This is a genomic window from Brevibacillus thermoruber 423, assembly GCF_000454065.1.
GTDB lineage: Bacteria > Bacillota > Bacilli > Brevibacillales > Brevibacillaceae > Brevibacillus > Brevibacillus thermoruber.
The window spans coordinates 413796-470077 of record NZ_KE695650.1 but is presented as its reverse complement, the minus strand read 5'-3'; the positions used below and the strand labels follow the sequence as shown (position 1 = coordinate 470077).

At 60.0% G+C, this 56282-nt stretch carries 59 protein-coding genes and 1 tRNA gene (1 of these 60 only partly in view); 19 read left to right on the top strand and 41 right to left on the bottom strand.

Translation table 11 applies throughout. The annotated features are described in order from the left end of the window. The 5 genes from M516_RS0110545 to M516_RS0110525 form a co-directional block, all read right to left on the bottom strand. Nucleotides 1-785, bottom strand: the 5' portion of a protein-coding gene (locus M516_RS0110545) for an ABC transporter ATP-binding protein (RefSeq protein WP_029099095.1). 142 nt of this gene lie to the left of the window's left edge; 785 of the gene's 927 nt are visible here — the first part of the coding sequence; its start codon is at nt 783-785; the stop codon falls past the left edge of the window. Further along, a complete protein-coding gene (locus tag M516_RS0110540) occupies nt 778-3030 on the bottom strand; it encodes a hypothetical protein (RefSeq protein ID WP_029099094.1) in 2253 nt (750 codons plus the stop codon). Before M516_RS0110540 ends, M516_RS0110545 begins: the two co-directional genes overlap by 8 nt. Nucleotides 3031-3048: 18 nt before the next feature. Next, entirely contained in the window at nt 3049-4122 is a 1074-nt protein-coding gene (locus M516_RS0110535; RefSeq protein WP_029099093.1) for a PD40 domain-containing protein, read from the bottom strand. After that, nucleotides 4119-4682 (bottom strand): RNA polymerase sigma factor, encoded by a 564-nt coding sequence (locus M516_RS0110530; RefSeq protein ID WP_029099092.1) that lies wholly within the window; start codon nt 4680-4682, stop codon nt 4119-4121. Before M516_RS0110530 ends, M516_RS0110535 begins: the two co-directional genes overlap by 4 nt. 292 nt (nt 4683-4974) lie before the next feature. Next, complete coding sequence (locus M516_RS0110525; protein WP_029099091.1) at nt 4975-6123, bottom strand: trans-sulfuration enzyme family protein; 1149 nt, start codon at nt 6121-6123, stop codon at nt 4975-4977. A 143-nt stretch (nt 6124-6266) separates the two neighbouring features. On the opposite strand from M516_RS0110525, the gene M516_RS0110520 reads away from it, so the two are divergent. From M516_RS0110520 to M516_RS0110505, 4 genes are all read left to right on the top strand, one after another. Beyond that, nucleotides 6267-6959 carry a peptidylprolyl isomerase gene (locus tag M516_RS0110520; RefSeq protein WP_029099090.1) on the top strand — a complete coding sequence of 231 codons (693 nt, stop codon included), beginning with the start codon at nt 6267-6269 and terminating at the stop codon, nt 6957-6959. 235 nt (nt 6960-7194) lie between these two features. Further along, the gene (locus M516_RS0110515; protein WP_029099089.1) at nt 7195-7821 is read left to right on the top strand and encodes a cell wall hydrolase; all 627 of its coding nucleotides are present in this window, start codon (nt 7195-7197) and stop codon (nt 7819-7821) included. Nucleotides 7822-8293: 472 nt separating this feature from the next. Next, a complete protein-coding gene (locus M516_RS0110510; protein ID WP_029099088.1) occupies nt 8294-8602 on the top strand; it encodes a YfhH family protein in 309 nt (102 codons plus the stop codon). Nucleotides 8603-8833: 231 nt separating this feature from the next. Then, nucleotides 8834-9283 carry a DUF441 domain-containing protein gene (locus tag M516_RS0110505; protein WP_029099087.1) on the top strand — a complete coding sequence of 150 codons (450 nt, stop codon included), beginning with the start codon at nt 8834-8836 and terminating at the stop codon, nt 9281-9283. A 9-nt stretch (nt 9284-9292) separates the two neighbouring features. Here M516_RS0110505 and M516_RS0110500 read toward each other — a convergent pair whose 3' ends face one another. Next, a complete protein-coding gene (locus M516_RS0110500; protein ID WP_029099086.1) occupies nt 9293-9613 on the bottom strand; it encodes an iron-sulfur cluster biosynthesis family protein in 321 nt (106 codons plus the stop codon). Between the two features lie 103 nt (nt 9614-9716). Here M516_RS0110500 and M516_RS25550 point away from each other — a divergent pair, with 103 nt between their 5' ends. From M516_RS25550 to M516_RS0110485, 3 genes are all read left to right on the top strand, one after another. Next, complete coding sequence (locus M516_RS25550; RefSeq protein WP_162836727.1) at nt 9717-9857, top strand: hypothetical protein; 141 nt, start codon at nt 9717-9719, stop codon at nt 9855-9857. A 75-nt stretch (nt 9858-9932) separates the two neighbouring features. Further along, a complete protein-coding gene (locus M516_RS0110490) occupies nt 9933-10979 on the top strand; it encodes a DUF2515 family protein (protein WP_029099085.1) in 1047 nt (348 codons plus the stop codon). A gap of 23 nt (nt 10980-11002) precedes the next feature. Then, nucleotides 11003-11944 carry a hypothetical protein gene (locus M516_RS0110485; protein ID WP_029099084.1) on the top strand — a complete coding sequence of 314 codons (942 nt, stop codon included), beginning with the start codon at nt 11003-11005 and terminating at the stop codon, nt 11942-11944. Here M516_RS0110485 and M516_RS23270 read toward each other — a convergent pair. Then, entirely contained in the window at nt 11941-12789 is an 849-nt protein-coding gene (locus M516_RS23270) for a DUF1444 family protein (RefSeq protein ID WP_081656507.1), read from the bottom strand. The genes M516_RS0110485 and M516_RS23270 overlap by 4 nt on opposite strands. 26 nt (nt 12790-12815) lie before the next feature. Continuing rightward, nucleotides 12816-13928 carry a DUF3900 domain-containing protein gene (locus tag M516_RS0110475; RefSeq protein ID WP_029099083.1) on the bottom strand — a complete coding sequence of 371 codons (1113 nt, stop codon included), beginning with the start codon at nt 13926-13928 and terminating at the stop codon, nt 12816-12818. A gap of 109 nt (nt 13929-14037) precedes the next feature. On the opposite strand from M516_RS0110475, the gene M516_RS0110470 reads away from it, so the two are divergent. Next, nucleotides 14038-14874: a serine/threonine protein kinase gene (locus M516_RS0110470; protein ID WP_029099082.1), complete on the top strand. Its 837-nt coding sequence runs from the start codon at nt 14038-14040 to the stop codon at nt 14872-14874. 29 nt (nt 14875-14903) lie between these two features. Here the strand turns inward: M516_RS0110470 and M516_RS25545 are convergent, their stop codons facing one another. The 3 genes from M516_RS25545 to M516_RS25540 all read right to left on the bottom strand — a co-directional run bounded on the left by M516_RS25545 (nt 14904) and on the right by M516_RS25540 (nt 16582). After that, a complete protein-coding gene (locus M516_RS25545; RefSeq protein ID WP_162836726.1) occupies nt 14904-15059 on the bottom strand; it encodes a hypothetical protein in 156 nt (51 codons plus the stop codon). Nucleotides 15060-15097: 38 nt separating this feature from the next. Beyond that, complete coding sequence (locus M516_RS23265; RefSeq protein WP_035289429.1) at nt 15098-16291, bottom strand: DEAD/DEAH box helicase; 1194 nt, start codon at nt 16289-16291, stop codon at nt 15098-15100. Nucleotides 16292-16438: 147 nt separating this feature from the next. Continuing rightward, nucleotides 16439-16582: a hypothetical protein gene (locus M516_RS25540; protein WP_162836725.1), complete on the bottom strand. Its 144-nt coding sequence runs from the start codon at nt 16580-16582 to the stop codon at nt 16439-16441. A gap of 121 nt (nt 16583-16703) precedes the next feature. Here M516_RS25540 and M516_RS0110450 point away from each other — a divergent pair, with 121 nt between their 5' ends. Together M516_RS0110450 and M516_RS0110445 are read left to right on the top strand one after the other, a co-directional pair. Continuing rightward, nucleotides 16704-17759 (top strand): phosphodiester glycosidase family protein, encoded by a 1056-nt coding sequence (locus tag M516_RS0110450; RefSeq protein ID WP_029099081.1) that lies wholly within the window; start codon nt 16704-16706, stop codon nt 17757-17759. A gap of 24 nt (nt 17760-17783) precedes the next feature. Continuing rightward, nucleotides 17784-18290, top strand: coding sequence for a DUF6886 family protein (locus M516_RS0110445; RefSeq protein WP_029099080.1), 507 nt, complete (start codon nt 17784-17786; stop codon nt 18288-18290). A 76-nt stretch (nt 18291-18366) separates the two neighbouring features. Here M516_RS0110445 and M516_RS0110440 read toward each other — a convergent pair whose 3' ends face one another. Next, nucleotides 18367-19938 carry an ABC-F family ATP-binding cassette domain-containing protein gene (locus tag M516_RS0110440; RefSeq protein WP_029099079.1) on the bottom strand — a complete coding sequence of 524 codons (1572 nt, stop codon included), beginning with the start codon at nt 19936-19938 and terminating at the stop codon, nt 18367-18369. Next, nucleotides 19935-20822, bottom strand: coding sequence for a HEPN domain-containing protein (locus tag M516_RS0110435; RefSeq protein ID WP_029099078.1), 888 nt, complete (start codon nt 20820-20822; stop codon nt 19935-19937). The genes M516_RS0110440 and M516_RS0110435 overlap by 4 nt, the downstream gene beginning before the upstream one ends. Nucleotides 20823-21014: 192 nt before the next feature. Between M516_RS0110435 and M516_RS0110430 the strand changes: the two genes are divergently transcribed. After that, nucleotides 21015-21164: a small acid-soluble spore protein P gene (locus M516_RS0110430; RefSeq protein ID WP_029099077.1), complete on the top strand. Its 150-nt coding sequence runs from the start codon at nt 21015-21017 to the stop codon at nt 21162-21164. Between the two features lie 98 nt (nt 21165-21262). Beyond that, nucleotides 21263-22006, top strand: coding sequence for a DUF5937 family protein (locus M516_RS0110425; RefSeq protein ID WP_029099076.1), 744 nt, complete (start codon nt 21263-21265; stop codon nt 22004-22006). Here M516_RS0110425 and M516_RS0110420 read toward each other — a convergent pair. The 5 genes from M516_RS0110420 to pdhA all read right to left on the bottom strand — a co-directional run bounded on the left by M516_RS0110420 (nt 22003) and on the right by pdhA (nt 27280). Beyond that, a complete protein-coding gene (locus M516_RS0110420) occupies nt 22003-22164 on the bottom strand; it encodes an aspartyl-phosphate phosphatase Spo0E family protein (RefSeq protein ID WP_029099075.1) in 162 nt (53 codons plus the stop codon). The two genes, M516_RS0110425 and M516_RS0110420, sit on opposite strands and share 4 nt — an antisense overlap. 147 nt (nt 22165-22311) lie before the next feature. Beyond that, complete coding sequence (gene lpdA / locus M516_RS0110415) at nt 22312-23724, bottom strand: dihydrolipoyl dehydrogenase (protein WP_029099074.1); 1413 nt, start codon at nt 23722-23724, stop codon at nt 22312-22314. A gap of 5 nt (nt 23725-23729) precedes the next feature. Continuing rightward, nucleotides 23730-25112 (bottom strand): dihydrolipoamide acetyltransferase family protein, encoded by a 1383-nt coding sequence (locus tag M516_RS0110410; protein WP_029099073.1) that lies wholly within the window; start codon nt 25110-25112, stop codon nt 23730-23732. A gap of 98 nt (nt 25113-25210) precedes the next feature. Then, nucleotides 25211-26191, bottom strand: coding sequence for an alpha-ketoacid dehydrogenase subunit beta (locus M516_RS0110405; RefSeq protein WP_029099072.1), 981 nt, complete (start codon nt 26189-26191; stop codon nt 25211-25213). A gap of 3 nt (nt 26192-26194) precedes the next feature. Then, complete coding sequence (pdhA, locus tag M516_RS0110400) at nt 26195-27280, bottom strand: pyruvate dehydrogenase (acetyl-transferring) E1 component subunit alpha (RefSeq protein WP_029099071.1); 1086 nt, start codon at nt 27278-27280, stop codon at nt 26195-26197. A gap of 307 nt (nt 27281-27587) precedes the next feature. On the opposite strand from pdhA, the gene M516_RS0110395 reads away from it, so the two are divergent. After that, complete coding sequence (locus tag M516_RS0110395; RefSeq protein WP_029099070.1) at nt 27588-28322, top strand: alpha/beta hydrolase; 735 nt, start codon at nt 27588-27590, stop codon at nt 28320-28322. A 19-nt stretch (nt 28323-28341) separates the two neighbouring features. Here the strand turns inward: M516_RS0110395 and M516_RS0110390 are convergent, their stop codons facing one another. Further along, complete coding sequence (locus tag M516_RS0110390) at nt 28342-28536, bottom strand: hypothetical protein (RefSeq protein WP_029099069.1); 195 nt, start codon at nt 28534-28536, stop codon at nt 28342-28344. Nucleotides 28537-28858: 322 nt separating this feature from the next. On the opposite strand from M516_RS0110390, the gene M516_RS23260 reads away from it, so the two are divergent. Next, on the top strand, nt 28859-30292 hold the full coding sequence (locus M516_RS23260) for an amino acid permease (protein ID WP_051188182.1): 1434 nt from the start codon (nt 28859-28861) through the stop codon (nt 30290-30292). Between the two features lie 160 nt (nt 30293-30452). Here M516_RS23260 and M516_RS0110380 read toward each other — a convergent pair. Beyond that, nucleotides 30453-30545: transfer RNA gene (locus M516_RS0110380), tRNA-Ser, on the bottom strand. A 115-nt stretch (nt 30546-30660) separates the two neighbouring features. After that, nucleotides 30661-31683 carry a low-specificity L-threonine aldolase gene (gene ltaE, locus M516_RS0110375; RefSeq protein WP_029099068.1) on the bottom strand — a complete coding sequence of 341 codons (1023 nt, stop codon included), beginning with the start codon at nt 31681-31683 and terminating at the stop codon, nt 30661-30663. 113 nt (nt 31684-31796) lie between these two features. Between ltaE and M516_RS0110370 the strand changes: the two genes are divergently transcribed. Next, a complete protein-coding gene (locus tag M516_RS0110370) occupies nt 31797-32099 on the top strand; it encodes a HesB/IscA family protein (protein WP_029099067.1) in 303 nt (100 codons plus the stop codon). A 70-nt stretch (nt 32100-32169) separates the two neighbouring features. Here the strand turns inward: M516_RS0110370 and M516_RS0110365 are convergent, their stop codons facing one another. The 4 genes from M516_RS0110365 to yneA all read right to left on the bottom strand — a co-directional run bounded on the left by M516_RS0110365 (nt 32170) and on the right by yneA (nt 35544). Then, complete coding sequence (locus M516_RS0110365; RefSeq protein WP_029099066.1) at nt 32170-34413, bottom strand: HelD family protein; 2244 nt, start codon at nt 34411-34413, stop codon at nt 32170-32172. A 33-nt stretch (nt 34414-34446) separates the two neighbouring features. Further along, nucleotides 34447-34812 (bottom strand): fluoride efflux transporter CrcB, encoded by a 366-nt coding sequence (gene crcB, locus M516_RS0110360; protein ID WP_029099065.1) that lies wholly within the window; start codon nt 34810-34812, stop codon nt 34447-34449. Nucleotides 34813-34902: 90 nt separating this feature from the next. After that, nucleotides 34903-35100 (bottom strand): DUF896 domain-containing protein, encoded by a 198-nt coding sequence (locus tag M516_RS0110355; protein WP_029099064.1) that lies wholly within the window; start codon nt 35098-35100, stop codon nt 34903-34905. 105 nt (nt 35101-35205) lie between these two features. Then, nucleotides 35206-35544, bottom strand: coding sequence for a cell division suppressor protein YneA (yneA, locus tag M516_RS0110350; RefSeq protein WP_029099063.1), 339 nt, complete (start codon nt 35542-35544; stop codon nt 35206-35208). A 157-nt stretch (nt 35545-35701) separates the two neighbouring features. Between yneA and lexA the strand changes: the two genes are divergently transcribed. Beyond that, the gene (gene lexA / locus M516_RS0110345) at nt 35702-36325 is read left to right on the top strand and encodes a transcriptional repressor LexA (protein WP_029099062.1); all 624 of its coding nucleotides are present in this window, start codon (nt 35702-35704) and stop codon (nt 36323-36325) included. A gap of 129 nt (nt 36326-36454) precedes the next feature. Here the strand turns inward: lexA and M516_RS0110340 are convergent, their stop codons facing one another. Then, nucleotides 36455-36943 (bottom strand): DUF456 domain-containing protein, encoded by a 489-nt coding sequence (locus M516_RS0110340; protein ID WP_029099061.1) that lies wholly within the window; start codon nt 36941-36943, stop codon nt 36455-36457. A 151-nt stretch (nt 36944-37094) separates the two neighbouring features. Here M516_RS0110340 and M516_RS0110335 point away from each other — a divergent pair, with 151 nt between their 5' ends. Both M516_RS0110335 and M516_RS0110330 read left to right on the top strand, forming a co-directional pair. Continuing rightward, the gene (locus tag M516_RS0110335) at nt 37095-37583 is read left to right on the top strand and encodes a GNAT family N-acetyltransferase (RefSeq protein WP_029099060.1); all 489 of its coding nucleotides are present in this window, start codon (nt 37095-37097) and stop codon (nt 37581-37583) included. A gap of 1 nt (nt 37584) precedes the next feature. Next, nucleotides 37585-38154, top strand: a complete 570-nt coding sequence (locus M516_RS0110330; RefSeq protein ID WP_029099059.1) for a DUF4269 domain-containing protein — start codon at nt 37585-37587, stop codon at nt 38152-38154. 42 nt (nt 38155-38196) lie between these two features. On the opposite strand, the gene glnA is transcribed toward M516_RS0110330, so the two are convergent. The 15 genes from glnA to miaB form a co-directional block, all read right to left on the bottom strand. After that, nucleotides 38197-39531, bottom strand: a complete 1335-nt coding sequence (gene glnA, locus M516_RS0110325; protein ID WP_029099058.1) for a type I glutamate--ammonia ligase — start codon at nt 39529-39531, stop codon at nt 38197-38199. Nucleotides 39532-39564: 33 nt separating this feature from the next. Next, entirely contained in the window at nt 39565-39975 is a 411-nt protein-coding gene (locus tag M516_RS0110320) for a MerR family transcriptional regulator (protein WP_029099057.1), read from the bottom strand. A 201-nt stretch (nt 39976-40176) separates the two neighbouring features. Further along, complete coding sequence (locus M516_RS0110315; RefSeq protein ID WP_029099056.1) at nt 40177-41454, bottom strand: methionine gamma-lyase family protein; 1278 nt, start codon at nt 41452-41454, stop codon at nt 40177-40179. A gap of 8 nt (nt 41455-41462) precedes the next feature. Beyond that, the gene (hflX, locus tag M516_RS0110310; protein ID WP_029099055.1) at nt 41463-42755 is read right to left on the bottom strand and encodes a GTPase HflX; all 1293 of its coding nucleotides are present in this window, start codon (nt 42753-42755) and stop codon (nt 41463-41465) included. A gap of 47 nt (nt 42756-42802) precedes the next feature. Beyond that, nucleotides 42803-43759 carry an AAA family ATPase gene (locus M516_RS0110305; protein WP_029099054.1) on the bottom strand — a complete coding sequence of 319 codons (957 nt, stop codon included), beginning with the start codon at nt 43757-43759 and terminating at the stop codon, nt 42803-42805. Between the two features lie 68 nt (nt 43760-43827). Continuing rightward, complete coding sequence (locus tag M516_RS23255; RefSeq protein ID WP_051188181.1) at nt 43828-44619, bottom strand: DUF4184 family protein; 792 nt, start codon at nt 44617-44619, stop codon at nt 43828-43830. Nucleotides 44620-44773: 154 nt separating this feature from the next. Next, entirely contained in the window at nt 44774-45016 is a 243-nt protein-coding gene (gene hfq / locus M516_RS0110295; RefSeq protein WP_029099053.1) for an RNA chaperone Hfq, read from the bottom strand. Nucleotides 45017-45045: 29 nt separating this feature from the next. Further along, complete coding sequence (gene miaA, locus M516_RS0110290; protein WP_029099052.1) at nt 45046-46005, bottom strand: tRNA (adenosine(37)-N6)-dimethylallyltransferase MiaA; 960 nt, start codon at nt 46003-46005, stop codon at nt 45046-45048. Continuing rightward, entirely contained in the window at nt 46002-46787 is a 786-nt protein-coding gene (locus M516_RS0110285; RefSeq protein WP_029099051.1) for a class I SAM-dependent methyltransferase, read from the bottom strand. Before M516_RS0110285 ends, miaA begins: the two co-directional genes overlap by 4 nt. Then, nucleotides 46788-48920: a DNA mismatch repair endonuclease MutL gene (gene mutL, locus M516_RS0110280; protein WP_029099050.1), complete on the bottom strand. Its 2133-nt coding sequence runs from the start codon at nt 48918-48920 to the stop codon at nt 46788-46790. Between the two features lie 24 nt (nt 48921-48944). After that, entirely contained in the window at nt 48945-51524 is a 2580-nt protein-coding gene (gene mutS / locus M516_RS0110275; RefSeq protein ID WP_029099049.1) for a DNA mismatch repair protein MutS, read from the bottom strand. Between the two features lie 120 nt (nt 51525-51644). Then, entirely contained in the window at nt 51645-52937 is a 1293-nt protein-coding gene (locus M516_RS0110270) for a putative amidoligase domain-containing protein (RefSeq protein WP_029099048.1), read from the bottom strand. Nucleotides 52938-53055: 118 nt separating this feature from the next. After that, nucleotides 53056-53616: an outer spore coat protein CotE gene (cotE, locus tag M516_RS0110265; RefSeq protein ID WP_029099047.1), complete on the bottom strand. Its 561-nt coding sequence runs from the start codon at nt 53614-53616 to the stop codon at nt 53056-53058. 126 nt (nt 53617-53742) lie between these two features. Then, nucleotides 53743-54186: a YlbF/YmcA family competence regulator gene (locus tag M516_RS0110260; protein WP_029099046.1), complete on the bottom strand. Its 444-nt coding sequence runs from the start codon at nt 54184-54186 to the stop codon at nt 53743-53745. A 7-nt stretch (nt 54187-54193) separates the two neighbouring features. After that, nucleotides 54194-55705: a tRNA (N6-isopentenyl adenosine(37)-C2)-methylthiotransferase MiaB gene (gene miaB / locus M516_RS0110255; RefSeq protein ID WP_029099045.1), complete on the bottom strand. Its 1512-nt coding sequence runs from the start codon at nt 55703-55705 to the stop codon at nt 54194-54196. A gap of 232 nt (nt 55706-55937) precedes the next feature. On the opposite strand from miaB, the gene M516_RS25945 reads away from it, so the two are divergent. Beyond that, on the top strand, nt 55938-56282 hold a 345-nt coding region (locus M516_RS25945; RefSeq protein ID WP_238550960.1), incomplete at its 3' end, for an S-layer homology domain-containing protein.

Below are 56282 nucleotides of genomic sequence, written 5' to 3'. Positions count from 1 at the left end.
AAGCGAAATCCATCTTCCTGCTCCTCCAGATCCTTTACCAAGGGGCACTGTGACAGCACGCGGCCCGCCTGATGGCGGTTGGTCAGCGTCCGCACCAGCATCAGCGTAATGCCGCGGGCCCGGACGCTCACGTCATCCAGCGCTCCGCAGGCGATGAGCCTGCCCTGCTCGATCACGCCGATTTCGTCGCACAGCTCCGCCAGCTCCGGCAGGATGTGGGAGCTGATCAGGATCGTCTTGCCCATCGCGCGGAGCTGTTTCAGGATTTCCCGCAGCTCGATGCGGGCGCGCGGGTCGAGTCCGGAAGCGGGCTCGTCCAAAATCAGTACCTCGGGATCGTGAACCAGGCACCGCGCCAGTCCCAGGCGCTGCTGCATGCCCCGGGAGAGCGAATCGACGTAGGCATCCGCCTTGTTGGACAGGTTGACCAGTTCCAGCAGATCGGCGATCAGCGCGGTCCGTTTGGACGCCGGAATCTTGTAGGCTCCGGCGTAAAAGTCCAGGTACTCCCGCGCCGTCAGGTTGTCATAGACTCCGAAAAAATCGGGCATGTACCCGATCGACTGACGGACGGCCGCCGGCTCCTTCATCACGTCGTAGCCGCAGACTAACGCCTGTCCCTCCGTCGGCTCCAGCAAGGTGGCCAAAATCAGCATGGTCGTCGACTTTCCCGCGCCGTTGGGACCGATGAAGCCGAACACCTTTCCCTGCTCAATCCGCAGGTTGAGGTCGCTAAGCGCCCGCAGGCTGCCGTATCTCTTGCTCAGATGGACCGTTTCAATCATGGCGGACAGGTTCCCTCCCTTCTACCTGGAAGAACGGCATCGGCAGCGAGAGACGCTGTACGCCTGGGTGGGAGAAGCGGAGCAGGACGGTGCCGTCGGGCGTCAGGTACTCGCTCAAGTCCGCTTCCAGGACCAATCGCTTGTCTCTTGGCAGCGGCTTCCACTGTCCGCTCTTCTGGTGGAAAATCGCTTTCTGGAACGGGCGGAACGAACTGTGGTCAAGCGGTACGATGAGCCGCTCCGCGTGGTTCCGCGCCTGACCGAGCTTCAGCGAAAACGTAACGCTGCCTTTCGCCAATTCCCACAGGTAGGGCGATTTCGACTCCAATTCCCCGGTCGACTCGTGCATGTCCACGCCCAGCAGGCCGTACGGATAGGTGATCACGCCTCGCTGATCCGGCTGAAGCCGCACCGTTTGGCTGATCACGTTCCAGCAGCGGGAACGATGCTCCTGCTGAAAGGTGATGAGCGGGAGGGGCTGGCTGTTGACGCCCAGGATCCGCACCCGATCACCGCCCTCGAACGACAGCACGTCGTCCTGCAGTCGACGGATACGCTCTTCCACGGAAGTTTCCGTTTCATCGTAGGCATTTCGGCTGGGCAGGTAGAGCGGCTCCAGTTTGGCATCGACCCGCTTCGTTTCTCCCGGCCGCATGCTGCCGAGTGGAATCCGCTGCGGTCCCACTTCAACATAGGCCGTCTCCAGCGGGAACGCCGTGTTGTTGGTCACCGTCCCCCGCAGCCTGTCTTTCTGCACGTGAAGGCTGGCCTCAAACTCGCCCGCTTCGCGCATCAGTCCGAATCCGACCGCCTGCCGCGGCGTCAGATACGGCACGCCCTGAAACTCCAGGGAATATCCCGCGTCCGCCCCCCTTTCCGACGTCAACCCGTCCGGTTCGTAATTGTTTCCGTTGTAGGCAAGCGGCAGGGCGACCATCCCCGGCTGGACCTCCGCCTTGAAACGATCTCCGCTGACCGCAAGAAACGTGGACGCGGTCTCCACATCGGCGAGCTGCCCATCGAGAATGCGCACCCGGGTGACGGCGTGGCTGCTGTTTTCCCGTACGACCATCGGCTTGCCGATGAAAAAGACCCCGACCATCAGCAGCACCGCCATTCCCGGAATGACGCCCCACGCCCACTGCCGCCGGTCCAACCGCTTCAGAATCAAATAGGTGCCGGGTGCCACCGCCGCCACGTACAGCACCCACAGAACGGCGATCCAGACGGGGGCGGGCGGATGCACGTCCGGAATGTAGCGGCTCAGCTCCAGTAAGGGGCGGTTGAACTGGTCGATGCGCCGTCCGTGTTCGAGCACATCCTGCACGCCGTGCCGGCTCAGGACGTTTTGCCACAGCTCGGCGCCGTGCTGCCAGGACGCGAGCGGTTCCGCCGTCACGTCATAGTTGACAAACAGCAGCAGCCCTTCGCCCGCCTCTCGGGCAACGAACAGCGGCAGCGTGTTGTTAAAAACGGGGATGCTTCCGGCGGGCAGCGTATTCGCCGCCGTATAGCCGGAAAGCGCCCGCCTCGGATCGACGCGTCCGCTTTTGGGCTCGACCGACAAAATATCGGCAAACCGCCGGACCGCTTCCTCCTGACCGGGTCCCGCGGACAGAATGACGACTCCGCCGCTCTTGATCCAGTCTGTAATCGCTTCTACCTGCCGATCCCGCAGCTTCTTCACCTGTTCGCCCCTCAGCGCGAGAATATCCAGGTTGCGGTACAGCCAGGACTCGTCCGGCAGCATCTCGGCCGTCAGGTTTTGTACGAGGACGTGGCCGCCGTTCATCTGCCGCTGCGTCAATGTCAATACATGAAAAGCGCCGCTGCCGGAATCCAGCACGCCAATGATTCGTCCGTCTTTCGGATAAGGCAGCCGCAGCTTTTCCGACGCGACCACCTTTTCACCCTGGGTCAGCCAAAGCCGCCATTCTTCCAGAAACATTTCCGCCGGCATGTCAAAGGCGATCGTCCTGCTTTCGCCTGCCGCCAGCTTCACTTCCTGCAGAAGCGCGGCATGCCGGATCTGCCGAGGCGCCTTGTCTCTGGACAGCTCGACCAAACCGGAAAACGGCTGATCCCGTGTGTGCACCGTCACCTCCAGCCGTACCCAGGCATCGTACTTGAACACCCCGCCGAACGGGATGTTTACCTTCATCTCCACGCTGCCTTCGGCGGCAGCAGGCTGAGCGGCGAAACCCAACCACGCGACCGCGAAGACGAGCAGCCAACTCCTGTTCATCTCTTTCTCCTCCGCTCGTTATCGTGACGCCAGTGAGACGACAAACGTGTTCTCCGTCTCGTCGCCAGCCTGGACAAGCAGCAGGTGCTCGCGGTCAGCCGACCAGTGGGCGCGCACCAGACGGCCGCCCTCCCATGATCGGATCGGCATCTCCCGCAGCACGGGCGGCTGTACGTCCACTTCCGCTTCCGCAAGGGTGCCTTCCGGCGTGGTGAACGTCAGGCTCGCCTCACCGTTCCAGGACGGCCAGCCGCCTCTGCCAACGAGGGTGGTCCGACCGGAGCGCATCTCCATCACGAACACGCTGCCCTGTTTTGTAAAGGCAAGCAGGCGTCCGTCGGGCGACCACTCCGGCTGACTGCCTTCCGCCACCTTCCAATCCCGCATGGAGACGATGCTGCTTACCCATATTTCCTCCACGCCGTCGCTTGTGCGCGTATAAACGATGCTGTCGTCGGCGGGCGACCAACTGGGCGAGTGAAACGCAACACCCTCTTCCTCCTTGATCAAGCGGCTGCTGCCCGGCCGCTTGTCGTCGGGCACGTCCACAATCCAGAGGCGGGACGTCTCTCCCTGCTGCTCCACCACGGCCAGCCGGGCGGCCCGGTTGCTCCAGGACAGTGACGTGAAATCGCCGTGATCGACCGGCAGTGACACGTCCGCTTTGGCAGCCGGCTCGTCCAGATCAAACGTGCGGATGGTCGAACTGTCCGTCACATACGCGATCCGCGAACCGCCGGCATCCAGATCGACCCGCTCGGGGTTGGCCGGTCCTTCCATGGCAAGCAGCGACGGCTGCCGAACCGTCAGAACACCATGCGGCCAGACGCCGTACCAGACGGCGATCGCAAGCAGGACGACTCCGCCCGTAAGGCTCCAGACGCGGCGGAGTTTGCCTGTTCGCGGTCCCAGCAGGCTTTGCTGCCGGTCCTTGTCCAGCTCCTTGATCCGCTGCAGAAGCTGTTTTTTCAGCTCCGCTTTCAGGTGGTAGTTCACCGGCACGGACCGGCGAAGCTGCTGCAGATGGGCCAGCAGTTGGGCTACGGAATGCTCTTCGGAACAGCCGGTGGGGATGCGCTTCTCGTCTCTCATTCGCCCTCTCCCCCTTCGTACATCTTCTGTAGCTGATGCAAAGCGCGATAGGAGATCATTTTTACGCTCGATTCCGTTTTGCCCAGCACTTCCGCCACCTGGCTGATTTTCAGATCGGCAAAATAACGCAGGGTCAAGACGTCACGCTGATCCTGCGTCAACTTCTCCAGCCGGTCTCGGAGCAGGCGAATCTCTTCGTTGGTCAGCGCCTGCCGTTCCGGCTGCCATGTATCGTCCGGTTCGCCGCCGAGCAGATTGTCCTGATCGACCGGAAACTCCCGGTTTTTCCGCATGAAATCGACGTACGTGTTGTGGGCGATGCGGAAGATCCAGGAAGCAAACGGACTGGTTCTGCTGTATTGGTCAAATTTTTCAAGCGCCTTTAAAAACACCGTCGTCGTCAAATCGTCGGCATCCCACGGATTCTGCACGCGGCAGCGCAAATAGCGGTTGACGCGGTCGAAGTACTCGTCGTACAACTCGGTAAAATCGCGGGATTCGTAATACTCAGCCGAAGAGTCTGACGACGGGCGCGCCGAACGCTTCATCGCCATTGCCATCGTGATTTCCTCCACCCCGCCGCATCCGCCGGCAGCCCCTCGCCGCTGTGAGAACGGCACGAGCGCACCCGACGCGGGCAGGCCTTCCCCTTTTCTGACGTGAAAGCAAGCGCCCCCTTCCCGGTCAGCGCTTGCGGATGCGGAAAAAAGCATCTGTAAAAGCGGCCGTTCCCGTGAACGGACCTCATTCAGATGCTTTTTAACTCCGAATAAGTATTACGTATGGAGGCGGAAAAAAGTCACAAGACTGGCAAAAAAATTTTTCGAGTTACGCAAGGCTGCGACTGTCGTCTCAGGACCGAAGCGCCCGGTCCAGTTCCGCGATGATGTCCTCCACCGCCTCAATGCCGACGGAGAGGCGAATCAGCCCCTGGGTAATCCCGGCTTCCCGCCGCTGTTCCTCCGTCAATGCGCGGTGTGAGGTGGTGACGGGATGGGACACGCTGGTCTCCACACCCGCCAGGGACGGGGCCAGTTTGATCCAGTCGAGGGCGCGGAAGAAGTCGTACACCTTTTCTTCGTCCGCCAGGCAGAACGAGATCATCGCCCCTTGCTTGCCGCGGTGAAAAAACGAAGTGGAAGCCGGGTCCGGGTAATAGGTGCGCTTGACGGCGGAATGGTTCCGCAAAAACCGGGCCACTTCGCTCGCGTTGTCGCACTGCCGCTCCATGCGCAGGGCCAACGTCTTCAGCCCGCGGGCGGTCAGCCACGCTTCAAACGGGCTGAGAGACGCGCCGTAGTTGACCACGATTTCCGAGGCCCTGCCGACCAGGTCCCGCCGGCCGACCAGGACGCCCGCCGTGACGTCGCTGTGGCCGCCGATGTACTTCGTCGCGCTGTGCACCACCAGATCGGCCCCCAGTTGGATCGGCCGGACCAGGTACGGGGTGGCAAACGTGTTGTCCACCATGACGGCGAGGCCGTACTGTTTTGCTTCGCCGATCCAGTACGGCAGATCCGGCACCGACAGCAGCGGGTTGGTAATCGTCTCCATGAAAAGGAGCTTTGTCTGCGGCCGGACATGGGGCGCAAGCGAAGAACGCTGGCGCAGGTCAACGCACTCCAGTTCGATCCCGAACCGGGACAGTTCCTTGTGCAGAAGCGCATAGGTTCCGCCGTACAGTTCATGGGAGGCGAGCACGTGGTCCCCCGGGCCCAATACGGCGAGCAGGCCGGCCATGATCGCTCCCATGCCGGACGCGGCGCTGACGCCGGCCTCCGCCTGTTCCAGCCGGGCAACAGCCAGCGCCAGTTCCGCTTGATTCGGGTTGCCGTTGCGGGTGTACAGGTACTCTCCTTCCCCTGCGTAGTATCGTTCCACATCCTCCAGCCCGGAAAAGGCAAACACGGACGTTTGATAGATGGGGGTAGACTTGCTGGCCACCTGCCGAAGCGGCTTGTGGCCGATATGTACTGTTCTCGTCTCGAAGCGCTCGCCCACCAGAAATCCCTCCAGCGTCAACTTTTCTAACATTCTATCACGGGTTGGCCGTTCCGACCACCCTATTGGCGTTCTCCTGCATGTTTGTGCTATAATCCTGTGCGTCCCCTTATCAGGACAAGCAGGAAAGGAAGGTGCACAACATGAAACGACTGTTTACCACCCTCTTCGCATGTCTGACAGCAGCCGCATTGATTGCGGGATGTTCCGGCGGAAGCAGTGAAACGGCGCCCCCTCAACCGAAGCCGCCTGCCAAGGAAGTATCGAAGGAACCGGCGCAGCCGCCGGGGCCGACGGGCGAGAAAAAGTACGCCAAACCTCCGGCCATGCAGATTGACAAAAACAAGAAATACCAGGCGATCATCTCCACGACGATGGGCGACATCACGGTGGAGCTGTTTGCCAAAGACGCGCCCGTAACGGTGAACAATTTCGTCTTTTTGGCAAAGGACAAGTTTTATGACGGCTTGACGTTCCACCGCGTGATCAAGAATTTCATGATCCAGACAGGCGATCCGCTGGGCAACGGAACCGGCGGCCCGGGCTACAACTTTGAAGACGAGCTGAACAACGGCCACACCTACGAACCGGGCGTCGTCGCCATGGCCAACGCCGGTGCCAACACCAACGGCAGCCAGTTCTTTATCGGTTCCGGCGATGATGTGAAGAACCTGAAAAACTACCCGAACTTCACCATCTTCGGCAAGGTGGTCGCCGGCATGGACGTCGTGCAAAAAATCGCCGCCGTCAAGGTCAAAAACAACCCGCTTACGGGCGAAGCGAGCATGCCGGTCGAGCCGATCAAAATCAAAACCATCACCATTCAGGAAAAATAAGCGGAGCAAACGGCGCCAGTCTCTCGAGCGGCGCCGTTTTCTCTTGACCGGAACCCGTCTTCGCTCCGGTTCCGCCCGCTCATATTTACCCCATGCGCGCGGCGGTCCGGCTGCGCGGTCACGTAGGCATGGAATCCATTCCCTCTTGAACCGCTCCTGTTTCACCGATAGACTTGCAAATGACCCCGATTCGCTTCCGCGACCGCAAGCAAAGAGCGAAAGGAGTGGTGTCTTCGTGGTGAAACGAGAGGCGCGAACGCGCTTTTTCTTCTTTTCCGGCAGCTTTCTGCTGCTGCTGGTGTGCCTGCTGGTGACGCCGACAAGCGCAACGGCACCGCAGGCGAAAAAAACCGTGCCCGCCCAGAACGAGCCTCGACAGCAGGGGCCTGTGGCACGGGCGGCGGACGTTCCCCAAACCCTTGAACCCCGACAACAGGATCGGCGCCCCGCCATCCGGGCGAGCCGTGACGAGCGGCGCACGGCCGCCAGAGGCGGGCGCATCAGACTGACCGAGCGCGAGATGGAATTGCTGGCCCGGCTCGTTTACGCGGAAGGCCGGGGAGAACCCTACGAAGGCCAAGTGGCCATCGCGGCGGTCGTGTTGAATCGAGTGGAATCGCCCCAATTTCCCAACACGGTACGGGAGGTCATCTTTACACCCAACGCCTTTTCACCGGTAAAAGACGGCCATCTTTCGCAGAAGACGAACGACACGGCGCGCAAGGCCGTCCGGGACGCCGTTAACGGGATGGATCCATCCCGCGGGTCCCTCTACTTTTACAATCCGAAAACGGCGACGTCCGAGTGGATTCGAACGAGACCGCAAACGGTGCGGATCGCCAACCACGTTTTTGCGCGCTGATCGCAGGCGATGCCTGTTTTTGCATCACTTTTAACATAACTTTATTTTTTGTTTATCTTGAGTTTACTTTTTTCTGCTATTCTGTACCTGTAAGCACTTTTTCAACGCATTGAGAAAAGCTCCGATTCTTTTTTCGGCATGCATGTCTCGCCGTACGCATGAATAGGTCGTGAACCCATCTCGTCATGCTTACTGCGACGTACCTTGACCGTTTGGCGGCGCCGTTTGAAGTGAGAGCAAACGACTTCCGCCCGGCCAATCGGTTTTTTTCTCAATCGCCCCCAACCCTTGGGCACTCCTGCAGCGGGAGTGCCATTTTTTATGCGCCCCTGCCAACTGCGCTTGGCGCCCGCTTCGGACATCCCCTGGCCGCCTTGCCTCCTCTGGCCGTACCTGGTCGAATCTCCGCTGCCGCATGGCCGATTCCCCTGTTTCCTGTTACAATGGAAGGGATGGAAAGGAGGGGGCCACCGTGCGCTTGTACAGTCAAATGACCCTTGCCGAACTGCAGGAAGAGATGGAACGGCTGCGCCTCGCGGCAGAAGAAAAGAAGCAGGCCGGTGACGAGTCGCAGTACGCCGTCCTGCAGCAAAAATTTTTCCTGGCCAAATCGTATTACATCGGAACCGGAGAGTTCCGCATCGGCGGTACCTATCGGGTCTTCGGCCACGACGAGCCGTTTACGATCGAATACTTCAACGGCGTGTTTGCCTGGGGCAAATTTCCCGGTTCGCCGGAGCCCACGGGCTTTCCCGTCGGCATGCTGGAGCCGTGGGTGTAGGCTGCGGCAGCAGGGGGAACATCGCGGCCGTTGTCCTTGTCATTGTCGCAAACGTCAAAAAGCCGGCGCTTCTCTGCAGCCGGCTTTTTCACTGCACACCGTTTCAGAAGAGCAGCCCGTTCCTTCAACGGGACTGCCCGGCGCGCGGTGTTCATCTGTGAAAAAATCTTCCACACGCTGCCCCCACTTTGGATATAATAGGGGCAAAAAAGAAAGTGAGTCTGGCTCAATATGGATGTCGTCAATCTTGTCCTGCTCGCGCTTCTGGCGCTGGGCATCATCGGCAACAATCCGGCCGTCTCCATCGCGGTGGCGATTTTGCTGCTCATCCGCCTGCTCCACCTGGAGCGGACGTTCCCCTTTTTGGAACAGTACGGCCTGCAGATCGGCATTGTCGTGTTAACCATCGGGGTGCTTTCGCCCCTGGCCAGCGGCAAGATCCTCCCCGACACGATTCTTTCCATCTTTACCCACTGGCAGTCCGTTCTCGCCGTCCTGATCGGCATTTTTGTCGCCTATCTGGGCGGGAAAGGGGCCGCCTTGATGACGCAAAATCCGCTGGTCGTCACCGGCATTTTGCTCGGAACGATCATCGGCGTCACCTTTTTCCGCGGCGTCCCGGTCGGACCGCTCATCGCGGCCGGCATGCTCGCCTTTCTCCTGCAATTTCTCCCCAAATGAGCGGCGGCGTCAGCTCCACCGCTCCTTGACCTGCAAGCCGTAGGCGAGGATCTCCTGCGGCGTCACCAGCCGAAAGCCCTGTTGCTCCCGGTAATCGATGACCAGTTCCTCCGCTCCGACATAGGTCTCGGTTTCCTTGTCCACCAACAGGGTCATCCCCTCTTCCTCCAGCACCCGATCGCCGCTCATCGGTTCGTCCCAAAACAGTCCGTATTCCACCGTCATGCCGCAGCCTCCCACCAGTTCCCCGTTGATTCGCAGCGCCTGCCGGCGTTCGTTGGCCAGCGCGGCGAGGACGGAGCGGGCCGCATCCGTCAAAGTCACTCGCATGCATGTTCCTCCATTTCTTGTCCGCCTTGTCCGTTTTGGATGCATCATCTCTCCCATCATAGCATACAATGGTTGAAAGGCAGCAAGGAAAGGACGATCAAACATGCGCATTTACGAACGAGACGGCATCTTCGTCGCAGAAGCGGAATACCAATCGGAACTGGTCATCATTTGCGGAAACACGTGGGAAGAAGCCCAGGAGAGGCTGCAGATGAGGCTTCTCGTTCTGGAAATGATTGGATGAAGCGAGAAGCGGGTCGCCAGAGACCTGCTTTTTTCACGCACAAGCCGAAAACCACTGCACAAGGAGCGTGACTCCATGTCTTCCCTCATCACGCACGACATGTCGCTGGTCGCCAACATCCGTCGTCGGACGGCGGCAGCCAACCGCAACAACGTGAGCCGCACGGCCGCCTACCTCGCATTTTACCGCGAGCACCCGGAAGTGCACTGGGCCCTGCTTGCCCACCTGGTCTCCCGCAACAGCGGCTGGAGCATGACCGACCTCCGCGGCGAATGGCTCCCCCGCCTGATGGACGAGCAGGACATCCGCGCGTTTTTCTGGTTTTTGGAGCGAAGCAACTGGTTGATTTTTCACGACGCCTACGCCCAACTGCTGCTCTTTGCGGAGATGAAGCGGACCGGAACGGATTTGACCCCCCTCCTGCCCCGCCTCGGCGTCTCCCGCTTCATGCAGCCGGTGTGGCGCGAGTTTCTGGCGGAGCAGGACAGCGTACGGCTGACCCGTGCCCTGATCGTCAACGAACAGCAGTACATCGAACAGCGCGTGGTGCGCAAGCCGTTTGCCCGGGAGCAGGTTTTCGCCAATCTCGCGTTTTTGGCGCAATCCGTCCTCTCGCTCAACCAGGTGCTGTTTCCCTACAAGGCCCATCCCGCCGACCGGCGGCTCAGCGTTGTCGGCATCGCGGTGCACAACTTTCCCTCCGTCCGGCAGCGCATCTCCGTGGGCAAGACGCTGTACCGGCTCCTTTTCGCCGATGCCCGGCGGCACGAAGCGATTGTCAGGTGGGCGACCCGCATTCCGCATACGGGATCGCGCTCCGATTACTGGCCCCACCTGTTTTCGCCCAAACCTCACGGAGAAGCCGCGGAAAACGTCTACCGGCCGCGCATCGACGGCGCCGACCTGCAGCCGGGCCGCCCCAAGCTGTACAGCCCTGCGCTGAGCGCCGTCTGGCCGGATGTGGAGCATGCCCCGGCTGACGGCGTGGACTGGTACCGGGACGAGAAGTGGCAGGAGGCGTTGGAAGACGAGGAGGACCTGCCGACGCTGGACAGCGAGGCGTATCTGCGCTCGCTGCGCCTGGTCGAGGAAGGATTGGAGTGGATCACGGCGTTGACGTGACCCGATTTGGAGGTGTTGGAAGCGTGAATGCATTGGTGGAAAACCAGAAGGCCTATCTGCTGAGCTGCCAACTGCCCAGCGGCGCGTTTCGGCTGGCGCCCAGGCGCGACCAGATCAATCCGTACTTCACCAACCTGGCGCTCATCTCCCTGATCCGGCTGGGCGAAGGGGAGGCGGTGCGAAAGCACGTGGATTGGTATCTTCACCACGTCAACGAACGCGGCTACGTCAACGACTACCGGCTGGACGGCGAGCGGGAGGTGGACACCGGCAATGCCGACAGCGAAGACAGCTACCACGCCACCCTGTTCAGCCTGCTTGTGGAGTGGCTGCAGCTCACCGGCGACACCGACTGGCTGCGGCAGCGGCGGGACGAGCTGGCCGTACTGGTTCAGGCAGTGGGGCGGCTGCAGCAAAAGGACGGGCTGACCTGGGCGAAGCATTCGTATCGCGTCAAATATTTGATGGACAATTGTGAAGTGGCCGTCGGACTGGAAGATGCCGCCACCCTGTTCGCGGCATTGGGCGACGACGAGTTGTCGCGGGAAGCCAGATGCCGGGCGGAAGCCTGCCGCAGGGGAATCGCGGCGATGTACAGCCCGGCGCGGGCAGCCTACGCGATGTACGACCGCACCTATCCCGCCTGGCGCAAGTGGTACCCGGACGTGACCTCCCAGGCGTTTCCGATCGTGTACGGACTGGCCGGCCCCGATGCAGCCTATGGCCTGTACGAGCGCATCACGGCCGCCTTTCCCCACTACGACAGCTTTCAGACGGGCGACCTGTACCCCTGGATGGTCATGGGGGAATGCGCCAGACGGATGGGAGACGTGAGCAGGGTGGAGCGCATGCTGCAGACAGCGGCTGATCTGTACATACGAGGACCGCGCCGGCCCTACTGGCTCATTCACGAAACGGGCCGTTTTCTCGAGCTGATGCTGGCCGCCGGTTCATCCGCCGCCTAGTCACGCCTGTTTTTCTTCCGCCTGACGCGGGGCTGGGGACCGTGCTGCACCACCAGGAACGGCACCAATTCGCCCCGCTCCCAGAAAAAGGGAAGCGGAGAGATGGGCACGGGCCCTTTGGACGCGAAGTCATGCGCGAGCCGTGCCAGCAGTTGGGCGCCGGTCTCGCCGTGCAGATCGGCCACGATCAACACGTCCTGATGGGGAACAGCCACGCCGAGGGCATCCCCTGTCCTGCTGCGCTCCATCTCCTCCAGCATGGATGTGAGAAGCACGCGGCTGGCGGCGTACCCGTCGCGCGGACTGATGAAATGAATGCGGTTGGGTCCCACCTGCTCCGTCTTGATGGGAACGGGCAGTCCCTCCAGATTGGCCATCGCGCGGCGGTGCAGCATCTCCTCCGACCAGCCCGCTTCCGCCAATGCCTCCCGTTCAATCAGGGTATACCCCTCGCCGTGGTCTAAGGCGTACAGGATCGCCGTCTCCTCCGTATGCGGACGAAACACCCACCGGTCGGGGTTCTCCCGAAGCAGCGAGGCATGCCGCAGCACGGGATAAATCCGCCTTTCCCGTCCCGCCAAGGAACGGTCCGCCGTCTGCCCGCGAACGGCGGCGAGCACCCGGGAGACAAACGCGTAAAGAGCCGTCCGCCGCTCGTCCGGCTTCTCCTCTACGCGGCGATAGAGCGGTTCCAACGGGATGTCGGGCACGACGGGCGTGCCGTCCGCTCGCCGTTTGACCCGCAGACCGTCCTCCTCCGCTTCGCAGAACAGCTCGTCCGGCAGTTCCCTGCCGATCAGTTCGACGACCCGCCGCTTCAGCGATTGGCGCACGGTGTTTGACATGATGATTCCCCCTCTTTTGTCGTTTCTCACTCCCACGGCGGCCGGTCGTCCGGATCGGAGACGGTCGGAGCTGCCGCGTAGGAACGGCTGCGTTCCTCGATCTCGCTTACGATCTCGTGCAGGCTCTTGGGCTTGGCGAATTCCACCGGCGAGACGCCCCGCTCAAACTGCAGCGCGTCTCCTTCCAGCAGCACCACGTACCGGCCGTTTGCCTTGGCGATGTGCAGGTTGATCCCGTAGTCGGCCAAAAGCGCCCGCACCTGCATGTGGTCCAGCTTGAATTTCAGCTCCGCTTCCGGCTGCCGTTCGGTGATGATCTGTGTAGCTTCCATTACCGTGTCGTGCTCCCATTTCTCGGCCAGTTCCCGCTTGGGGCTGGCGGCGATCAGTTCGATCTCCTCTTCCGCCCGCAGCCGCTCTTCCGTCGCCTCGGGGTAGACGTATTCGATGTGCTGGCGGGCCAGCGACAGCACTTCTTCGGAGACGAGCTGGGTCAGCGTTTGCGGATATTCGATGAAACGCATAAATTCTTCAAAGTACCGGGCGTGGGAAAATTGATGGATCTTCACGTGGTACGGATCGTTCATCCCCTGCTCGACCATGTGCGGGTACATCAGCGACTTCATGTTTTTCGCGCTGATCGCCATGTTGACGTTGGCGATCAGGCTGTGCTCGTCGGTAATGATGGCCGTTTTCTGTTCAAAGTCGCATTTGAGAATGAACACGTACCGATCGTCCAGCGGTTCCAGCCGCGTGCGGACGACCAGGAGAACCCCGCCCCGCACCTGGGAAGTGCGCAGATACGACTGAACCAGCTCCTGACAAGGCTCCCTGCTCTCCCCCGGCGTCTCCGCGGCCAAGAGCCGCTGCAGCAACGCGTAATTGGGGTTGGACTCCAGCGGATGCCCCTCCTCCAGCACAAACCGGCCCAGCTTGGTCGGGCTGGCGTCGCTCTTCGGGTTCGGCTCCACCTTGCGCTTGGCGATCCGGGCAAACTCCCCGTCCAAAAAGGGGCGCAGCTCGCTTTTCTGGTATTCATCCCCGGACAAGAACCGGCTCATCCGGACGTGTTTGGCGCTTCCCTCTCCTTCCGGTTGTTCGATCAAAAAAAACGACAGCCAATCGATGACAAAATTCATCCGTTCCTCGCTCCTGTCCCATATCTGAACGACATGATTATAGCAAAGCCGGAAAAAACGGTCAGGCGTTTTTCCGAAAATGGTATCATGGAGACAGGAGGGACACTTCATGTGGAAACAGCTATGCGCATGGTGGAACCGCGCCGTGCGCGACAGACCGTACAAGCCCGGCGCTCTGGTCGGCGGCTACCGGATCGAAGAGGTGCTGGGCATGGGCAGCTACGGAATCGCCTACCGGGCCGTCCATATTCCGTCCGGCCGGGTTGTGGTGCTCAAACAGGTGAAGCCCAGTCTGCGCCGCTCCCCCAAAGGGGAAGCGATGCAGCACTACGAACAGCGGGTGCTGGCCGCCCTCTCCCATCCGCAGATGCCGCGCTGGCTGGAGTCGTTTCGGCACCGGAACGATTCGTTCCTGGTGATGACATACATCGCCGGGCCGACACTGGAAGACCTGCTGTTCGAGGAGGGGGCCGCGCTCGGCGAGTTGGAGGCGGCCCGGTTGATGCGGCAGGTGGGTGAGCTGGTCGCCTATCTGCACGAACGGAACGTAATTCACCGCGACGTCCGCATTCCCAACGTCATCTGGCAGGAAGGCAGGCCCCATCTGATCGACTTCGGGCTGGCCCGGTTCCGGGGAGACCCTCCCACCTACATCGCCCATGACCTGAGCGACTATCCGGAGGAAAAACAGTTGAAGCGGCAGGTGGAGCCGGCCAGCGACCTGTATGCCCTCGGCCACTTTTTCCTGTTTCTGCTCTACTCCGGGTACGAAGCAGACGAGAACCAGCCGGAGCGCAGTTGGGAAGAAGAGCTGTCGCTCTCACCGGAGATCCGAGGGATGATCCGCCGCCTGCTGCAGATCGACCCGGCATACGGCAGCGTCGAGGAGTGGCTCGCCGATCTGGATGCGTACCTGAACGCGAAAAAAGAGCAGTCCAATCGATGATGTACACCGATTGCGCCTGCTCTTTTCGCTTACTCCCGAATCGGCTCCTCGTTGGCCGCTTCCATCTGCCGTTTCAGTTCCCCCGCTTCCCGGCGCAGCGTTTGCCGCTCGCTTTTGGAGAGGCGCTCGCCGCCGACGGGGCCGTTTACCAGCAGGTCTTCTTCATCCAATCGATCGTTGCGCATGGGAACCTCCTGTGGACATCAGTAGGGTGATTCTTCTCCTACTTTGTTCCAAAGCGTCCTTTCTTATGTACGCGGCCGCCGTTCTTCGGCCGGCGCAGATCGGCGGGATCGACCAGCGCGCCGTACGACATCGCTTTTTCCGCGATGGACAAACCGGTCTGCTTGGCAAACTTGCGGACGATAAACAATTCCTGCGGCGTGACAATGGAAAAGACCAGACCCGCCCGGCCCATCCGGCCGGTGCGGCCGCTTCGATGGATGTAGGTATCGACGTCGGGAGCGGGATCGTAATGAACGATGCATTCCACGCCCGGGATATCAAGGCCGCGAGCGGCCACGTCCGTGGTGATCAGGACGGGAAAAGCACCGTCGCGGAACTGCTGCAGGGTGTGGGCCCGCTCTTCCTTGCTGGCGTCGCGGTGCAGCAAACGGCACGGCAGGTGATGATACGCGAGCTTGGCGGTGATCTCCTCCACCTTGTCGATCTGATTGACAAACACGATCGACGCGCGGGTGTTGACGAGACGCAGCAGCCGGCGCAGCGTGTCCGCCTTTTTGCGGGGATCGCTGACCAGGTACATGTGCGCCACACCTGCCGCGTTCTCCGGCGCCGCCGATCGGATCACGACCGGATCAGCAGCCAGCGCCGAGGCAAGCTGCACCACGCTTTCCGGCAAGGTCGCGGAGAAAAACAGCCGCTGCGTGTCCCGCAACGTCCGTTTCAACACTTCCTGAACCGGCCGCAAAAAGCCTTCGTCCAGAAGGCGGTCGGCTTCGTCCACCACCGCCGCCTTTACGGTGTGCACCTTTACTTTCCGCTGCTCGATCAGCTCCAGCAGACGTCCCGGTGTGGCGGCAATCAGCGCCGGCCGCTTTTTCAGCCGCTCCACCTGCCGCTTCACGTCGACGCCGCCGATAATCGGCACCACGGCTGCCCCTTTTTTCGCGAGCAGCGGCTCCGCCTCTCTGGCAATCTGCATCACCAATTCGTGAGTCGGAGCCAGAACCAGCACCTGCAGCTCCTTGCTGTCCGCTTCCACCCGGTCGATCAGCGGCAGCAGGTAGGCCAGCGTTTTCCCCGTTCCCGTCGGCGATTCCACCAGGGCGTTTCGGCCGCTTTGGACGACGGGGATCGCATCCTGCTGCACGGGCGTGGGCCGCTTCATATTCCGTTCTTCAAGCGCCTCCAACAGCGGTGCGCTCAGCTTGAAATCAGCAAACGTGGTACTCACAACAATCCTCCTGGCAAGAAATGATCATGGGTAAGCTTACCACAAATGGCTGCCAAGTGAAACCGCCAAAAGGAATGCCTCAACGCGCGGGTCCCGAACAAGCGGTACATCCATCTGATCCGTCCGGCAGGAAGCCGCCGCCTGCCGTCAGCGGTTGTTGGAATCGAGCCGGGTTTCCCGTTTTTCCATTTTGTCGTGCCGGTCTTTCTCGCTGTGCTGGTTGTGCGTCCCGGGCGGATGATCCATGTACGCTTCCACCTGTTTTTGAAATTCCTTGTCATATCCGCGCATGCGGCTCACCTCCTGCAGATAGTCTGTCCGCGAACGTTCCCGCTGTCCCCTGAAACTTTTTTCCCGTCCAATCGTCAAACTTATACGACAAATATAAACATGGATGTGGGGAAGAGCACTTATGACCACCTTGTCACGTACCTTGACGCAGAAACGAAGGCAGCGGCGCAGCCGACGGTGGAGCTGGTTCAGGCGGTTGGCGGCTGCCTGCGGGTTCACGTTTGCCACCCTTGCCCTGGGCGGCTTCCTCTTTCTCTTCGGCACGGAGACGGGCGAAGAGCTGCGGGAATGGGCAGCCGGTACGCTGCTGACGACGCAGCACGACTACTGGGCGCCGTACACGTTTTTGCCCGACGACAAACTGGAAGAGCTGAAAAGACAGATTCGCAATCCCGTCGTCATCAACTCGGAAGCGGACACGGCGAAGCAGCCGGACGCCCGGCCGGTCGACGTCCCCGCGCCGGAAAAGCCGAGGGACCTGATCGAGATCGAGGAGATCGACGAAACGCGCGGCAGTTATTACTTCAAAGGCAAACTGATGTACATCAGCCATCCCAACCGCGTCCATCTGGTCGTCACCACGCGCAAGGACCGGGGCGATCTCCTCGACGAGTTCGCCAAGAAGTACAACGCCATTGGGATCGTCAACGCCAGCGGGTTTTCCGACCCGGACGGCTACGGCAGGGGAACCAAAGCGTACGGCGTGGTGATCAAGGACGGCAGGATCCTGCAGGGATACAACCCGAAGAGCGGGGAAACGGCCCTAGGCATCACCTATGACGGCAGGCTGGTGACCGGCAATTACTCCGCCCAGGAGTTGGTGAACATGGGCGTTCGGGACGCGATGAGTTTCCGGCCGCAGCTCATCGTCAACGGCAAAAACCTGTTTGCGGACAAGCCCGCCAAAAGCTGGGGGATTCAACCGCGCACCGCCGTCGGTCAAAAAGCGGACGGCACCATCGTGTTCCTGGTCATCGACGGACGGCAGCCCGGCCACTCCATCGGCGCCAGCATGAACGACGTGGCGGAAATCCTGGCATCTCGGGGCGTCGTCAACGCGATGGCGATGGACGGCGGTTCCAGTTCGATGATGCTGTACAACGGGGAAGCCATCACCAGGACTTCCTGCCCGTACGAACGCGGCCGCTATTTGCCCAATGCATGGGCCGTCTACTAACGAATATCGCCAAGGAGGGGAAACATGCTGTACCATTTCAGCGAGGATCCGACCATTGCCCGGTTTGACCCCCGCCCCCATCCGTCGCATCCCGCCCTGCCGCCGGCGGTCTGGGCCATCGACCGGGAGCGGGCGCCGATGTACTTCTTCCCGCGCGACTGTCCGCGCATTGCGTTCTACCGGCTCCCCGAGACCACGTCCGAAGACGCGGACCGTTTTCTCGGACACACCACGGCCCGAATGGTGATCGCCACCGAGAACGGCTGGTACGGACGGATCAGGCAGGCCAAGCTCTACGTCTACCACCTGCCGCCTGAGCCGTTCACTTGTTGGGAACGGGGAGCCGGCTACTACATCGCCCACGAATCGATTGAACCGCTGAAGGTGGAGCCGATGGGCGACCTGATCGAGCGCCTGACCGCAGAAGACGTGGAGCTCAGACTGATGCCCTCGCTTTGGCCGCTGCACGATGCGCTGCTCGCCTCCTCGCTTCACTTTTCGATGATCCGGATGCGGCATGCATCCCGGTAGGCTCCGAATGCCTCGCGCAATCAAAAACAGGCAGCCCGCTCACCAAAGCGTAGGGCTGCCTGTTTGTTTGCCTTTCTTACCGTTTGATCGCGGTCCTGGCCTGCGTCTGGCTCCACTCTTCCACGTTCCACACCTGGGTCACCCAGTCTTCGTAAAAGTCCGGTTCGTGGCAGACCAGCAGCACGGTTCCCTTGAAGGCCTGCAAGGCGCGTTTCAGTTCGTCCTTGGCCGCCACGTCGAGGTGGTTGGTCGGCTCGTCAAAGACCAGCCAGTTGCTTTCCCGCTGGAGCAGCTTGCAGAGCCGCACCTTGGCCTGTTCGCCCCCGGAGAGAGCCGTCATGGGGCGGTTGATGTGCTCGTTTTTCAAACCGCAGCGGGCCAGAGCACCCCGCACTTCATGGTTGTTGAGATGAGGGAACTCGTTCCACACCTCGTCCAAGGCGGTGACCGGCTTCGGCTTTACTTCCTGCTCGAAGTAGGCCGGCTGCAGGAAGTCACCCTGCTCCAGTTTGCCCCCGAGCGGCGGGATCAGGCCGAGCACCGTTTTCAGCAGGGTGGATTTCCCCACCCCGTTCATGCCGACGACCGCCACCTTTTCCCCTCGTTCCAGGGCGACCGTCAGCTTGGGCAGCAGCGGACGGGTGTAGCCGATCTCCAGTTCTTCCGCCGTGAAGACGAAGCGGCTGCTCGCCCGCGCTTCCTTGAAAACAAACGTCGGCTTGGCCGCCGTCTCCGGCTTCTCGATGCGCTCGATCCTGTCCAACTGCTTCTGCCTGCTCTTCGCCCGACCGGAGGTGGAGGCGCGCGCCTTGTTGCGAGCGATGAAGTCCTCCATCCTCGCAATTTCTTCCTGCTGCTTCTCGTAGGCGTCCAGGTGCTGGCTGCGCTTCATCTCCGCCTGGGCGAGGAACGACTCGTAGTTGCCCGTGTAGCGGGTGAGCTTCGCAAACTCCAGGTGGTAAATCACGTTGACGACGTCGTTCATGAACCCGGTGTCGTGCGAGATCAGGATAAACGCGTAGGGATACGCTTTCAGGTAGCCTTTCAGCCAGGTGATGTGCTCATCGTCCAGATAGTTGGTCGGCTCGTCCAGAAGCAGCACGGTCGGCTGTTCCAGGAGCAGCTTCGCCAGGAGCACCTTGGTCCGCTGACCGCCGGACAGAGCGGCGACGTCCCGATCCAGACCAATCGCGGACAAACCCAGGGCGTTGGCGATTTCCTCCACTTTGGCGTCAATCAGGTAAAATCCGCTCGACTCCAGCCGATCCTGAATCTCGCCCATGCGCTCCAGCAGCTCTTCCAGCTCCTCCGGTGAAGCCTCCGCCATCCGCTCCCCGATCGCCACCAGTTCCGCCTCTTCCTGCAGCAGCGGCAAAAAGGCTTCCTTGAGCACGTCCCGAATGGTCTTGCCCGGTGTCAGCTTGGTATGCTGGTCGAGGTACCCGTAGCGGACCTTAGGCATCCACTCGATCCGTCCGGCGTCCGGAATCAATTGGCCGGTCAGCAGGGCCATCATCGTGGACTTCCCCGTTCCGTTCGCGCCTACCAGGCCCACCCGTTCTCCCGGCTGCAGCCGAAACGACACGTCGCGAAACAGCGTGCGTTCGGCGAAGCCGTGGCTCACATTTTCTACGATTAAAACGCTCATGATTTCCTCCTGTTTGTCGACTCCATTCGTACCTGTTCAAAAAAGGCGGGCTTGTACCGGCTGGCGTAACTCTCTCCGGCCATGATCAGCTCGTCCAGCCGCAGGCGCAGATCCTGCAGCGTGATGCCCTCCATCGCCGTGTTCAGAATAACCGCGCGCGCCATTTGACGCAGGCGGTTCACATCGTCTTCCAGCGCTTTGCCCAGCACCTTGCCGCTGTGGACGATCTCCGAGCGATGGTTGTAGGACCGTTTCACAAACTGGGCCACCCGCTCCCGTTCGGCAAACGTTTCCCCGAAGTAATAGGCCATGCGCAGCCGCAGCTTGTACGTGATCTCTCCCTTTTTGCCGTCGGGCACAAACAGCGACTCCAGCGCAATCCACAAGTCCAGCAGTTGGTCCTCCAGACTCTTTTTCTCCAGGGAGAGGGCGTAGCGGCGAACGGCGAGCTGAGGCAGGGCCGGCTTGTCCCAGATGAGGGACAGAAAGATTTCCTCGGTCCGCTCGTCAAAGCGAAACTTCTTGCCGTCAATGGAACGCTTCAGATAGGTGATCCCGAACACCGGCGGCTGGGCCGTGATGACGTACGGGATGGAGCAGATGCCGTCCAGCGTCGCCAGGTTCAGCTTTTGCTCGATTTCTTCGATCCAGGCCTGATCCTGTCTTACTTTCAAATCGGGGTACTCGGCGAACAAAAACAGGCTGTCCACCCCTACTTTGCGGTCAAACAGCAAACGGCTCTCGTCCATTTGATTTTTAAGAAAACGGGAGGCCAGCTTGTACAGTTTTTCCTCTCCCGACAACAGCACAAACGACTGGGGCAGATCAATGCGCACCGGTCTGGACGTCGTCGAGTTAAAGACCGGCGCAATCAGATACGGCATGGGCATGTCTCCTTTCCGGCTCTGGACAGGTGCGTCCGGCTGACGGGCAGTCCGGCTCCGACCCAAAGATTACATAATACTTATTATGTCATTCATTTGCTGTCTCCGACATGCTTCCTTTTAGAATACCAGCAATTCCTATGGTTCGTCATCCTTCGTTTCCGGCATGCTATACAAGAAGGAGATGATACCATGGAAAAGGATCGCGTGCGCGACGAAAATCCCCACCAAACGTACAACAACACCTACGAACCCATGGAACAGACCGGCGAGCCGCTGCCCGGCTCCAAACAGGTAAAGCAGGCGAATCACTCGCGCCAGGTCAAAACGAGGGAAGGCTGATCCGCTGCGCCTTCCTGTTTTTTACAACCAAATGATTGAATTGTCCCACAAGGATGAACTATGATGATTACAGTATCCTTGATGGAGGTCAACCAATCATGATTCTCATTCCGCTTTCGGGCCACAGCCCTCTTCCGCACAAAATCAGCTACAGTGTTTCTCCCTTGTACGAGTTGGCGGCAAGCCTCCACGCACTGGCTCAGGAAACGCCCGACCCGCGTCTGGCCGACTGGGCCGCAGACATACTGGCCGGCTTTCGTGCCGCCCGGATCCAATCAGACTGGGAATACTTTCGTCCGATGTTTACCCTCGCCATCCCCGACGCGTTCGATCCGCTGCAAACCAGAGGCGTGATGGCCGTTGACGATCAATACGACTACTTCTTCACGCTGTCCGAGGAAGCGTTTGCGAACAGCCTGCGGCCGATGCTGGACGCGTGGGAGAAAACCGGTGAGGATGTTCCGCTCGCGGCCGACCTACAGGAGGACCCCGCGTTTGTCAAAGGGCGCTTCAACCTGTTTATCTCCACGTACTGGCAGCTTTTTTTCGCCTCGCAGTGGGAGGCGTTGGCGCCCCGGTTTGTACGGGAGGCGGAACGGATCCATCTGTCGCTGCGCTCGCTGGATGAGATCACGTCCTATTTGCGGACGATCGCTCCCCGCTTCCGCTACGATGCCGAGCAGGAGCAGCTCGTCTGGGAAAACGGCGCTCCCGACGCTCAACACGTTCAGCAGTTGGTCCTCTACCCCAGCCATTTTTACACCGGCGCTGCGTCCCTCGCCAAAAAAGGGGCCTGCGCTCACCTGCTCTATCATTTCGAACAATGCAAAACGCCCTGTTAAGGGCGTTTTGCGTATTGCAGCATGTGCGCAACGATTAACCGATCCAGTTGTTGACTCATCTTTACAATCTCAGGGTCGTTAAAATTGTAACCGGCATCCTTGGCTGCGCGTTCCAGTTGCTGCCGCAGATCATCAATCATCTTCTGCGTAATGTTCATGCTGCCAGACCCCCACCCGACTCGATCAACCACTATTTTACATTATTTGATAATGCGTGGAAAGAGGAGAATGTCCGCGGGAGCGGTCGCGCCAAAAAAAGGAAGCCCTGCATCCGTTGGAGATGCAGGGCTTTCGCTTTCGTACGTTTACTTGTTCAGCACGTGAATCGGATGGCCCAGGGCCAGTTCCGCAGCTTCCATCGTCACTTCGCCCAGGGTCGGGTGAGCGTGAATGGTGAGCTCGATGTCTTCCAGCGTCGCTCCCATCTCGATGGCGAGGCCGATTTCGGCGATGATGTTGGACGCTTCCGGTCCGACAATCTGGGCGCCCAGCACCAGATTGGTGCCTTTTTCGGCGATCAGTTTCACGAAGCCTTCACCGGCATTGACAGACAGCGCGCGGCCGTTCGCGGCAAACGGGAAGCGGCCCGCCACGTAGTCAATGCCCTGTTCCTTGGCTTCTCTTTCGCTGATCCCGACGCTGGCGATCTCCGGATCGGAGAAGACGACAGCGGGGATGGCCTTGTAGTCCACTTCAGACGGCCGGCCGGCAATCGCTTCCGCAGCCACTTTGCCTTCGTAGGAAGCCTTGTGGGCCAGAGCCGGGCCGGCGACGATGTCCCCGATCGCGTAGACGTTGGGGATGTTGGTGCGGCCCTGTTTGTCCACCACGATGTAGCCGCGGTCGGTCAGGTTCATGCCGATGTCGCGCACGCCCAGTTCGTCCGTATTGGGACGGCGGCCGACGGTTACCAGCACGTACTCCGCTTCAAACTGCTTCTGCTCCCCTTTTACTTCCGCCGTGACGATCACGCCGTCTTCTTTTTCCTCCATGCCTTGGGCGAGCGCCTTGACGTTGATGTCCACGCCCAGCTTTTTCAGCTTGCGTTCCACCAGGCGGGTCATCTCCGGCTCGAATCCCGGCAGGATCTGGTCAGAGCCTTCCAAAATGGTTACCTTGGTGCCGAATTTGGCAAAGACGGTTCCCAGCTCGATGCCGATGTAGCCGCCGCCGATCACGACCAGGCTCTTCGGAATTTCCGTCAGGGACAGGGCTTCCGTCGAGGAGAGCACGCGCTTGCCAAACGGGAACGCCGGCAGTTCGATCGGACGGGAACCCGTGGCGATGATGCAGTGGTTAAAGCGGTAGCGGTTCACGTCGTAGCCGTGGAAGACCCGCACTTCGTTTTCGCTGACAAACAGCGCTTCGCCGGGGATTACCTGAATCTTGTTGCCCTTGAACAGCGAGGCGACGCCGCCGGTCAACTGCTTGACGATGCCGTTTTTCCACTCTTGGACTTTGGCGAAGTCCACTTTCACGTTTTCCATGGTGATGCCCATGTTCGCCGTGTGCTGGGCCTGCTCATACGTGTGAGCCGCGTGAATCATCGCTTTGGACGGAATGCAGCCGACGTTGAGGCACACGCCGCCCAGGTCGGCTTTCTCCACCACGGCGACGGATTTGCCCAGTTGGGCGGCGCGAATGGCCGCCACATAGCCGCCGGGACCGGCGCCGATGACGAGAACGTCCACTTCTGTGGTAAATTCACCTACTACCATCGTTCTTATCCCTCCATGACGAGCAGCGTCGGGTTTTCCAGGAGCTGCTTCACGTAGTTGACGAAACGCTGCGCCGGTTCGCCGTCAATCAGGCGGTGGTCAAAGCTGAGCGACAGGGACAGCACTTGGCCGACCACGATTTCGCCGTTTTTCACTACCGGTTTTTCGCTGATGCGGCCTACGCCGAGAATGGCGACTTCCGGGTAGTTGATGATCGGCGTGAAGAACATGCCGCCCGCAGAACCGATGTTGGTGATGCTGAAGGTGGAGCCTTTCAGCTCGTCTGCCGTCGCCTTGCGTTCGCGCGCCTTCTTCGCCAGTTCGCCGATCTCGCCGGCGATTTCAAAGATGGATTTGCGGTCTGCCGCTTTGACAACCGGCACCACCAGACCGTCATCGGTGGAAGTGGCAATGCCGATGTTATAGTACTTTTTGTAGACGATCTCTTGTTTTTCGTCGTCGATGGAGGCGTTCAGTTCCGGGAACTTTTTCAGTCCGGCCACGACCGACTTGACGATGAACGGCAGATAGGTCAGCTTTACGCCGCGCTCTTCCGCCAGCGGTTTTGCTTCCTTGCGCATTGCCACCAGGTCGGTGACGTCCACTTCGTCGAAAATGGTAACGTGCGGAGCCGTGTACGCCGATTTGACCATCGCTTTGGCAATGGCTTTACGGATGCCTTTGAGCGGAACGCGCTCCTCCACTTCGCCCGCTTGTGCGGTGTAGTGTACGGTCGGTGCCGCAGCCGCCTGCTGTACGCCGGTCGGCGCTTGCGCTGCAGGTGCAGCCGCTTCGGCCTGTGCTTGGGCAGCTTGAGCTTGTGCCGGTGCTGCCGCGCCGCCTGCGAGGAAGCGGTCTACGTCTTCGCGCGTGATGCGGCCCAATTTGCCGGTACCCGGCACCAGCGCGAGCTGAACGCCTTTTTCACGCGCGTATTTGCGCACGGACGGGGTCGCCAGCACGTGCTTGCGGTCTACAGGTGCCGCCGTTGCCGTCGCCTGCGCCAGCGGCGTGTCCAGCGGCTGGTTGGCGTTGGCGCTCACTTGGGAGCCGATGTCGCAGCCCGGTTCCATCTTGTCTTCTTTTGCCGGCTCGGCCGCAGCCGGAGCTTCTCCATGACCGTGATCCGGCAGGTTGGGCAGTTCGCCTTCCACCTCAAATTCGATCAGCGGATCGCCGACGACGGAAACGGTGCCCTCGGTCACTTTCAGTTCCAGCACTTTCCCTTTGACCGGAGACGGCACTTCCACGACCGCCTTGTCATTTTGCACTTCCATGATCACTTGGTCTTCTTCTACCGTATCCCCCGGCTTCACGTGCCATTTGACGATTTCGCCTTCATGGATGCCCTCGCCAAGCTCCGGGAGTCTGAATGTAAAACGACTCACGTTATCTCCTCCTTATTAAACGCTCCGACGTAATGGCGCACAGATGTGCCTAAAGAAGGCGGAAAGCTGATCTTTCCGCCGCATGTGCAGTTCAACCGTTAAAAGTCGAGGACTTGCGTCAGGCCGTCCACGACGCGTTTTACATCAGGCAGCCAGATGTCTTCCGCCTGCGCGAACGGGTACACCGTATCCGGTGCGGTGACGCGAAGCACCGGCGCTTCCAGGTGCAGGATGGCGCGTTCGTTGATTTGAGCGATGATTTCGGCAGCCACGCCGGAGGTTTTTTGCGCTTCCTGCACGACGATGGCACGGTTGGTCTTCTTCACGGATTCCACAATGGTGTCGATGTCGATCGGATTGATGGTCCGCAGGTCGATCACTTCCACTTTCGCGCCGCGCGCCTTCTCGATCTCTTCCGCCGCTTTCAGGCTGGTATGAACCATGGCGCCATAGGTGATGATGGTAACGTCGCTGCCTTCCTTCACCACGTTGGCCTTGCCCAGCGGGATGGTGTACTCGCCCTCCGGCACCTCCTGACGGAAGGAGCGGTACAGTTTCATGTGCTCCAGGAACACGACCGGGTCGTTGTCGCGGATCGCGGAGATCAAAAGCCCTTTTGCATCGTACGGGTTGGACGGGATGACCACTTTCACGCCGGGCGTCTGCAGAATCAGGCCTTCCAGCGAGTCAGCGTGCAGCTCCGGAGTTTTCACGCCGCCGCCAAACGGGGAGCGGAACGTCACCGGGCTGTGGTAGCGGCCGCCGGAACGGTAGCGCATCCGGGAAGCCTGGGACGCGATCGCGTCAAAGGTTTCAAACACAAAGCCAAAGAACTGGATTTCCGCAACCGGACGGAAGCCGTTGACGGCCAGACCCACGGCCAGACCGCCGATACCGGACTCCGCCAGCGGCGTGTCAAACACGCGATGTTCGCCGAACTCGGCTTGCAGACCTTCCGTCGCGCGGAAGACCCCACCGTTTTTCCCCACGTCTTCCCCGAAGACGAGAACGGTTTCGTCGCGCTTCAATTCACAGCGCAATGCATCCGTGATGGCTTGAATCATAGTCATTTGTGCCATGGCTTACTTCGACTCCTTCGCCAGATATTCTGCCTTTTGCTCTTCCAGCGCCGGCGGCAGTGTTTCAAACATGACGTCGATCAGTTCGCTCACTTTCATCTTCGGCGTTTCGTCCGCTTTCTTGATGGCGTCGGCAACCGCCTGCTTCGCTTCTTCAATGACTGCTTCTTCGTCTTTTTCGCTCCACAGCCCTTTGCTTTCCAGGAACTTGCGGAAGCGGATCAGCGGGTCTTTTTGCTCCCATTCGTTTTGCTCTTCGCCGGTGCGGTAACGGGTCGGGTCGTCGCCGGCCATGGTGTGCGGACCGTAGCGGTAGGTGAGCGCCTCGATCAGGGTAGCGCCCTCCCCGTTGATACCGCGCTGTTTCGCTTCCTGCACCACGTGGTACACGGCCAGAACGTCCATGCCGTCTACACGCGCGCTGGCGATGCCGGCCGCTTTCGCTTTGATCGCGATGTTCTCGGCTGCGGTTTGTTTCTCAAACGGAACGGAGATGGCGTAGCCGTTGTTTTGCGAGAAGAAGATCACCGGCAGTTTGTAGACGCCGGCAAAGTTCATGCCTTCGTAGAAGTCGCCCTGGGAGGTGGCGCCGTCACCGAAGTAGGTGATGGCCACGCGCTTTTCGCCGCGCAGCTTGTAGCCCATGGCGACGCCGGCAGCCTGGGTACATTGGGCCGCGATGATGATCTGCGGCATCAGCACATTGACGCCTTCCGGAATGCGGCCGCCTTCAATGTGGCCGCGGGAGTACAGGAACGCCTTGTGCAGCGGGTAGCCGTGCCACACCATTTGCGGGATGTCGCGGTAGCTCGGCAGGATGAAGTCTTCTTTGGACAGTGCCGCTTCCGAACCGATCATGGACGCTTCCTGACCGGCCACCGGAGCGTAGAAGCCGAGACGGCCCTGACGGTTGAGGCTGATGGCGCGCTGGTCCCACACGCGGGTAAAGACCATTTTGCGCATCAGTTCGCGCAGTTCATCGTCGGAGAGCTTGGGCATCAGGTCAGGACGAACAACCGTACCGTCCGGAGCAAGGATTTGCAGCGGGGTGTTGTTGCCTGTTTGTTCAACAGCAGTGTTTACACTCATCACTTTCACCTCGTCACTGGTATCGTGGAAAACTAGACAGCCCTCGCTGGCAGCGGCGGAACCGGAGCCGCGCTCGTGCAGAGAGGAAAAACTGCCTAAAAAACAATGAGGAAATTTCACTTGTGCTGAAAGTGCTTACAAACACGTTCGCACACCCTGTTATATCTCAGTTCAAATATCTGTTCAACGTGTTATAGTATTGATATTACAGGGTTTATTTCCTTGCTGTTATCATTTACTATAAAATCTGTATCAGTTTTTTTCAAGGCTAAGTTGGGAAATTCCTGCACTTGGGAGGCGGATCGCCATGTCCGACTATGTAAAACGTACCATTGTCAAAGAAGAAGTGCCCAGTCTTCACGTGGACACTCCCCGTTCCGTCAAGGTGTACCTTCCGCCCGGATACAACGAACTGCTCTCGTATCCGGTCGTCTACTGCCAGGACGGCAACGATTTTTTTACCATGGGCCGGATTGCCACCATCGCCAACCAACTGATTCTGGATGAAGGGGTGGAGCCGTTTCTCATCGTCGGCGTTTCCGTGGAACGAAGCAAACGCACAAGTGAATACTCCCCCGTCGGTTCGCGCCATGACGGATACAAACGCTTCTTTACAGACGAACTGCTCCCCTACATCGAGGAGCGTTATCCGGTGCGCCGCGATCCGAAATCCCGCGTCTTGGCGGGCGACTCGCTGGGGGGGACGGTCTCCCTGCACATCGCACTGGATCGTCCCGATCTGTTTACACGCGTGCTGTCCCTCTCCGGCGCCTTTTTCCAGCCGACCCTGGATCGGATCGCACAGGAATCCACCCTCTCCTGGCTGGACATCTGGATGGTGGTCGGTCTGGAGGAAACGGCTGTGGAGACGCATATCGGCACGTTTGATTTCGTGGAGTGGAACCGCGCCGCCCGGCAGGCGCTCACGGACAAACAGGCTGCCGTCTCTTACCGCGAAAAGCCGGGCAGTCACGTATGGGGGCTGTGGCAAAAGGAACTGCCGGACGGTCTGCGCCACTTTTTTCCCGCCCTGCCGCTGTGAAAACCCGCGTCACGGGCCCTCAATACAATCCGTTGATCTCCCGAATCTCCGCGTACGGGTAGTAGCTGCCATCCGTCAGGTATACCCCCTGATGGGTGGCCTTTTCAATCTCGCCCGCCACCTGTCTGGCGTCGCTCAGCACAATGTTGACGATCCTGCTTTCGTCCCGCTGCATCTGATGCTGCACCAACTGGCGCTGTTTGGCGGAAATCATCGGCATCCCTCTTTCTTTTCCCTATTGTTGGATACCTATAGTATTGCTCGCTTCGGGCGATTTACTCCCCGAACGCGGCCGCCCTGCCCCTCACGATTCCCTGTTGACGGATATATTCAACACTGTTATACTTTTTAACGTTCATTTTACTTTACTCAATTAAACAATTAAACAAGTAAAATGGTAAAACCTTATGTGGAAGCGGGCGCGGCACTGTTCTGCGGCGTGCCTCCCCGCTTGTCCGGTTGTATTCGGCCGGAACCCCGCCTTTACGGATGGGCTGACATCAAGGTATGACTTCATGACATGTGGAGGGATTCCAATGAGTTCGCAAAAATGGGGCTTCTGGCTGCTGACCGCATTCGTGGTGGGAAACATGGTCGGATCCGGCATTTTCATGCTGCCCAATACGCTGGTGCAAGCGTCCAGTCCGCTGGCTGTGCTGCTCGCCTGGCTGCTGACCGGGTTTGGCGTGCTGATGATCGCGCTCGTCTTTGGCAACCTGTCCGTCCGCCGGCCCGATTTGACCGCCGGCCCGCAGAGCTACGCCCGCGCCATGTTTGATAATCCGCGCGCCGGAAAGATCGCCGGTTTCAGCATGGTCTGGGGGTACTGGGTGGCAAACTGGGCGGGCAATGTCGCCGTCATCACCACGTTTGCCGGGTATCTGTCCGCGTTTTTTCCGATCATGCAGGACAAAACCGTCCTGTTCTCGCTCTTTTCCTTTCAGGTGGAAAAAGGAAAGCTCACGACGTTTCTCGTCTGCACCGCGCTGCTGTGGGGCTTCCACACCTTGCTGGTGCGGGGGCTGAACGGCGCAGGCAAGCTGAACTTCCTGTCTACGGCCACCAAGGTGCTGGGATTTGTGCTGTTTATCGGCGTCTGCCTGTTTGCCTTCAATGCGGCCAACATGGGCGATTTCTACACCCCGATCACGGATGACCAGGGCGTGATTCACGGGCTGCCCAGCCAGGTGAACATGGCGATGCTGGCTACGCTGTGGGCCTTCATCGGGATTGAGTCGGCTGTCGTCCTCTCCGGACGTGCCCGCTCCCAACGCGACGTGCGGTCGGCCACGATCGCCGGGCTGCTGATTTCGCTCGTTCTGTACATGGGCATCACGTTCCTGACGATGGGGGTCCTGCCGCTCGAACAACTGCGAGAGTCGGACAAGCCGCTGGTGGACGCCTTGTCCCAAGTGATCGGCAGCACCGGCGGGACGGTCATGGCCGTGCTGGCCATCGTTTCGCTCATCGGCAGCACCATCGGTTGGCTCCTGATCGGGTCGGAGCCGCCGTTTCAAGCGGCCCGCGCCGGCATGTTCCCCGCTTCGTTCGCCAAGGTAAACGCCAGCGGAAGTCCGGTTCGCTCGCTGACCGTTACGAACCTCATGTCGCAGTTGTTTATTTTTTCGACGATTTCCGGAACGATTGCCGAAGCGTACCACTTTGTCATCACGGTGGCGACGCTGGCCATCCTCCTGCCCTACCTGGCTTCCGCCGTGTTCCAGCTCAAGCTGGTGGCTGTCGGCGAGACGTATGAACGGCAGCCGGTCGCCCGCCTCTTTGACGGCGTAGTGGCCGTGCTGGCTGCGCTGTTCTCGCTCTGGGTAATCAAGACGGGGACGGCCGACATGAAAACGCTGCTGTTCGGACTGGCTCTCTACGCGGTCGGGCTGCTGCTCTATCCGGTAATGACGCCGCGACAGACGGCGGCAGCCGCCCCTTCGCCGCAGGCAGACTCCGAACGCCATTAAAATTAAATAATAAAGAAAAAGGCATGTCCATGCGGGGCATGCCTTTTCTTTCCGGAATCGTCCATCGGCTCCATTCCCCAGCCGACGTCATGGACCACGAACAACGTGGAACATGCAAAAAACGCCTCCCGCTTCCGGGAGACGTGAATCTCGCTTGTGATGGCGGATGGGGTGGGATTTGAACCCACGAGACGGCTCAACACCGCCTACACGATTTCCAATCGTGCTCCTTCGGCCACTCGGACACCCATCCATTTTTCGTGACGATTGATAGTATACACCGTTTTTTTCGGCAAATCAATAGGGAAAATCGGCTCCAGACGAAAAAAACGTGCAGCGCGATGGACGCATGCTGCACGTTTCTGCCGTTACGCCGTCAAGACCGATTCGATGATCTCCAGCGTCTTGAGGATGTCTTGGTCGCCGATATGGCGGTGGGTGGTGAAGCGGACCACGTATTCGTCAAAATCGACGGCCCGCACGCCCCGTTCATCGAGGCGGGCCAAAAACTGCCCGGCGGTCAGTCCGGCCGATTCCGTGCGGACCAGGACGATGTTGGTCTCCACCGGCTCCACGTGCAGGCCGAGCTTGCGCAGCCCATCCGCCAGCATGCGTGCCCGGGCGTGGTCCTCCTGGAGCCGCTCCGTCATTTCCGTCAACGCGAGTATCCCGGGCGCGGCGAGGTAGCCCGCCTGCCGCAGGCCGCCGCCCAGCTTTTTGCGCCACCAGCGGGCCTCTTCGATGAATGCCCGATCGCCGGCCAGAATGGAACCGACGGGGGCGCTCAGTCCCTTGGACAAACAGACGGTGACTGAGTCGGTATGGCGGGTAAACTCCGTCACATCCCGTCTCAACGCAACGGCTGCGTTGAACAGGCGGGCTCCGTCGAGGTGAACGGCTGCCCCGTGTCGTTTGGCTGTTTCGTACACGGCCTCCATCTGTTCCGGCGCAACCACGGCGCCGCCAGCCCGGTTGTGCGTATTTTCCATGCACACCAGCCTGGTTCGCGGAAAGTGAATGTCGGCACCGCGGATGGCACGGGCCACGTCGGCCGCCTGCAGCGCGCCGCGAACCCCCGCCAGCGTCCGCGTCTGCACGCCGGCCAGCGCCGCAACCGCTCCCCCTTCGTAGTAAAAGATGTGGGAATTGGCCTCCATAATCACTTCGTCCCCGCTGACGCAGTGGGTCAGCACCGCCACCTGGTTTCCCTGGGTGCCGCTGGTGACGAACAGCGCCGCTTCCATCCCCAGTCGTTCTGCGGCGATGCTCTCCAGCCTGTTGACGGTCGGGTCCTCCCCGTACACGTCGTCTCCCACTTCCGCCTCCGCCATCGCGCGAATCATCGCTTCCGTCGGTTTGGTCACCGTGTCGCTGCGCAAATCAATGGTCATGCAGATTCCTCTCCTCTCTTCCTTCCATTTTAACACTTTGCGCATTGCACATCGATTTTCCTGTTTGGTAAGATGGAGAGGACACTTTTTTAATAGTAAGGAGACTGCCCCGCATGAATGTAAAAATCACCCGCAACGCCGCGAAGCAACTGAAAGCCGTGCTGGACCAGGAAGAAGACAAGGAGCTGAAACTGCGCGTCTACGTCACGCATAAGCACAGCGACCACGCCCACTACGGCCTGGCGCTGGACAAGCCCGGCGCCGACGACGCGGTCGTCTCCACCGACAAGGAGATCGACGTGATCGTCAGCAAGGACGAGCCTCTGCTGGACGGCGTGGTCATTGACTACCTGTACCTGCCGGAAGAAGGCTACGTCATCACCAATCCGTCCAAAGGCAATCACGGGGATCACTGATTCCAATGAAAAAGCTCTCTGCGCGACATCCTTCGCAGAGAGCTTCTTTCTTTTTTGAACAAAGCGTCCTCTATGATCTTCCGTACAACAACTCGTCGGGAACGTCCCGCAGCAGCGGGGTCATCCGCCCCGCTTCGTGCAGCATCAACAAGCGGTGAACGGGACGGGTCATCGCCACGTACAGCAGCTTGGCGTCCCACTCGCTGTCCGTGTACCGCTCCACATCCAGCAGGATCACCGCGTCAAACTGCAGCCCTTTGGTCAAATACGCCGGCATGACCGTCACGCCGCCGGGGAACCGGCTGTCTTTGGAGCCGAGCAGGACCAGCTCGCTGATCGCGCCGCGCAGCGCCTTGTACGCCTGTTTGCTCTCTTCGGCCGTCCTGGCGACGATGGCGACGGTCTGAAAGCCTTCTTCCTGCAGCTCCCGGACGAGCCGCGCTGTTTGTTCCCACTTTTCGGCCGGAGCCGCGTACGACAGCATCTTCGGCTTTTCCCCGTGCCGCAGAACCGGCTTGGCCATCACCGACTCGGGCAGGCGAATCCTGCGCAGCACCTCGTTGGCGCAGCGCATGATCTCAATCGTGGAACGATAGCTTTGCGCCAGCGTGTAGTACGCGGCGGCAGGCTGGCCAAAGACACCGCCCGTCAATTCGTCCCACGACTGCAGGCCCCGGTAGGCGTGGATGCCCTGCGCGATGTCACCCACCACGGTCAAGGACTGGCGCTTCGTCACCAGGGCGATCACGGCGATCTCCAAGGCGCTGAGATCCTGCGCCTCGTCCACCACCGTATGGTCGAACTGCTCCGCCTGTTCGAGCCCGTCCACCAGATGGCGCAGGTACAACAGCGGCGCCACGTCTTCCGGCTCGATCCGCTCTTCGGCAAACAGCGCCGCCGACGATCGGCAGACGTCCGCAATCACGCTATCCTCCACGTCATCCGGCGCCAGGCGTCTGAGCAGCGTCTCATCCGTGATCAGCTTCCGGTACGCCGCAAAGACATCCACCTGCGGGAAGGACGACAAGTACTTCTCCAGGATCTGTTCCATCATCCGCTCAAACTTTGTCAATCCCTGTTTGTCCAAATCGATCCGCATCGTTCGCAGATGGGCAAACAGTTGTTTGTTCATCTCCTGCTTCAGATGCTTGCGCAGCGCCTCGAGACGCTTTCGATAGGGCAGGTGGCCGAATGAGCCGGTAAACAGTTCCCGGATCGTCTCTCCGCTGATGGAAAAGACCTGTTGGGTCCGGCTGTAGACAAAGCTCAACTTTTTAAACGGGATCTCCGTCTCCGCCAGATAGCGCAGATAGTTGTCCAAGGCAGCCTTGCAGGCGAGCGAGCCTTTGAACCGCAGGCGGTTTTGCGTCATCTCCCGTTCCCGCCGGTCCTGTCCTTCCTCGAAAAACAGGCGCAGCAGCTTCTGCGGGTCGGTGATGCGCCAGCCTTTGGGCAGAAGCGGCTTGACCAGCTTGGCTGCCCAGTCCAGAAACGTGGCCTGCTGGACGTCATCCACACCCAGTTCCGGAAGCACGTCCGATATGTAGTTGAGAAACAGGCGGTTCGGCGCAAACACCATGAATTTTTTCGACATCATCGAGTCCTGGTAGTTGTAAATCAGGTAGGAGAGGCGGTGCAGCGCGATGGTGGTCTTCCCGCTCCCGGCCACCCCCTGGACGACGATGGGACGGTCTTTGTCCGCCCGAATGATGTCGTTTTGTTCGGACTGGATGGTCGCCACGATGTCCTTCAGCCGACTGTCGTTTGTCTGGTTCAGATTGGCGGCGAGAAACTCATCGATAAACCCTTCCTGGAGAAACTCGTCGGGATGGCCCATTTCCCGGTGGATCGTCTCCTTGACCGCCCCGTCGTAGATTCCGGTAATCTTCCCCTTTTCGATGGCAAAGTTCCGCTTCAGGCGAACTTCTCCGCGGACGATGCCCTTGTCGGTCCGGTAGAAGGCGTCCTTGCTCTCGCCGCTGTAGTAGAGGCCGGCAATCGGAGCACGCCAGTCCACGACCAGCGCATCAAACGTATCGCTCCGGACGATCCCGCGCTTGCCGATATAGACGATGTCCAGCTCGTACGTCTCGTCCTTGAGAAAGTCCACCCGGCCGAAGTACGGTTTGTCCTTCCCTTGGTCTTCCAGATACCGCAGTTCCTTGGCCTTTTTGTAAGCGACCACCTGCTTCACGTAGTCGTCGGTCACTTCCCGAACTTCTTCGCGCAGCATCTCGATCTCCCGTTCGATGGCGGACACCGTTTCATCCAGCCGTTTTTGTTCCTGTTCGTAATCCGGATGCCGAATCGTCACGTCCATCCTCCTTTCACTTCGAACGCGGCTGGCTCAGCCCACATGCCGGCCCAGCCAGACCCCGGCTCCGCAGGCCAACAGGCCAATGCCTACGCTGAGCAGCACATACGCCAATCCGCGTCCGATGTTCCCGTCTCCGAAAAAGGTGACCACCTCCAGAGAAAAGGTGGAAAAGGTCGTAAAGCCGCCCAACAGCCCGGTGGTGAAGAGCAGGTACAGCTCCGGCGAGAGAAACCCCCGCTCCTTTCCCCAGGCGTACAAGAGCCCGATGCAAAACGAACCCACAACGTTGGCCGCCCACGTACCTGCCGGCCAGCCCGGCTGGTTCATCACCAAGCCCAATCCGTACCGCATGATTGATCCCACGGCGCCGCCCACTGCGACAACCAGCCACGACATGCGCATTCCTCCCTGTTCGGCCCATTTCGTCGTAGAAAAAGACATCCAAGCGTCATGCGTGGATGCCTTCCTGTGCCAGTACACGTTATCTTAATGTTTGGGACCGTTTTCTTCAAGATCTTCCACATAGCGGATCGATTCCAGGTTGGCCCGCAGGGACGCCTTGACAGCATCGATGTACTTGCGCCGCAGCGCCTGCTGCTCCTGTTTTTCTTCGTCGGTCAGGCCCTCTTCGCGGGATTTCTTGGCCAACTCGTTGATCCGTTTGATTTCCGCGTCGGTTACCACAGCCTCTCCCCCTACTCTCGATAATGCCGCTCTATTATAACACATCGGCGGCACAACGCAAACGAAAGGAAATACTTGGGCCTGCTCCGCTGCCTGCGCTGCCGTCTACTCTCCGACGGGAACAGCCAGGCGCTGTCCGGGGTAAATGTTGGAGTTGTCCAGCCGGTTCATCTTTTTGATCGCGTACACCAGTTCACGCACTTCCATGCCGGCTTCGTCCTGGTACTGGACGGCAATTTTCCACAAGCTGTCCCCCGGCTGAACCGTCACTTCCTTCACGGGAACGACCGACGCCGACTCGGATGCGAACACAAGTTCTGTCAAGAAGTAAAAAAAGAGAGAGAATACCACGAAAAACACCAATGCTTGACCGCGTGTCACACCGATGCGGCTGCGGCGCTCCGGTTTTTTGGCAAAGCGGTTGTGTGCGGAAATTGCATGCATGATACCATCCCCCTGCAAACATACGTTCTATCGTCTTGTTCTCATCATAATGCGAACATGTGTTTTGTGTCAAGTTGAAATCGAACTTATGTTTGTCGAACGCAAGATCCCATGGTATAATATAGAAAACATGTTCGAGAAAACAGGGGTGTGGTCCATGTCCAAGCTATCCAATAGACAACAAGCCATTATCGACTTCATTCGCAAGGAAGTCCGCGACAAGGGGTATCCTCCGTCCGTTCGGGAAATCGGCGAGGCCGTCGGGCTGGCCTCCAGCTCCACCGTCCACGGTCACCTGGCCCGGCTGGAAAAGAAGGGGCTGATCCGGCGCGATCCCACCAAGCCGCGCGCGATTGAGCTGTTGACCGATGGCGACCGCTACCAGGAGGACTTCGAAGAATCCGTCGTTCGTGTGCCCGTCATCGGGAAGGTAACGGCAGGGCAGCCGATTACGGCGGTGGAACACGTCGAGGATTACTTTCCCCTGCCGGAGCACATCGTCACCTCGGACAAGGTGTACATGCTCCGCGTGTCGGGCGACAGCATGATCGAGGCGGGCATCCTCGACGGCGACTACGTCATCGTGCGCCAGCAAAACGTGGCCAACAACGGCGACATCGTCGTGGCCATGACCGATGAGGACGAAGCCACCGTCAAGCGCTTCTTCAAGGAAAAAAACCACTTCCGCCTGCAGCCGGAAAACTCCACGATGGAACCGATCATTCTGGACTCGGTCACGATTCTGGGGAAAGTGATCGGGGTGTACCGGTTGATTCACTAGCAAAAGGAGGAGCCCGTATCTTTCCCGACCGTAGGCGAAAGATACGGGCTCCTTTCTGTGTATCGTCGCGGTCAGACCGGAACGATCCGGGGCAGGGGTTGCATCCCGCTGCCCATTCGATTCACGGGCCTACAAGGCGGCGATGAAGAACCAAATGATCATCACGATTTGCAGGACGACCTTGACGACCGCGCTGCCGAGAAATCCGACGAGCGATCCCACGCCCGCCTTAACCGCCCGCTCAAGCGGTTGGTTGGAGACGAACAGCTCCACCAGCACCACAAACAGGAACGGCAGGATCAGCATCCCGAACGGCGGAAACAGGAAAATCCCGAGAAAAATGCCGACCGCCGCGGCAATCGACGACCACTTGGAACCGCCGTACCGCTTCACGAAGTACATGTTGGTCAGCAAATCGGCTCCGTACAGCAGCAAGCTCAGCACCGCCATCCCCCACCAGAACGACGCCGGCAGCCCGGCTCCCGGTTCGGCGAGGACAAAGTGGTACAGCAGGAACCCTGCCCACAGCAATATCGTATCCGGCAAAACCGGCAGAAAAATACCGGCGATGCTTGCGACAAACAACGCCACGATGACGATCCACAGCAGTATCTCCATCGGGTACACTCCTTTCTGTAAGGATATACGGATCAGGGCGCCATCCGTTGCATCATTCTTTTCATCCTTGTCCACATTGTTGCCTGATCAGCCCCGTCCGAACCCCGGCGGTACGGGCAGACGGCGCTGACAGACGAGAGGAGCGATTCCAGTGATCATTCGCCATGCAAACGAATCCGACTATGTGTCGGTCATCCACGTGATCAACGACTGGTGGGGCGGACGGCAGATGGCCGACATGCTGCCCAAGCTGTTTTTTCAGCATTTTCAAACGAGCAGCTTTATCGCCGAACAGGACAACGAGATGATCGGCTTTCTGGTCGGCTTCCTTTCCCAGACCTACCCGGATGAAGCATACATCCATTTCGTCGGGGTACATCCGGCCTATCGCCGGATGGGAGTCGCCCGCCGCTTGTACGAACAGTTCTTTTCCGTGGCGGCCCGGCACGGCCGCACGACGGTCCGCTGCATCACGTCGCCCGTCAATCAAACCTCCATCCGTTTCCACACGCGTATGGGCTTTTCGATCGAGCCGGGCGATGGCGAAGTGGACGGCATCCCCTACACGTCCAATTACGACGGCCGGGGGCATGACCGCGTCCTGTTTGTCAAAACGCTTCCCCCGCAGGAGGAAGACTGAGGTGAACAACTGGCACGACCTCACGTATCTGCAAGCGGGAACCCCCCGACAGCGCGCCGCCTGGGAGGCCATCCACCGCTTGGGCATCATGGAGCGGCTGCAGGCATACCAGCCGGTGCTGGCGGGAACGATTCCGCTGGACATCGACGTGGCGGACAGCGATCTGGACGTGATCTGCTGCGCGAGCGATTTGGACGAATTCGATCGCTTCGTTCGCGATGCGTTTGGCCGGCAGGACGGCTTTTCCCAGCAACGCTGTGACGTCAACGGCGTGCCGTCCAGCGTCACTTCCTTTTGGCACGGCGGATTTGCGTTCGAACTGTTCGCCCAGCCCGTACCCGCCGATCGGCAAAACGCCTACCGCCACATGGTGATGGAGGCCCGCCTGCTGGCCCTCTCCGGCGAACAGGCCAGAGAGGGTATCCGGGAGCTGAAGCGGAACGGAATGAAAACGGAGCCTGCGTTCGCCCGCTATTTCGGCATTCCCGGCGACGATCCCTATCAAGCCCTGCTGGAGTGGGAACGGTACAGCGACGCGGAGCTGGCGGAACTCATACAAAAAAGAACCTGATGACGTCATCCGTCACCAGGTTCTTTTTTCGTTGTATGCCGATCAATAGGTGGTCATGTACTGTTCGCGCTCCCAATCGTGGACGCGGGTGCGGAACATATCCCATTCGATTTCTTTCGCCTCGATGAAGTGGATCAGGGCATGCTCGCCCAGCGCTTCGCAGATGACCGGATCGGCCTTCAGGCACTCGATCGCTTCCTTCAAGGTAGCCGGCAGGCTTTCGATGCCGGCAGCTTCGCGCTCTTCCTCGGTCATCACGTAGATGTTGCGATCCACCGCTGCGGGCAGCTCCATTTTGTTCTTGATTCCGTTCAGCCCTGCTTTCAGCATGACGGCGAGGGCCAGGTACGGGTTGGCAGCCGGGTCCGGGTTGCGCACTTCGATCCGCGTGCTCAAACCGCGGGAAGCCGGGATGCGCACCAGCGGCGAACGGTTTTTCGCCGACCAGGCCACGTAGCACGGCGCTTCATAGCCGGGCACCAGACGCTTGTAGGAGTTCACCAGCGGGTTGGTGATGGCCGCAAATCCGCGGGCATGGTGCAGGATGCCGGCCAGGTAGTGTTTGGCTGTCTGGCTCAGGCCCAGCGGGTCGGATTCGTCGTAGAACGCATTTTCGCTGCCGCGGAAGAGAGATTGGTGAGCGTGCATGCCGGAACCGTTTACGCCAAACAGCGGCTTGGGCATGAACGTTGCGTGCAGACCGTGCTGACGGGCAATGGTCTTGACCACCAGTTTGAAGGTGACGATCTGGTCAGCCGCCTGCAGCGCGTCGGCGTACTTGAAGTCAATTTCGTGCTGGCCGGGCGCTACCTCATGGTGGGACGCTTCAATTTCGAAGCCCATTTTTTCCAGGGTGAGGACGATGTCGCGGCGACAGTTTTCGCCGAGGTCGAGCGGCGCGAAGTCAAAGTACCCGCCCTGGTCGTTCAGATCGAGCGTCGGCTCCCCTTTCTCGTCAATCTTGAACAGGAAGAACTCCGGTTCCGGACCGACGTTGAAAGCGGTGAAGCCCATCTCTTGCGCTTCCTTCAGCGCACGCTTCAGGATGTAGCGCGGATCCCCTTCAAACGGGGTGCCGTCCGGCATGTAGACATCGCAAATCAGACGGGCCACTTTGCCGTGCTCGGTGCCCCACGGGAAGACTACCCAGGTATCCAGGTCCGGCACCAGGTACATGTCGGATTCCTCGATGCGCACGAAGCCCTCGATGGACGAACCGTCGAACATCATTTTGTTGTCCAGCGCCTTGGGCAGTTGGGAGAGCGGAATCTCCACGTTTTTGATGACCCCCATCAGGTCGGTAAACTGCAGGCGGATGTACCTGACATCCTCCTCTTGGGCCAGACGCATAATGTCTTCCTTGGTGTACTTGCTCACGATCTCTCCTCCTATCGCTTACGTTGTCTTGTATTAGTGGAAGAAGCGGGAAAGCTCTCCACGTATCAACGCATTCTCGCCGTGGCGAGCAGCGTTGTTGAACAAAATTTGCTGCTTCAGAAGCTGATGCAGTTCCTTTTCGGACATTTCCTTCCGCTTGGCCTCGGACGTGGCGGTGATCTCCGTTTTTTCCGGGGCGGGCTGCTGAAGCTGCAGCACCTGCTTGATGCCGGCGATGTTGAGTCCTTTTTCGATCAGCGCCTTGATTTCCAGCAAGCGATCGACGTCGTTAAAGGAGAAGAGTCGCTGCTTCCCTTCCGTTCGTGCCGGCTGGATCAGTCCGTTTTGCTCGTAATAACGGATCTGCCGCGCGGTCAGATCGGTCAGCTTCATGACGATCCCGATCGGGAAGAGTGCCATGTTCCGACGAATGTCATCACTCATGACGTGTCCCTCCTCTTCTCTTCGCAAATTCCTTGGTTGTATTGTAAGGCTTTTCAAGAATACTGTCAATGGATGTGAGAAAAGATTACACAAAATGATGCATGTACAAGCCAGCAAAAGCGAAAAAACGGGAAGCGTCTCTCGCGACGCTTCCCGCTTTTTGGGCACCCGTTTTTTGGGTAATCGGTTCGTTTACGCGGTCTACGCGGTCGGAAGTTCCAGCAGCCCTTTTTCCAACAGGAGGTCCAGCGCGGTCAGAATGCCGACCTTGACGTGGGAGTAGGTCAAGCCGCCCTGCACGAAGCCCAGGTACGGCGGACGGATCGGACCGTCGGCGGAAAACTCGATGCTCGCCCCCTGGATGAATGTACCGGCCGCCATGATGACCGGATCGGCGTAGCCGGGCATTTCACTCGGATAGGGGGTGACGTGGGAATCGACCGGGGCCGCCTTCTGGATTCCCTGGCAAAACGCGATCAGCCGCTCCGCCGAGCCGAATTCAACTGATTGAATCAGGTCGGTGCGCGGCTCGTGCCACAGCGGGTTGGTCCGGAAGCCCAGCCGCTCCAACAGCGCGGAAGAGAAGATCGCCCCTTTGAGCGCTTCGCCCACCACGTGGGGAGCGAGGAAAAAGCCCTGGTACATTTCCAGCAGGGAGTACAGCGACGCCCCTCCTTCCGCGCCGATGCCGGGCGCGGCCATCCGGTAGGACGCGAGCTTTACCAGGTCCTTTCTGCCGACGATGTATCCGCCGGTCTTGACCAGGCCGCCGCCCGGGTTTTTGATCAGCGAACCGGCCATGATGTCCGCGCCCACCTGCAGCGGCTCCCGCTCCTCGGTAAATTCGCCGTAGCAGTTGTCCACGAAGACGATCAGTTCCGGATTCCGCTCTTTGACAAAGCGGATCATCTCTTCCAGTTTGGCGATGGTAAACGACGGGCGGTCGGCGTATCCACGCGACCGCTGAATGCCGATCACCTTCGTCTTCGGGGTGATCGCCTCGGCCACCGCGGGGAAGTCAATCTCGCCCTCCGGCGTCAGCGGCACGTAGCGGTACCCGATGCCGTAATCCTTCAGTGAGCCCTGCCCCTCGCCGCGCACGCCCACCACTTCTTCCAGCGTGTCGTACGGCTTGCCGGTGATGTACAGCAGTTCGTCGCCGGGGCGGAGCAGGCCGAACAGGCAGATCGCGATGGCGTGCGTGCCGGAGATGATGTGCGGCCGCACCAGGGCCGCCTCCCCGCCAAACACGTCCGCGTAAATCGACTCCAGCGTCGAACGGCCCGCGTCGTCGTAGCCGTACCCCGTCGACGGGGCAAAGTGAAACTCGTTTACTTCATGCTTTTGAAAAGAACGGAGCACCTTCAACTGGTTGTAGTCGACCAGGGCGGCAATCTCCTGATGCCGCCCGGCAATCATCGCTTCCACTTCCTGCACGATCGGGCGCAGCCGTTCTCCATGGGTGAATAATGAAAACATCGTCGTTCCTACCAACTCTCTTCTGCAATCTCTGGCTTGTCCAGGAGGAATGGGACGACTTTCCCGTAGATGGGATGGTCCCGGTTGATGCGTACGGTAATCAGATAAGCGGCATCCGCTTCGTCAAACGCCTGTTCCATCTCGACGCCTTCGCGGTGCAGCAGTGACACGATGTCCCCGCGCTCCACCGGCACTTTCAGCGTGATCCGGTCGAAGGAAGCGTAGACGTACGATTCGATGCGCTCCAACAGCCGCTTCAGGTCGTCGTCCCGCAGCGCGGAGATGAGAATGGCATCGTCCACCGGCGGCAGGTACGTGCCCTCGCGGATCAAATCCGCCTTGTTGAACACCACGAGCTGCGGGATGTCGTCCGCCTTCAGCTCGCGCAGGATGCGCTCCACCACTTCCATGTGGATTTCCAGGTCGGGATGGTGGCTGTCTACCACGTGCAGGATCAGATCGGCTTCCTGGACGCCTTCCAGCGTGGAGCGGAAAGCCGCCACCAGCGTTGTCGGCAAATCCTGGATAAACCCGACGGTATCGGTGAGAAGCACGTCCATGCCGCTTGGCAGGGAAAGCTGCCGCGTCGTCGGGTCGAGGGTGGCAAACAGTTTGTCTTCCTGCAGGGTGTCCGCGGAGGTCAGCCGGTTTAACAGGGTGGATTTGCCGGCGTTGGTGTAGCCGACCAGCGCAATTTGATAGACGCTGTTTTTCTTGCGCCGCTCCCGGTGAAGTTGGCGGGTGCGCACGATGTCGGCCAACTGCTGTTTCAGCTCGCTGATTCGCCGCCTGATGTGACGGCGGTCGCTCTCCAGCTTGGTCTCCCCGGGCCCCCGCGTGCCGATCCCGCCGCCCAGGCGGGAGAGTTGCCTGCCCTGTCCCGCCAGGCGCGGCAGCAGGTAATTGTACTGGGCCAGTTCCACCTGGATCTTGCCCTCCCGGGACTGCGCCCGTCCGGCGAAGATGTCCAGGATCAACTGGGTGCGGTCGATCACCTTGCAGTCGAACACCGTGTCCAGGTTGCGGGTCTGGCTGGGCGACAGCTCGTCGTTGAAGATGACCAGATCCACGTCCAGCTCCCGGGCGCGGTGGGCGATCTCCTGAATCTTGCCGCTGCCCAGATACCAGGCGGGATCGATGCGCTCGCGGTTTTGCGTGACCACGTCGAGCACGTCGACGCCGGCCGTCCGCGCCAGCTCGTGCAGTTCCTCCATCGAGAGACGTGCCCGCTCCGCATCGCGATTATCCAAAAAACAGCCGACCAGGATGGCTGTTTCGACACGTTTGATCACATCGTCCACGAATTCACGTCCTTTCCACCCTATCATACCACAATTCGTCCGGGATGTTAGGAAGCGGACCAGACAAAATCCTCCGGCTGCAGCGTCATCACGTCATCGCGCGTCGGTTCCGGCACGGCCAAGAGCCGCACCGCCTGTTTGCGGATGGCCTGTTCAATGGCATTTCGAACGTAGCGGGCATTGCTGAAATTGACTTCAAACACGTCGTGGCGCTTGCGCATCAGATGCTGTCGCAACTTTTCCTTGGCGGAGGGGGACAGCCGGTATTCCTTTCCCTCCACCATCGACTCGGCAATGCTGATCAGTTCGTCTACCGTGTAGTCGGCAAACCGCAGTTGAATGGGAAAGCGGGAAGGCAAACCGGGATTCAGCTCCAGAAACGCGTCCATTTCATCGGTATAGCCGGCCAGAATGCAGACAAAATCGTTGCCGTGGTCCTCCAGCGCTTTTGTCAGACAATCGATCGCTTCCTTGCCAAAATCCTTTTCCCCGCCGCGCGCCAGGGAGTACGCTTCGTCGATGAACAGAATGCCGCCGAGCGCCTTTTTGATGAGGTCGCGCGTCTTTTGCGCGGTATGGCCGATAAATTCGCCGACCAGATCGGCCCGCTCCACCTCGATCAGGTGTCCCTTGCTCAAAATGCCCATTTCGCGAAAGAGTTTGCCAAACAATCGGGCGACCGTCGTCTTTCCGGTGCCCGGATTTCCTTTGAACACCATGTGGTATACCTGCTTCTCCAGCTTCAGGTTGTGCTTTTCCCGCTCCTTGTTCAACCTGAGCAGCGCGTGGATCTCGTACATCAGCTTTTTGGCTTCACGCAAACCGATCAGCCGCTCCAGCTCGTCGAAGGCAGCGGCCACATTGCCGGGGGCGGTGGTACGTACCGTGTCGGCCAGCGTTTCCGGACGTTTGACCTTTTCCGGCCGGCGAAACACCACCTGGATGCGGTGCGGAGCCTTGTCTGCCATCGAATCAGCCGGCGGTTGATTGCCCGACGGTTTCACCAGCGATCACCTGCCTCATGGTCATACCTTAGTATACTCATGGGGCTGGCAAACCTGCCCATTTTTTTCTACAGGGCCGGGTACCTGTTGTGGGCACCTGCCGGACCAAACCGGTCGAACAGCAACGACATGACGAGCAGACCGGCCATGCAGCCGGACAGAAGCGGCACGATGCCGCCCAGCAGACGCGCCATCGGCCATGCGCCGCCAGCGCTCCATCCCCACGCGGCGGCCGCGAGCAGGCCGCAGCCTCCCACGCCCAGCCAATACAGCCATTTTGTCCGGGCCGGAAGACTTCTCCCGCCGCCACCTGCAGCCGCTCCCCGACGCGCCGCCAGCCAGAGTGTCAGCGCAATCAGCGACAAGCCGGTGAGCGTACTGCCGTGCTGCAGCATCTTGTAGACGGGAACGTCCAAGCCCGTCCACGGCACCGGTACCCGCTGTTGAAGAAGCGGAAGGCGGCTGACCATGAACCCCCCCTGATGGGTAAACGCGTCCCAGACGATATGGGTGAGGCTCCCGATCACCGCCGAATAGGAAAAGACCAGCCCATCACGCAGCGAGCCGATGCCCCAGGGCTTGGCCGCAGCGTACCCCAATCCCCGGTCAAACGGGGCGGGCAGGCAGGCGACCAGGGGGCGCTTGACGATTCGGTGAAAGAGAACGGCCAGCAGCAAAGCGACGGGCAGATCAAACACAATCAGGCCAAGCAGGGAATGGCTGACTGTGCTGTACGGCCTCAGCCGGAAAAAGTATTCAAAATCGGGAGCCATGCTGCCGAAGACCAGCGCGGTAAAGGACAGCCAGCGAACGCGCCAAAAGGGCAAAACGATCGCCGGGTGGGCGAACGTGAACGGCAAGGACCTCACTCTCCATAATATATGTTATGTAAACAACTAGACTGATTCGACCAGTCTCCTGCTTTTGCTTTTTTTCGCGTGCCGGAACCCAGAAACCTGTCCCCGGCAGTGAAAAAGCCCGGATGGCTAAGATCCCGGCTTCGTTGGTGTGACGCTATGCTTGCTGATTGTTTTCTTGGGACATGAGCGACACGGGACGCTGCGGCGTAAACGTGGAAATGGCATGCTTGTAAACAAGCTGCTGTTTTCCTTCGCTGTCGATCACGATGGTAAAGTTGTCAAACGCTTTGATGTAGCCGCGCAGTTGAAAACCGTTTACCAGGTAGATGGTGACAGCGATGTTCTCCTTCCGCAAGTGGTTCAGGAACGTATCTTGAATGTTGATCGACTGTTTCATGTTCATTACCCCCTAAAAGGACTTGTATGTTATATATTCGGCAATCGATGAAACTTTCCTGCCAATATCTGCTTGATTGTTTGCACGATCTTCGGGCGCTCGGCGGGATCGGTCAGATCGAACCACTGTACCTCCGACATGCGCCGAAACCAGGACAACTGGCGCTTGGCAAAATGGCGGGTCCGCTGCTTGATGTCGTTGACCGCCTTCTCCAGCGTAATCTCTCCGTACAAATACGGAATCAGTTCCTTGTAGCCCAGCCCCTGCATCGACGTAAGCGCCGAACTGTAGCCTTGATCCAACAGACGGCGCACCTCTTCAACCAGACCGGCTTCCAGCATCTTGTCCACGCGTTGGTTGATGCGCTCGTACAGCACTTGCCGATCCATCGTCAATCCGATCATCAGCAAATCGTACGGGGAATGCTCGGCCCGATGTTGAAAATCGGACATTTTGGTGCCGGTCAATTCATAAATTTCCAAGGCGCGGATCACCCGTTTCACATCGTTGGGGTGAAGCCGTTCCGCTGTCAGCGGATCGATCGCGGCGAGCCGCCGGTGAAGTGCCTCCACTCCCTCCGTTTCGGCCAGGCGCTGCAGCCGGCTGCGCAGCTCCGGGTCCTGCTCCGCCTGGGCGAATTGAAAGCGATGGGTGACCGACTCGATGTAGAGACCGGTGCCGCCGACGATAAACGGCAGCTTCCCGCGCGCGTTGATCTCGGTGATCAGCCGGGTCGCCGCTTCCTGAAACAGCGCCACGGAGTATTCTTCATCCGGATCGATGATGTCGATCAGGTGGTGCGGCACGCGCGCCCGCTCTTCCGGCGTCGCCTTGGCCGTCCCGATATCCATGCCGCGGTAGACCTGCATGGAATCGCCGGAAATGATCTCGCCGTCAAACTGTTCGGCCAGCTCGAGGCTCAACTCCGTTTTGCCCACGGCGGTCGGGCCGACGATCACGACCAGTTTTTCTTTTGGTGGCAAAGTCACTCCCCTCCATCTGTCTCTTTATAGCTGTACACGACCTGGTGGCCGCGCGTGCGAAACGGGGTAAACCCGAACCGCTCGTACAGCCGTCCCGCCTTGCCTTCCTTCAGGACGACGCGCCGTTTGGCAACCCTGAGCGCCTCCGCCACCGCCTCCGCGTCCAGCGGAGCCATGTTGGCGTGCTCGCGGATGCCGGCAATCCCGGTGGAGTCGTGCACCGTCCGCACAAACATCGGGTCGAAGTAGACCACGTCAAACGAGCGGTCCGGCAGGCCTTTCAGGATGTCGAGATGGTGCCCGTGCCGCACTTCGATTCGGCTCATGGCCTCGCGCAGCGCCTCCGAGTCGGCCGGATAGTGGCGCAATCCGTCTGCGACCAGAATCGCGATGCGCTTTTCCGACTCGATCCCGACGACCCGGCCGGTTGGGCCGACAGCGTGGGCAAAGACGATCGCGTCGGCGCCGAGGCCGAGCGTGGCGTCCAGCACGCGGTCTCCTGGGTGAATTTGGCAAGCGGCAAGCATAGTATCAGTATCACCGCGCTCCAGGCGCTTTATACGAAAGGCGGCCGTGTTCGGATGAAAAAAGAACGGGCGCTTTCCTTCCGCTTCCAGGCGGGCCCCTTTGGCGGTGACGATCAGCACTTCCGCCTCTCCGTAGCGCCGGCGCAGCTCCTCAATCGAACTGCCGCCCCGCTCGACGACCGGCAGTCCAAACTGCGCAGCCAGTTCGGCCGCGTGGCGGCGCGTCTCCTCGCTGGGTTCCAGTCCGGTGGTAATCAGCATCTACATCACCCGTTTGAACATTTTCTCCAAATCGTAGCTGGAGAAGTGGATGACGATCGGCCGCCCGTGCGGACACGTAAACGGACTGGTCGTTTCGCGGAGCTGGTTCAGCAGGCTTTCCATCTCCGCATGGGTCAGATAGCGGTTGGCCTTGATCGCCGCCTTGCAGGACATCATGATCGCGGCCTTCTCGCGCATCGCCCGTATGTCCACCTGAGCCGCCTCGCCCGTCTCCAGCACAAACTGGATCAGCTCTTCGATCACTTCCAGCTCGCTTCCCTCCGGAAACCAGTGAGGATGGGCCCGCACGATGAACGTGCGGCCGCCAAACGACTCGATGTCAAGGCCAAACGATCGCAGCAGGGGCAGCTTTTTCTCCAGCTTCACCGCTTCCTGGGCCGTGCACTCCACGGTGTGGGGGAAGAGCAGCATCTGGCTGGCGACGCTCTCCTGCTTCAGTTTTTCCATGAAGTACTCGTAGAAAATCCGCTCCTGCGCGGCGTGCTGGTCAATCAGATACATGCCGTCGTCGTTCTGCGCCACGATGTAGGTGCCGTGTACCTGCCCGACCGGAAAGAGCAGCGGCACGGCCGATGTATCGCCTCCGGGCTCTGCTGTGGCCCGTTCCGTCTCGGGAGCGTAGAGAGGCTCGGCAGCAGGCGGCTCTGTCCCCAGGCCTGCTTCCGTCACCGGCGCAGGTTCTGCCGGCGCAAGGGGCGCCGCTTGCCGATCGGCCGCCGGAGTTTCCAGCCCGCCGGCTGCCCCGGACGGCGCGTTTCCCTCTCTATGAGACGTGCCAAGGGCCTCCGAAGTTGCGGTCATTCCTCCCGCTGCCTGATTTTCCTGCAGCGAAACGGCCGCGGACCGCTCCTGCGAAAGGCCCGCGTACTCCCCGGCGGTTTCCTTTACGACGGAGACGTCAGCGGGCGCGGTCCCGCCTGGATGCGGGGATGGCTCTTGTGACGGGGCCTCCTGTCTTGCCAGCCACTCCCGCAAACGCGGACTGGCCTGAAGATCAACGGCGCGGGGGATGCCCGGGCTGCTCACCGCTCCCGGTTTGGGGAGCTGGAGGTCAAACTGCGGCTGCACCACCTGCTCCACCACTTTCGCCCTGCGCTCTGCCGCCATCGGCCGGACAATCTCCAGCCCCTGGCGCAGCGTCTCCCGGACGGAGCGTTCGATGGCGCCTACCAGCTCGTCTTCCTTGCTGAAACGAACCTCCAGCTTGGCGGGATGGACGTTGACGTCGACGAGCGACGGGTCCATCTCGATCTGCAGCGTGACGATCGGATAGCGGCCGACCGGCAGCAGCGTGTGATAGCCGCGCAGGATGGCGTTGTTCAGGCCAAAGTGGCGGACGTACCGGCCGTTGACCAGCGTGGACAGGTAGGAGCGGTTGGCCCGCGTCACTTCCGTTTTGGAGACGAAGCCCGACCAGCGGAAGTCCAGTGTCTCCCCGCTGATCGGCAGCAGCAGCTTGGCCACCTGCACGCCGTAAATCGCCGCCATCACGTGCAGCAGCTTGCCGTCGCCGGAGGTCTGCAGGAGCACTTTGCCGTTGTGCGTCAGGGTAAAGGCGATGGACGGATACGTCAGCGCCAGCCGGTTGACGTAGTCGGAAATATGGCCGATTTCGGTGGCGATCGACTTCATGTACTTCAGCCGGGCCGGCGTGTTGTAAAACAGGTCGCGCACGCGAATGTCCGTCCCTTTGACCGCGGCGGCGTCGGCTACCTCCGTAATGGTTCCGCCCTCAATCGTCAGGCGCGTCCCCACCTGGCTGCTGGAGGGGCTGCTCGTCAGCTCCATCCGGGAGACAGCCGCGATGCTGGGCAGGGCCTCGCCGCGAAACCCCAGGGTACGAATCCGGAACAGGTCGCGCGTCGTGCGAATCTTGCTGGTCGCGTGCCGTTCAAAGGCCAGTTGGCAGTCTTCCCGGTCCATGCCGTGGCCGTTGTCCACCACGCGGATGAGCTGCAGCCCGCCTTCTTCCACGTGCACCTCGACCGCGCTTGCCCCGGCGTCCACCGCGTTTTCCACCAGTTCTTTCACGACCGAAGCCGGCCTCTCCACCACTTCGCCGGCGGCGATCATGTTGGCGAGATGCTCGTCCAGCACTTGAATGTGTCCCATCGGTCTCCTCCTTGGATCGGCCCGTTACGTTTTTTTCAGGCGCTGTTTCCACTCATACAGCTTCAGCATGGCTTCCATCGGCGTCATCTGGTTCAAATCCAGCTCGCGCAGCTCCGCCGTCACCGCTTCTTCCTCCGGCGACAGGCGGGACGCAGGCTCTTCCTGCCCCGCGGCCGCAGGAGCCGCCCACAGCGCGTCCAAGGTCATCTGCACGTCCTGCGCCGATGCGGCGGCGGCTCCCGCCTCCAGTCCGGCGAGAATCTCCCGCGCCCGCTCAATCACCCGGCCGGGCATCTCTGCCAGTTCGGCCACGTGGATGCCGTAGCTTTTGTCCGCCCGTCCCGGCTCGATTTTGTGCAGGAACAAGAGCTTGCCGTCACGCTCTTCGCAGCGGGCGTGCACATTGACCACGCCGGGCAGCGACTCTTCCAGGCCGGTCAGCTCGTGATAGTGCGTGGAAAAGAGCGTCTTGGCCCCGATCTTTTCCCGGATGTACTCGATCACCGCCTGCGCCAGCGCCATCCCGTCGTAGGTGGACGTGCCGCGGCCGATCTCGTCCAGCAGGATCAGGCTTTGCGCCGTCGCTTTCTGCAGGGCGTGCTTGGTCTCCAGCATTTCCACCATGAAGGTGCTGTGTCCGCCGACCAGGTCGTCGGCCGCCCCGATCCGGGTAAAAATCTGGTCCACCAGCGACAATTTCGCCGCTTTCGCCGGAACAAAGCAGCCGATCTGCGCCATGATGACGATCAGCGCGATCTGGCGCATGTAGGTGCTCTTCCCGGCCATGTTCGGGCCGGTGATGAGCAGGATCTGCCGGTCCGACTGGTTCATCTCCACGTCGTTGGCGACGTACTTTTCCCGATCCAGCACCGCTTCCACGACCGGATGGCGCCCTTCGCGGATGATGCACTCGCCGGTCGTGACAAGTTCGGGCCGCACGTAGCCGCGCTCATCGCTGACGGTGGCAAACGCCTGCAGCACGTCCACGGCGGCAATCCGTTCGGCCAGCCCCTGCAGGCGGGGAATGTGGTTGGCCACTTCGCTGCGGATCGCGGTAAACAACTGGTATTCCAGCTCCACCATCTTTTCTTCCGCTTCCAGGATGAGCGCCTCTTTTTCCTTCAGCTCCGGGGTGATGAACCGCTCGGCGTTGGCCAGCGTCTGCTTGCGCTCGTAGCGGCCGGCCGGCACGTTTGCCAGGTTGGCGCGGGACACCTCGATGTAGTAGCCGAACACCTTGTTGAAGCCTACCTTCAGCGAGCGGATGCCGGTCGCTTCCCGCTCCGCCTGTTCCAGTTGGGCAATCCAGTTCTTGCCTTCGCGGCTTGCCGTGTGCAGCTTGTCCAGGTACTCGTCGTATCCGGGCCGGATCAAACCGCCTTCGCGCACGGAAACCGGCGGGTCGTCAACCAGCGCCGACCGCAGAAAGGCGGCGATGTCGGCACACTCGTCCATCCCTTCGGCCAGCTCGGCCAGCACCGGGGAACCGGCGTTCAGCAGAAGCTGCCGCAGTTCGGGCACCGCCTCCAGCGACAGGCGAAGCTGCACCAGGTCGCGGGCGTTGGCGTTGCCGTACGAGACGCGTCCCGCCAAACGCTCCAAATCGTAGACACGATCCAGGCAGGCGCGGACGTCGGAGCGCAAGAGCATATCCCCTTTCAAATGGTCCACGGCGTCCAGCCGCGCTTCCAGTTCGCTCTTGTTCAAAAGCGGCCGCTCGATCCAGCGGCGCAGGAGGCGTCCGCCCATGGCCGTCTCCGTACGGTCCAAAAGCCACAGCAGAGAGCCTTTTTTGGTCTTGTCCCGAATGGTTTCGGTCAGCTCCAGGTTGCGCCGGGAAAAGCTGTCCATCTGCAGGTACTGTTTGGCGTCATAGCGCTTGATCAGCCGCATGTGGGTCAGGCTGCGCTTCTGCGTGGAACCGATGTAGTGCAGGAGCGCGTTAACGGCGAGGCGCATCGCCAGATCCAGCTCGCGCGCCTGATCCTGATACTGCCGGTCGACGGCAAACGCGTCCACCGCCCCGGCTTCTATGTACGTGACGGGAATGTCGGGCTTCAGGTCCTGCGGCAGGCCACACACCACCAGTTCCTTCGGCCGGTACTGCATCGCCTCGTCCAGCGCGGCTCCCGCCTTGCCGAACAGCGAGGTGACGTACATCTCGCCCGTGCTCATGTCGCAGGCGGCGACGCCCATCCGGCCGTCCGCCTCGGCGATCGCCGCCATGTAGTTGTTCTCCTTGTCCGTCAGCCATTTCCCCTCCATCATGGTTCCCGGGGTAATGACGCGGGTCACTTCGCGGCGGACGACGCCTTTCGCCTCTTTCGGGTCTTCCACCTGTTCGCAGACGGCCACCTTGTAGCCTTTTTTCAAAAGCTCGGCGATATAGGCGTCGGCCGAGTGATGCGGTACGCCGCACATCGGGATACGCTCGTCCCCGCCGCCGTCCCGCCCGGTCAGCGTGATCTCCAGCTCACGCGAGGCGGTGATGGCATCGTCGAAAAACAGTTCGTAAAAATCGCCTAAACGAAAAAATAAGAAAGTATCCGGGTACTCTCGCTTGATCGCCAGATACTGTTGAATCATCGGAGTGTATTGAGCCATGTTTTCGATCTCCTAGCCTGCAATCTCGCCTGTACATTATAGCATGTCCGGCCGGGGAAGTTGAACCTCTTCCCCGCAGATCGGATGCGATTCGTATTCAGGACGGTGCGGTTCGCCCGCTTAGCCGATTCCCCAGGCTTTGCGCAGATCCTGCCCGGCCGGCCACGTTTCGCCTGCGAGCAGATAGGAAAAGTAGCGGTCGAGCGGGTCCCGGGAGTCGCGGTAGGCGGAGAGGCGGGAGAGCTCTTCCCACAGGGCTTTCACATACGGAACCAGCGTCTGTTTGTCGCCGCGGTAATACGCCCTGATTAGCGACAGATCCAGATGGGGCCGGGCCGTCAACTGCCCGTGACAGGCGGCCACCAGCCGGGCGAGGTGAAGAATGCCCCGCGTCACATCCGGATGAACCAGCCAACTGGGCAGGGTGCGGTACTCAAACCCGCCGTGCTCCTTTTCCCGGATGTCGCCGAGGAATCCGTAACGGGGGCGCCGCTTCCGGCAGCCGGGGTCTTCCACCAGCACCAGCGGCAGGGCGAGATAGGCGTCCAGCTTGCGCAGCAGGGAAAAGTCGGAGACCACGCCGCTGATGTGGATGTGCCCGCCGACGGGATAGCCGTCGAACGGCATGCCGCCCGCCAGCCACTCGACCGTCTTGTCCGCGATCTTTCGGCGGGCGAGCAGCAGCGCCTGCCGGATGTGGGCGAACAGTTCATCCGGGTCTTCGGACGGGTCCGGACGCAGTTCGGCCAACGGATGCTGGTGCAGCGCCAGCTCTTCCCGATACCGGGTGGAATCGCACCCGACCACCCCGCCTTTGCCCATGTAGTCGGAGGCCAGAACCATCGTGCCGTCCGCTCCCCGCAGGGCAAACTCCGGGTCCGCTCCCAGCATCAGCCTGTCAGCGCTGCGCCCGTCCCTCTGGGCCAGCCACCAGTCCCGCGCCTCCCGCATAAATCGATCGGCCATGCGGGCGGGCCAATACGGCGACACCCGCACCACTTTGACCCGATGGGGCGAGGCCGCGGTCAGCAGCACCTGGCCGCACTCCAGCCCCGCGGCGTAAAGGGCGCGCACCGCCAGCCTGACGGCCACCTGCGCTTCCGGATCATCCGGCAGCAGCGCCACCGGCTCGAAGTGCTGCTCGCCCCACGGCTGGGACAGCCAATGCGCCTGTTCCGGACTTTTTTCCAGATACAAGAGATAGAACTGATACAGTTGGACGCGATAGGTCCGCGTTCCCGGCTCCGGACGGGCTCCTGCCGTCGCAATGCCGCTCATTTTGAGCAGATTTTTGGCCTGGCCGCGCTGCGACAGACGGTCAATGGCCGCCTTGGCATTGGCCGGCATCACTTCGGCGGCGTATCGCCCGTCTGTCCCGGATGGCCTGCCGCTTTTGCGTACGTGGATAAACATCGCCGTCACCCCCGCTCTGCTGCTATAGCCTATGTGTCCCGGGGAAAAAAAGTGAGGCGGGATGGCTGCCCGCCTCGCTTCCCGAGGAAAAGAAAAAAGAGGAGATGTGCCTCTCCTCTTAATCCAATTCGTCGAGTAAAGTGGCCGAATCAAAGTCGTCATACTCGTCGCTGCTGTCTTCGTAGTCACCGAGCAGGTGGAAGTCCTTGTCATCGCAGCTGTTGCAGACGACCACGCACACTTTTGTTTCGCCAATGATCTCGACGGCAAATTCGCTTTCCACTTTCACCGTGACAGTACCACCGCCGCTCAGTTCGGCTTTGACGCACTTCGGCTGTTCCACAGCCCGGGCGACGATTTCCAGGTCGCCGCGGCAATGTTTGTCGAAGAACGTAAGCGGAACGAGTACGGAGAACTTGACGGTTTCCCGCGTGACTTCGGTTTGCGTGTTATTGGCAAACGAGTACCACAGGTTGACGTCGTACGTACCAGTCACTTCAACCGCGTCCCCAGCCATCTCCGCCTGGAAGTTCGTGTTTATCATCCAGCATCCGAGGACCGTCGAAGGAGTGTGCGACGGTATGATGGTGTGGGTCGTTTGGGAGAATTTATGACCTTTACCGCAGACGGCTTTTGCGATGAGTTCCCGGCACTGCAGGTCTTTGTCTATACCCGACATTTCGTTACCTCCTCCATACAACGTTTCTGTACATTTGTATGCAGGGCATTCGACTAGGGTGCAAACACCCACTGCCATTTTGGGGAGGCTTGTCGGGAACTGATCGCGCGCCGTTTTTTTAGACGATTACGAACAGCAGCCGTCGTGACGGGATTTTGCCGGTCCGCCGCCTGTTTCGCCGGTCAGCGGATTGCCGCCGGTGTCCAGGATGATGCGTTCGGACACCGTGTTGGTGATCACGTTGGTGACCATCTGCAAAAGATCGTTCACATCCACCTGAGACTGCTTGAATTCGGTCACGATCGGGATGGCGTCCAGTTCCTCGTGAAGCTGGTTGTACTCCGCTTCCACTTTTTTCGCCAGCTCCGGCTTGTTCATCGATTCAAACATGACCATCTGCTTCTGTTTCTTCTTTAATTCCGCGATCAGCTCCTGAACGCGTTCATTGTTCTTGATCTGCTGCTCCGCCCGCTTGTAAAAATCCACTTCCTTGGTGCGGGCAATCATCACTGCCAGTTCGCGGGCCTTTTCCAGAATCTCGTTTTGCGTGTACAGGCTTGTTTGTTCCATCGCTCGATTACACCTCGACTTTTGTCACGATCTCTCCGTGCAGGGTCCACGTCTTCACGTCCGTGATCCGTACGTGAGCGAACTGACCGATCAGCGATTTGTCGCCGACGAAGTGCACCAGCTTGTTCGACCGGGTGCGGCCGGCCAGCACTTCGGGGTTGTTTTTCGATTCGCCTTCCACCAGCACCTCGACGACCTGGTCCTGCAGCTTCTGATTCTGCTCCAGGCTGATCTTCGCCATCAGCTCGTTCAGGCGGTAGAGGCGCTCCTTCTTTACCTCCATCGGCACGTTGTCTTCCATGACGGCAGCCGGCGTGCCCTCCCGCGGCGAATAAATGAAGGTATAGGCGGAGTCGTAGCGGACCTCTTCCACGAGGGAGAGCGTTTCTTCAAACTGTTCGTCCGTCTCGCCGGGGAAGCCGACGATAATGTCCGTGGAAAGCACTACGTTCGGAATTGCCGCTTTAATTTTACGCACCAGCTCCAGGTAGTGTTCACGCGTGTATTTGCGGGCCATCCGCTTCAGCACTTCGCTGGAACCGGACTGCACGGGCAGGTGGATGTGTTCCACCAGGTTGCCCCCTTTGGCCAGGACTTCGATCAGACGGTCGTCAAAGTCGCGCGGGTGGCTGGTGGTAAAGCGGATGCGCGGAATGTCGATCTTGCGGATCTCGTCCAACAGGTCGCCGAAGCCAAAGTGGATGTCCTGGAAATCCTTGCCATACGCGTTGACGTTCTGGCCGAGCAGGGTGACTTCCTTGAAGCCTTGGCGGGCCAGTTCGCGCACCTCGGCGATCACGTCTTCCGGACGGCGGCTGCGCTCCTTGCCGCGCGTGTACGGCACGATGCAGTACGTACAGAACTTGTCGCAGCCGTACATGATGTTGACCCATCCCTTGATGCTGCCTTCGCGGATCTTCGGCATGTTCTCGATGATGTCGCCCTCTTTGGACCACACCTCGATCACCATTTCCTTGCTGAACATGGCATCGCGCAGCAGAACCGGCAGGCGGTGAATGTTGTGCGTACCAAAGATGAGATCCACGTGCGGGAAGCTTTTCAGGATCTTGTTGACCACGCTTTCCTCCTGCGACATGCAGCCGCAGACGCCGAGGATCAGGTTGGGGTTGTTGTTTTTCACCCGCTTCATGTTGCCCAGTTCGCCAAACACCTTGTCTTCGGCGTTTTCACGGATCGCACAGGTGTTGAACAGCACCACGTCCGCTTCTTCCGCTTCTTCCGCCGGGCTGTAGCCCATCTGCTGGAGAATCCCGGCGATTGTCTCGGAGTCGTGTTCATTCATTTGACAGCCATAGGTGCGGACGTAGTAGCGTTTGCCTTTCCCGATTCCCTTCATGTCATCCGGGATGGCGAAGTCGTAATGCACCTGTACCTCTTCCTTGCCGCGCTTTTTCGCGTCCTTCAAGGAAGGGGGCTGGAAGTACTTGGCGTAGTCTGCTGTCGTTTTCGGGGACTTGGCGGATTTTAAGTCCGTAGTCGCCTCGGTTCTCGTTGTCATCTGTCTATCACCTCAGTAAGCGTTATATTCTGGTTTACCATCAACACATTATAGCATAGAACATTTTATTGTAACGAATAAAAAAGGAACTTCCAGTGAATCTTTCTGGAAAACCATTTCCCTAAGACTTTTTTCACATTTTTCCGAATCAGGCCCGTCCGCTTGCAACATTGACGCCCCGTCCGCCGTCTGAATAGCAGCAAAACGATCCTACCGCGAACAGGAGGTTCCCATGAAACGAGTCCTATCCTTTTTTCTGGCGGTTCTGATGATTCTGACTCTCGTGCCGTTTGTTCAGGCGGCACCCTCGTTCTCCGATGTGCCCCGCAGCCATTGGGCCTACAAGGAAATCACCGAGATGGCGGCCAAAGGAATCATCAAGGGATACGAGGACGGCAAATTCCGTCCCAACAATCAGGTAACGCGCGCTGAATTTGCCAAGATCATGATTGCCGCGGCCGGCGTGGACATTCGTACGAACAAGGCAAGCCAGACGTTTGTGGATGTGCCCAAGTCGCACTGGGCGTTCCCTTACGTGGAACATGCCAAACCGTACCTGACGGGCTACAAGTCCGGC

Coding starts and splice junctions, on each gene's coding strand:
- pdhA (WP_029099071.1), bottom strand. CDS start 27,280: ATGAGTGTAAACACTGCTGTTGAACAAACAGGCAACAACACCCCGCTG.
- M516_RS0110260 (WP_029099046.1), bottom strand. CDS start 54,186: ATGGAACAAACAAGCCTGTACACGCAAAACGAGATTCTGGAAAAGGCC.
- M516_RS0110450 (WP_029099081.1), top strand. CDS start 16,704: ATGACCACCTTGTCACGTACCTTGACGCAGAAACGAAGGCAGCGGCGC.
- M516_RS25545 (WP_162836726.1), bottom strand. CDS start 15,059: ATGCGCAACGATCGATTGGATGAAGAAGACCTGCTGGTAAACGGCCCC.
- mutS (WP_029099049.1), bottom strand. CDS start 51,524: ATGGCTCAATACACTCCGATGATTCAACAGTATCTGGCGATCAAGCGA.
- ltaE (WP_029099068.1), bottom strand. CDS start 31,683: ATGACCATTGATTTGCGCAGCGACACGGTGACCAAACCGACGGAAGCG.
- M516_RS23260 (WP_051188182.1), top strand. CDS start 28,859: ATGAGTTCGCAAAAATGGGGCTTCTGGCTGCTGACCGCATTCGTGGTG.
- M516_RS0110475 (WP_029099083.1), bottom strand. CDS start 13,928: ATGAATTTTGTCATCGATTGGCTGTCGTTTTTTTTGATCGAACAACCG.
- M516_RS0110535 (WP_029099093.1), bottom strand. CDS start 4,122: ATGAGAGACGAGAAGCGCATCCCCACCGGCTGTTCCGAAGAGCATTCC.
- M516_RS0110530 (WP_029099092.1), bottom strand. CDS start 4,682: ATGGCAATGGCGATGAAGCGTTCGGCGCGCCCGTCGTCAGACTCTTCG.
- M516_RS23270 (WP_081656507.1), bottom strand. CDS start 12,789: ATGTCAAACACCGTGCGCCAATCGCTGAAGCGGCGGGTCGTCGAACTG.
- M516_RS0110320 (WP_029099057.1), bottom strand. CDS start 39,975: ATGAGTGATGACATTCGTCGGAACATGGCACTCTTCCCGATCGGGATC.
- M516_RS0110425 (WP_029099076.1), top strand. CDS start 21,263: ATGATTCTCATTCCGCTTTCGGGCCACAGCCCTCTTCCGCACAAAATC.
- M516_RS0110470 (WP_029099082.1), top strand. CDS start 14,038: ATGTGGAAACAGCTATGCGCATGGTGGAACCGCGCCGTGCGCGACAGA.
- lpdA (WP_029099074.1), bottom strand. CDS start 23,724: ATGGTAGTAGGTGAATTTACCACAGAAGTGGACGTTCTCGTCATCGGC.
- M516_RS0110520 (WP_029099090.1), top strand. CDS start 6,267: ATGAAACGACTGTTTACCACCCTCTTCGCATGTCTGACAGCAGCCGCA.
- mutL (WP_029099050.1), bottom strand. CDS start 48,920: ATGGGACACATTCAAGTGCTGGACGAGCATCTCGCCAACATGATCGCC.
- M516_RS0110370 (WP_029099067.1), top strand. CDS start 31,797: ATGAATGTAAAAATCACCCGCAACGCCGCGAAGCAACTGAAAGCCGTG.
- M516_RS25540 (WP_162836725.1), bottom strand. CDS start 16,582: ATGCGCGGATATGACAAGGAATTTCAAAAACAGGTGGAAGCGTACATG.
- lexA (WP_029099062.1), top strand. CDS start 35,702: ATGTCCAAGCTATCCAATAGACAACAAGCCATTATCGACTTCATTCGC.
- M516_RS0110420 (WP_029099075.1), bottom strand. CDS start 22,164: ATGAACATTACGCAGAAGATGATTGATGATCTGCGGCAGCAACTGGAA.
- M516_RS0110395 (WP_029099070.1), top strand. CDS start 27,588: ATGTCCGACTATGTAAAACGTACCATTGTCAAAGAAGAAGTGCCCAGT.
- M516_RS0110445 (WP_029099080.1), top strand. CDS start 17,784: ATGCTGTACCATTTCAGCGAGGATCCGACCATTGCCCGGTTTGACCCC.
- M516_RS0110405 (WP_029099072.1), bottom strand. CDS start 26,191: ATGGCACAAATGACTATGATTCAAGCCATCACGGATGCATTGCGCTGT.
- M516_RS0110435 (WP_029099078.1), bottom strand. CDS start 20,822: ATGCCGTATCTGATTGCGCCGGTCTTTAACTCGACGACGTCCAGACCG.
- M516_RS0110440 (WP_029099079.1), bottom strand. CDS start 19,938: ATGAGCGTTTTAATCGTAGAAAATGTGAGCCACGGCTTCGCCGAACGC.
- M516_RS0110270 (WP_029099048.1), bottom strand. CDS start 52,937: ATGTTTATCCACGTACGCAAAAGCGGCAGGCCATCCGGGACAGACGGG.
- M516_RS0110430 (WP_029099077.1), top strand. CDS start 21,015: ATGGAAAAGGATCGCGTGCGCGACGAAAATCCCCACCAAACGTACAAC.
- M516_RS25550 (WP_162836727.1), top strand. CDS start 9,717: ATGCGCATTTACGAACGAGACGGCATCTTCGTCGCAGAAGCGGAATAC.
- yneA (WP_029099063.1), bottom strand. CDS start 35,544: ATGCATGCAATTTCCGCACACAACCGCTTTGCCAAAAAACCGGAGCGC.
- M516_RS0110500 (WP_029099086.1), bottom strand. CDS start 9,613: ATGCGAGTGACTTTGACGGATGCGGCCCGCTCCGTCCTCGCCGCGCTG.
- M516_RS0110490 (WP_029099085.1), top strand. CDS start 9,933: ATGTCTTCCCTCATCACGCACGACATGTCGCTGGTCGCCAACATCCGT.
- crcB (WP_029099065.1), bottom strand. CDS start 34,812: ATGTCGTGGCTGGTTGTCGCAGTGGGCGGCGCCGTGGGATCAATCATG.
- miaB (WP_029099045.1), bottom strand. CDS start 55,705: ATGACAACGAGAACCGAGGCGACTACGGACTTAAAATCCGCCAAGTCC.
- hfq (WP_029099053.1), bottom strand. CDS start 45,016: ATGAAACAGTCGATCAACATTCAAGATACGTTCCTGAACCACTTGCGG.
- cotE (WP_029099047.1), bottom strand. CDS start 53,616: ATGTCGGGTATAGACAAAGACCTGCAGTGCCGGGAACTCATCGCAAAA.
- M516_RS0110315 (WP_029099056.1), bottom strand. CDS start 41,454: ATGTTTTCATTATTCACCCATGGAGAACGGCTGCGCCCGATCGTGCAG.
- M516_RS0110540 (WP_029099094.1), bottom strand. CDS start 3,030: ATGAACAGGAGTTGGCTGCTCGTCTTCGCGGTCGCGTGGTTGGGTTTC.
- M516_RS0110505 (WP_029099087.1), top strand. CDS start 8,834: ATGGATGTCGTCAATCTTGTCCTGCTCGCGCTTCTGGCGCTGGGCATC.
- M516_RS0110340 (WP_029099061.1), bottom strand. CDS start 36,943: ATGGAGATACTGCTGTGGATCGTCATCGTGGCGTTGTTTGTCGCAAGC.
- M516_RS0110285 (WP_029099051.1), bottom strand. CDS start 46,787: ATGCTGATTACCACCGGACTGGAACCCAGCGAGGAGACGCGCCGCCAC.
- M516_RS0110390 (WP_029099069.1), bottom strand. CDS start 28,536: ATGATTTCCGCCAAACAGCGCCAGTTGGTGCAGCATCAGATGCAGCGG.